This is a genomic window from Flavobacterium sp. UGB4466 (genome assembly GCF_903469665.1).
Classification (GTDB): Bacteria; Bacteroidota; Bacteroidia; order Flavobacteriales; family Flavobacteriaceae; genus Flavobacterium; species Flavobacterium lipolyticum.
The window spans coordinates 1-43,644 of the sequence record NZ_CAGKLC010000034.1; the positions used below are offsets into that span (position 1 = coordinate 1).

The 43,644-nt window shown below is 37.0% G+C and carries 41 protein-coding genes; 13 read left to right on the forward strand and 28 right to left on the reverse strand.

The genetic code is table 11. From position 1 onward, the window contains the following. Positions 1-222 precede the first annotated feature (222 nt). From JO950_RS10565 to JO950_RS10595, 7 genes are all read left to right on the forward strand, one after another. Positions 223-1,557: a regulatory iron-sulfur-containing complex subunit RicT gene (locus JO950_RS10565; protein ID WP_202702608.1), complete on the forward strand. Its 1,335-nt coding sequence runs from the start codon at positions 223-225 to the stop codon at positions 1,555-1,557. After that, on the forward strand, positions 1,541-2,020 hold the full coding sequence (locus JO950_RS10570; protein WP_202702609.1) for a gliding motility lipoprotein GldH: 480 nt from the start codon (positions 1,541-1,543) through the stop codon (positions 2,018-2,020). The genes JO950_RS10565 and JO950_RS10570 overlap by 17 nt, the downstream gene beginning before the upstream one ends. Before the next feature lie 10 nt (positions 2,021-2,030). Next, complete coding sequence (locus tag JO950_RS10575; protein WP_202702610.1) at positions 2,031-4,337, forward strand: penicillin-binding protein 1A; 2,307 nt, start codon at positions 2,031-2,033, stop codon at positions 4,335-4,337. A gap of 220 nt (positions 4,338-4,557) precedes the next feature. Beyond that, positions 4,558-5,259 carry a CoA transferase subunit A gene (locus tag JO950_RS10580; RefSeq protein WP_202702611.1) on the forward strand — a complete coding sequence of 234 codons (702 nt, stop codon included), beginning with the start codon at positions 4,558-4,560 and terminating at the stop codon, positions 5,257-5,259. A gap of 99 nt (positions 5,260-5,358) precedes the next feature. Further along, positions 5,359-6,015, forward strand: a complete 657-nt coding sequence (locus JO950_RS10585) for a CoA transferase subunit B (protein ID WP_202702612.1) — start codon at positions 5,359-5,361, stop codon at positions 6,013-6,015. 366 nt (positions 6,016-6,381) lie between these two features. Continuing rightward, entirely contained in the window at positions 6,382-9,150 is a 2,769-nt protein-coding gene (locus JO950_RS10590) for a M4 family metallopeptidase (protein ID WP_202702613.1), read from the forward strand. A 133-nt stretch (positions 9,151-9,283) separates the two neighbouring features. Further along, positions 9,284-10,174, forward strand: coding sequence for an S-adenosyl-l-methionine hydroxide adenosyltransferase family protein (locus JO950_RS10595; protein ID WP_237732336.1), 891 nt, complete (start codon positions 9,284-9,286; stop codon positions 10,172-10,174). A 111-nt stretch (positions 10,175-10,285) separates the two neighbouring features. On the opposite strand, the gene JO950_RS10600 is transcribed toward JO950_RS10595, so the two are convergent. Then, complete coding sequence (locus JO950_RS10600; protein ID WP_202702614.1) at positions 10,286-10,816, reverse strand: DUF6646 family protein; 531 nt, start codon at positions 10,814-10,816, stop codon at positions 10,286-10,288. Between the two features lie 51 nt (positions 10,817-10,867). Beyond that, a complete protein-coding gene (locus tag JO950_RS10605; protein WP_202702615.1) occupies positions 10,868-11,602 on the reverse strand; it encodes a metallophosphoesterase family protein in 735 nt (244 codons plus the stop codon). A 239-nt stretch (positions 11,603-11,841) separates the two neighbouring features. Between JO950_RS10605 and dinB the strand changes: the two genes are divergently transcribed. After that, positions 11,842-12,924 carry a DNA polymerase IV gene (gene dinB / locus JO950_RS10610; protein WP_202702616.1) on the forward strand — a complete coding sequence of 361 codons (1,083 nt, stop codon included), beginning with the start codon at positions 11,842-11,844 and terminating at the stop codon, positions 12,922-12,924. 99 nt (positions 12,925-13,023) lie between these two features. Beyond that, on the forward strand, positions 13,024-13,521 hold the full coding sequence (locus JO950_RS10615) for a PAS domain-containing protein (RefSeq protein ID WP_202702617.1): 498 nt from the start codon (positions 13,024-13,026) through the stop codon (positions 13,519-13,521). A gap of 136 nt (positions 13,522-13,657) precedes the next feature. Here JO950_RS10615 and JO950_RS10620 read toward each other — a convergent pair whose 3' ends face one another. From JO950_RS10620 to JO950_RS10670, 11 genes are all read right to left on the reverse strand, one after another. Then, positions 13,658-15,262: a fumarate hydratase gene (locus tag JO950_RS10620; protein WP_202702618.1), complete on the reverse strand. Its 1,605-nt coding sequence runs from the start codon at positions 15,260-15,262 to the stop codon at positions 13,658-13,660. Positions 15,263-15,333: 71 nt separating this feature from the next. Beyond that, positions 15,334-16,065 carry a hypothetical protein gene (locus JO950_RS10625; protein WP_202702619.1) on the reverse strand — a complete coding sequence of 244 codons (732 nt, stop codon included), beginning with the start codon at positions 16,063-16,065 and terminating at the stop codon, positions 15,334-15,336. An 856-nt stretch (positions 16,066-16,921) separates the two neighbouring features. Further along, a complete protein-coding gene (gene tnpA / locus JO950_RS10630) occupies positions 16,922-17,383 on the reverse strand; it encodes an IS200/IS605 family transposase (RefSeq protein WP_202702620.1) in 462 nt (153 codons plus the stop codon). A 92-nt stretch (positions 17,384-17,475) separates the two neighbouring features. Beyond that, entirely contained in the window at positions 17,476-18,915 is a 1,440-nt protein-coding gene (locus JO950_RS10635; protein WP_202702621.1) for a nucleoside recognition domain-containing protein, read from the reverse strand. Between the two features lie 110 nt (positions 18,916-19,025). Then, positions 19,026-20,096, reverse strand: a complete 1,071-nt coding sequence (locus JO950_RS10640; protein WP_202702622.1) for a winged helix DNA-binding domain-containing protein — start codon at positions 20,094-20,096, stop codon at positions 19,026-19,028. A 14-nt stretch (positions 20,097-20,110) separates the two neighbouring features. Further along, positions 20,111-20,824: a 3'-5' exonuclease gene (locus tag JO950_RS10645; RefSeq protein ID WP_202702623.1), complete on the reverse strand. Its 714-nt coding sequence runs from the start codon at positions 20,822-20,824 to the stop codon at positions 20,111-20,113. Between the two features lie 140 nt (positions 20,825-20,964). Next, positions 20,965-21,441, reverse strand: a complete 477-nt coding sequence (locus tag JO950_RS10650; RefSeq protein ID WP_202702624.1) for a methylated-DNA--[protein]-cysteine S-methyltransferase — start codon at positions 21,439-21,441, stop codon at positions 20,965-20,967. Positions 21,442-21,549: 108 nt separating this feature from the next. Then, the gene (locus JO950_RS10655; protein ID WP_202702625.1) at positions 21,550-23,433 is read right to left on the reverse strand and encodes a DUF2207 domain-containing protein; all 1,884 of its coding nucleotides are present in this window, start codon (positions 23,431-23,433) and stop codon (positions 21,550-21,552) included. A 55-nt stretch (positions 23,434-23,488) separates the two neighbouring features. Continuing rightward, a complete protein-coding gene (locus tag JO950_RS10660; protein ID WP_202702626.1) occupies positions 23,489-24,322 on the reverse strand; it encodes an NAD(P)H-binding protein in 834 nt (277 codons plus the stop codon). A 97-nt stretch (positions 24,323-24,419) separates the two neighbouring features. Beyond that, on the reverse strand, positions 24,420-24,869 hold the full coding sequence (locus JO950_RS10665) for a GNAT family N-acetyltransferase (RefSeq protein ID WP_202702627.1): 450 nt from the start codon (positions 24,867-24,869) through the stop codon (positions 24,420-24,422). Next, the gene (locus JO950_RS10670; protein ID WP_202702628.1) at positions 24,854-25,756 is read right to left on the reverse strand and encodes a LysR family transcriptional regulator; all 903 of its coding nucleotides are present in this window, start codon (positions 25,754-25,756) and stop codon (positions 24,854-24,856) included. Before JO950_RS10670 ends, JO950_RS10665 begins: the two co-directional genes overlap by 16 nt. A gap of 148 nt (positions 25,757-25,904) precedes the next feature. Between JO950_RS10670 and JO950_RS10675 the strand changes: the two genes are divergently transcribed. Further along, a complete protein-coding gene (locus tag JO950_RS10675) occupies positions 25,905-26,300 on the forward strand; it encodes a rhodanese-like domain-containing protein (protein ID WP_202702629.1) in 396 nt (131 codons plus the stop codon). A 56-nt stretch (positions 26,301-26,356) separates the two neighbouring features. On the opposite strand, the gene JO950_RS10680 is transcribed toward JO950_RS10675, so the two are convergent. From JO950_RS10680 to JO950_RS10695, 4 genes are read right to left on the reverse strand one after another with little or no spacing between them, the layout of a single operon-like run. Continuing rightward, positions 26,357-26,776: an SRPBCC family protein gene (locus JO950_RS10680; protein ID WP_202702630.1), complete on the reverse strand. Its 420-nt coding sequence runs from the start codon at positions 26,774-26,776 to the stop codon at positions 26,357-26,359. Positions 26,777-26,788: 12 nt separating this feature from the next. Continuing rightward, entirely contained in the window at positions 26,789-29,194 is a 2,406-nt protein-coding gene (locus JO950_RS10685; protein ID WP_202702631.1) for a M28 family peptidase, read from the reverse strand. Between the two features lie 12 nt (positions 29,195-29,206). Further along, entirely contained in the window at positions 29,207-29,554 is a 348-nt protein-coding gene (locus JO950_RS10690) for a hypothetical protein (protein ID WP_202702632.1), read from the reverse strand. After that, positions 29,551-31,080, reverse strand: a complete 1,530-nt coding sequence (locus JO950_RS10695; RefSeq protein ID WP_070906324.1) for a bifunctional GNAT family N-acetyltransferase/carbon-nitrogen hydrolase family protein — start codon at positions 31,078-31,080, stop codon at positions 29,551-29,553. The genes JO950_RS10690 and JO950_RS10695 overlap by 4 nt, the downstream gene beginning before the upstream one ends. Before the next feature lie 175 nt (positions 31,081-31,255). Between JO950_RS10695 and JO950_RS10700 the strand changes: the two genes are divergently transcribed. After that, the gene (locus JO950_RS10700) at positions 31,256-31,585 is read left to right on the forward strand and encodes a single-stranded DNA-binding protein (RefSeq protein ID WP_202702633.1); all 330 of its coding nucleotides are present in this window, start codon (positions 31,256-31,258) and stop codon (positions 31,583-31,585) included. A 76-nt stretch (positions 31,586-31,661) separates the two neighbouring features. On the opposite strand, the gene JO950_RS10705 is transcribed toward JO950_RS10700, so the two are convergent. The 11 genes from JO950_RS10705 to metG form a co-directional block, all read right to left on the reverse strand. After that, complete coding sequence (locus JO950_RS10705; RefSeq protein WP_202702634.1) at positions 31,662-32,354, reverse strand: DUF2461 domain-containing protein; 693 nt, start codon at positions 32,352-32,354, stop codon at positions 31,662-31,664. A gap of 521 nt (positions 32,355-32,875) precedes the next feature. Then, positions 32,876-33,064 (reverse strand): hypothetical protein, encoded by a 189-nt coding sequence (locus JO950_RS10710; protein ID WP_202702635.1) that lies wholly within the window; start codon positions 33,062-33,064, stop codon positions 32,876-32,878. Positions 33,065-33,146: 82 nt separating this feature from the next. Beyond that, a complete protein-coding gene (locus JO950_RS10715) occupies positions 33,147-33,665 on the reverse strand; it encodes a ferritin (protein ID WP_202702636.1) in 519 nt (172 codons plus the stop codon). Between the two features lie 95 nt (positions 33,666-33,760). After that, positions 33,761-35,206, reverse strand: a complete 1,446-nt coding sequence (locus JO950_RS10720; RefSeq protein WP_202702637.1) for a hypothetical protein — start codon at positions 35,204-35,206, stop codon at positions 33,761-33,763. 50 nt (positions 35,207-35,256) lie between these two features. After that, positions 35,257-35,886, reverse strand: coding sequence for a chloramphenicol acetyltransferase (locus JO950_RS10725; protein ID WP_202702638.1), 630 nt, complete (start codon positions 35,884-35,886; stop codon positions 35,257-35,259). Continuing rightward, the gene (locus JO950_RS10730; RefSeq protein ID WP_202702639.1) at positions 35,886-36,593 is read right to left on the reverse strand and encodes an HAD family hydrolase; all 708 of its coding nucleotides are present in this window, start codon (positions 36,591-36,593) and stop codon (positions 35,886-35,888) included. Before JO950_RS10730 ends, JO950_RS10725 begins: the two co-directional genes overlap by 1 nt. A gap of 680 nt (positions 36,594-37,273) precedes the next feature. After that, a complete protein-coding gene (locus JO950_RS10735; protein WP_202702640.1) occupies positions 37,274-38,152 on the reverse strand; it encodes a DMT family transporter in 879 nt (292 codons plus the stop codon). Between the two features lie 144 nt (positions 38,153-38,296). Further along, the gene (locus JO950_RS10740; protein ID WP_202702641.1) at positions 38,297-38,572 is read right to left on the reverse strand and encodes a hypothetical protein; all 276 of its coding nucleotides are present in this window, start codon (positions 38,570-38,572) and stop codon (positions 38,297-38,299) included. 215 nt (positions 38,573-38,787) lie between these two features. Beyond that, on the reverse strand, positions 38,788-39,087 hold the full coding sequence (locus JO950_RS10745; RefSeq protein ID WP_202702642.1) for a type II toxin-antitoxin system RelE/ParE family toxin: 300 nt from the start codon (positions 39,085-39,087) through the stop codon (positions 38,788-38,790). Then, a complete protein-coding gene (locus tag JO950_RS10750) occupies positions 39,069-39,305 on the reverse strand; it encodes a hypothetical protein (RefSeq protein WP_202702643.1) in 237 nt (78 codons plus the stop codon). Before JO950_RS10750 ends, JO950_RS10745 begins: the two co-directional genes overlap by 19 nt. 178 nt (positions 39,306-39,483) lie before the next feature. Further along, positions 39,484-41,541 (reverse strand): methionine--tRNA ligase, encoded by a 2,058-nt coding sequence (gene metG / locus JO950_RS10755; protein WP_202702644.1) that lies wholly within the window; start codon positions 41,539-41,541, stop codon positions 39,484-39,486. A gap of 328 nt (positions 41,542-41,869) precedes the next feature. On the opposite strand from metG, the gene JO950_RS10760 reads away from it, so the two are divergent. After that, entirely contained in the window at positions 41,870-42,097 is a 228-nt protein-coding gene (locus tag JO950_RS10760; RefSeq protein ID WP_070906333.1) for a CDGSH iron-sulfur domain-containing protein, read from the forward strand. A gap of 151 nt (positions 42,098-42,248) precedes the next feature. Continuing rightward, positions 42,249-43,379 (forward strand): DinB family protein, encoded by a 1,131-nt coding sequence (locus JO950_RS10765; protein WP_202702645.1) that lies wholly within the window; start codon positions 42,249-42,251, stop codon positions 43,377-43,379. Positions 43,380-43,644: the final 265 nt, after the last annotated feature.

Below are 43,644 nucleotides of genomic sequence, written 5' to 3' on the forward strand. Positions count from 1 at the left end.
GAATAAAATTGTAGGTAAAAGCCTCTAAAAGTGGCGTGAAATGAGTTAGAAAAGATGGATTTAAGAGACTAAAAAATGTGTTTTTGATTAAAAATGAGACATTTGTTCATTTAACATCCCTTTAGTTTTAATGCATAAAAAGCAAACTAAAAAAAATACTATCTTTACCGATCAAACGTTTATGAACTTAAGTCGCATTTTTGCGACACTACATATATAATTATGGCATGTACAAGTTGTTCAACCTCAGATGGTGGTGCACCAAAGGGTTGTAAAAATAATGGGACTTGCGGCACCGATAGCTGCAATAAATTGACGGTTTTTGACTGGCTCGCAAACATGAGTCCGTCCAATGGAGAGGCGATTTTTGATTGTGTTGAGGTTCGTTTTAAAAACGGACGCAAAGAATTCTTTAGAAATTCAGAAAAATTAACGTTAAGTATTGGTGATATTGTAGCAACTGTTGCTTCACCGGGACATGATATTGGAATTGTAACTTTGACAGGAGAATTGGTAAAAATTCAAATGAAGAAAAAAGGAGTAAATCCTGAAAGCAATGAAGTTCCTAAAATTTACAGAAAAGCTTCACAGAAAGATATCGATATCTGGTCTGTAGCACGTGATCGTGAAGAACCAATGAAAGTTCGTGCACGTGAATTGGCGATTCAGCATAAACTGGAAATGAAAATTTCTGACATTGAATTCCAGGGAGACGGGTCGAAAGCTACGTTTTATTACACGGCAAATGACAGAGTCGATTTCAGACTTTTGATTAAAGATTTTGCTAAAGAATTCAGTACCAGAGTCGAAATGAAACAGGTTGGTTTCCGTCAGGAGGCAGCCCGTTTGGGAGGAATTGGTTCTTGCGGACGTGAACTCTGCTGTTCAACCTGGTTAACCGATTTTAGAAGTGTGAATACTTCGGCAGCACGTTACCAACAGCTTTCACTGAATCCTCAAAAGTTGGCCGGACAATGCGGAAAACTAAAATGCTGTTTGAACTATGAGTTAGATACTTACATGGATGCGCTAAAAGACTTTCCGGATTACGATACCAAATTGGTAACCGAAAAAGGAGATGCTATTTGCCAGAAACAAGATATTTTTAAAGGCCTGATGTGGTTTGCGTATACCAATAATTTTGCGAACTGGCATGTTTTAAAAATCGATCAGGTAAAAGAAATTATTGCCGAAAACAAACAAAAAAACAAAGTTTCTTCACTGGAAGATTTTGCTATTGAGGTAACTTCTGAACCTGAGAAAGACTTTAACAATGCAATGGGGCAGGAGAGTTTAACCCGTTTTGATCAGCCAAAAAGAAAGAAAAAGCCAAGTCGTAAACGCAAACCAAATGCGGAGAATGCAGTTGTGGCTGCTCCGAACAAACCGCAGCAAGCCAATAATAATACAAACAAGCCGGCTGGTGGCAATCCGAATAAATCGAATAAACCACAAAACAAACAAAATCAATCGAACAAACCCAAAAATTCGAACGATAGAAAGCCAGCCGAGCCAAGAAAACCTATAATTATTACTAAAAATGAGAATAAAAAGTAGTGGAATTCTTCTTTTGTCAGCAATACTCCTTTTTTCCTGCGATAAAAAAAGAGTATTCGACGAATACAAATCTGTTGGAAGTGCCTGGAACAAAGACAGTATTGTAACCTTTGATTTACCGGTTTTAGATTCGACCAAAAGATACAACCTGTTTGTAAATTTGAGAGACAACAACAATTATCCGTTCAATAATTTGTTTTTGATCGTAGCTATCGAAACACCAAGCGGTTTTACCAAAGTGGATACTTTAGAATATCAAATGGCAAATCCCGACGGTAGCCTGATGGGGAATGGCTTTACAGACATTAAAGAAAGTAAGCTTTTTTACAAAGAAAACGTAAAGTTTAGAGGGAAATACAAAGTACATGTCAAACAAGCAGTCAGAGAATCAGGGAAAATTCCGGGAGTTCAGACTTTAGAAGGTATTACAGATGTTGGTTTTAGAATAGAACAAAAAGATTAGAAAAATAGTTATGGCTGCTAAGAAAAACAATCAATCCAATAGCGTTAAAGATATTAATTACTACAAAAAGAAGTTCTGGAGAATTTTTGCCTATAGTTTATTAGGAGTTCTCGCCTTCTTTTTATTTGCCTCATGGGGCTTATTCGGTTCAATGCCTTCTTTTGAAGATTTGGAGAATCCGGATTCTAATTTGGCCACCGAAATCATTTCGTCCGACGGAGTGGTAATAGGTAAGTACTTTAAAACCAACAGGTCACAGCTTAAATATTCTGATTTGCCAAAAAATCTGGTAGATGCTTTAGTGGCAACAGAAGATGCCCGTTTTTATGAGCATTCCGGAATTGACGGTCGAGGGACTTTACGTGCTGCTTTTTCTTTGGGGACAAATGGAGGAGCCAGTACCATAACACAGCAATTGGCAAAACAGTTATTTCATCGTGGTGGATCTAGCTTTTTACCCTTTAGGATAGTGCAAAAAATAAAAGAATGGATTATTGCCATTCGTCTGGAAAGACAATATACCAAAAATGAGATTTTAGCGATGTACTGCAACGTTTATGATTTCGGAAATTATGCTGTTGGGGTAAGTTCGGCAGCTCAGACCTATTTTTCCAAAGACCCTAAAGACTTAACTATTGACGAATCGGCAATTTTAGTTGGTATGTTTAACAATTCATCTCTTTATAATCCTTTGCGTAACCCTGTTGGGGTAAAAAACCGTCGTGATGTTGTACTGGGACAAATGGTAAAAGCCAAGATGATAACGAAGTCTCAAAAAGAGAAATATCAGGCATTGCCAATCGCTTTAAAATTCAAATTAGAAAGTCACCGTGAAGGAACCGCTACTTACTTTAGAGAGTACCTTCGTGATTACATGAAAAAATGGGTGGCTGAGAATAAAAAACCCGACGGTACCGATTACGATATTTACAAAGATGGTTTGAAAATTTACACCACTATCGATTCCAGAATGCAGCTTCATGCAGAAGAAGCGGTTTCGGAACACATGAAAAACTTGCAACAGCAATTTTTTATTGAAATGAAAACCAATAAAAATGCGCCGTTTGTAAACATTACACAAGCAGAAACAGACCGTATCATCATGCAGGCGATGAAGAATTCGACGCGTTGGGCTCTTATGAAAGAGATGGATAAAAGTGATGAAGACATCATTGCTTCGTTTAAAGTGAAGACTAAAATGCGTGTATTCACCTGGAAAGGAGAACGTGATACCGTGATGACACCACTTGATTCTATTCGTTATTTCAAACACTTCCTGCAATCTGGTTTAATGGCGATGGAACCTCAAACCGGAAACATTAAAGCATGGGTAGGTGGGATTAATTATAAATATTTCCAATACGATCACGTAGGGCAGGGAGCACGACAGGTAGGATCTACGTTCAAACCGTTTGTTTATGCAACCGCTATTGAGCAATTAAACATGTCTCCTTGCGATTCTATTCTAGACGGACCTTTTATGATTCACAAAGGGCGTCACAATGTTACTGCTGACTGGGAACCAAGAAACTCAGATAACAGATACCGTGGAATGGTAACTCTAAAACAAGGTCTTGCCAATTCGATCAATACAGTATCGGCTAAGTTAATTGACAGAACAGGTCCTGAAGCTGTAGTAGAGTTAACACACAAATTGGGTGTAAAAACCGAAATCCCTGCTCAGCCCTCTATTGCACTTGGTGCCGTAGATATTACAGTGGAAGATATGGTGGCTGCCTACAGTACATTCGCCAATCAGGGAGTATATGTAAAACCGCAATTTTTAAGCCGTATAGAGAACAAAAGCGGAGAGGTGATCTATGAGCCAATTCCGGAATCTCATGACGTTTTAAACAAAGATATTGCCTTTGCCGTAATTAAATTATTAGAAGGAGTTACAGAAACTGGTTCAGGTGCACGTTTGCGTACAGAAGGCGGAGGAAGCGGTGACAATCGTTGGACCGGATACCCGTACATGTTCAGAAACCCTATTGCCGGTAAAACCGGAACCACTCAAAATCAGTCAGACGGTTGGTTTATGGGAATGGTGCCAAATCTTGTCACCGGAGTTTGGGTAGGTTGTGAAGACCGTTCAGCACGTTTTAAAAGTTTGACTTACGGACAAGGAGCTACAGCCGCATTACCAATTTGGGGGTATTTCATGAAATTGTGTTATGCCGACCCGGGATTACAGGTATCAAAATCCGAGTTTGAGCGTCCGGCAAACCTTTCTATAAAGGTAGATTGCTACAGCAGACCGGCAGTGGTAAAAGATACGACACAAACGGACCAAAATACAGACGAATTCGAACTGTAGGTTTAGTTCTTTTAGAATAGTAAATCCTTTTGTAATCTTCTGAAACAGAAGATTACAAAAGGATTTCTTTTTTTAATGATGTAGTCTGCCGCTCAGCAGGCATGCGAGCAGTTCGTTTTCAAAGAATAAAATCAGTCATTTTATTTTTTACGAAATCGTTATAATTTAATCTAAAAATCTTATTTTTATCAAAAATATACAGTAATAAAGACAGTTTGTTATGATTACAAAAAAAGTAAATAACGTTCAGGAGGCTATCGAAGGAATTGAAAGCGGAATGACTATAATGTTCGGAGGTTTCGGTTTATGCGGAATTCCTGAAAATACAATTGCAGCATTGGTAAATACTTCCATTTCAGATTTAACCTGTATTTCGAATAATGCAGGAGTTGATGATTTTGGTTTGGGATTGCTTTTGCAAAAGAAGCAAATTAAAAAAATGATTTCCTCTTATGTGGGGGAGAATGCCGAGTTTGAGCGTCAGATGCTCTCAGGAGAACTGGAAGTCGAATTGACTCCGCAAGGTACTTTAGCCGAACGTTGTCGTGCGGCTCAGGCCGGAATTCCTGCGTTCTTTACACCTGCAGGTTACGGAACTGAAGTTGCCGAAGGCAAAGAAGTACGTGAGTTCAATGGAAAAATGCACATCATGGAACAGGCTTTCAATGCGGAGTTTGCTATTGTTAAAGCCTGGAAAGGTGACGAAGCAGGAAACCTGATTTTTAAAGGAACAGCCAGAAACTTCAACGCCTGTATGGCAGGTGCAGGTAAAATTACCATCGCCGAAGTGGAAGAATTAGTTCCGGTAGGAACATTAGATCCAAATCAAATACACATTCCGGGAATTATGGTGCAACGGATCTTTCAGGGAGAAAAGTTTGAGAAAAGAATCGAGCAGAGAACGGTAAGACAAAGAGCATAATTAGAGAATTAGAAAATGTGATAATTGGATAATTATTTGGATTGCGTACCTATTTTGCATTATCTAATTATCTAATTTCCAAATTGACACATTAAAACTATGTTAACAAAAGAAGATATTGCAAGACGTATTGCAAAAGAAGTAAAAGACCGCTATTTTGTGAACCTTGGAATTGGTATTCCAACTCTGGTAGCAAATTATGTGAGAGAAGATATTGCTGTGGAGTTTCAAAGTGAGAACGGTGTTCTTGGCATGGGACCTTTCCCTTTTGCCGGAGAAGAAGATGCAGATATTATCAATGCCGGAAAGCAAACTATTACAACACTTCCGGGAGCCAGTTTCTTTGATTCGGCCTTTAGTTTCGGGATGATCCGAAGCCAAAAGGTAGATTTGACCATTTTAGGTGCTATGGAGGTTTCTGAAAATGGAGATATTGCCAATTGGAAAATTCCGGGTAAGATGGTAAAAGGAATGGGAGGTGCAATGGATTTGGTAGCTTCTGCCGAAAACATTATTGTTGCCATGATGCACGTTAATAAAGCAGGTGAATCTAAAATACTAAAAAAATGCTCTTTACCCTTAACTGGTGTGGGCTGTGTTAAAAAAGTAGTCACCGAGCTTGCGGTTCTGGAAGTAACTGATAAAGGTTTTAAGCTACTAGAAAGAGCACCGGGTGTTTCTGTTGAGCACATCATCGCATCAACCGAAGCTGATTTGATCATTGAAGGTGAAATTCATGAAATGGATATCAGATAATTCTGTAATTAAGATAAATTCGCATGAAGGCTAGCTTTTAAAAGGGCTGGCCTTTTTTGTAGGAAAAAATTAAAGAAGAGGCACCGGGTTTGCTTTTTTCTAAAAGCCTTGTATTTGCTGACTTTTGTGTGTTAATGTGTTAGTTATCAGTAGAATAATTATTTTTTAGGCCTGTTTTTTGTGAAATCATCACAGTTTGTTAAATAAAAGTAAATTTAAAGTAAAAAACGTTGTATTTAATCGATTAACGGCAAATTTCATCGATTATTTAACTAAAATGAAATACTTTTATTTTAAAATAGAGTATTTACTTACGTTTAATATTTTATTTGTAATCCATTTAACCAAACTAAATACCACATTATTATGAACAGAAAATTACCAAAAAGCATGGCGTCAGCCGTTGTTATTCTTACATTTTCAGTGTCAGGATTTGCCCAAAACACAGACAAACGGGTAAGCCAGAAGAATGTATCCGAAAATGGACAACCAAGCTTAATCACTTTTAGTGATAAATCTACTTACAGAGGAACCGATTACAACACTGTCTTTAAAGAACAATTGGGTTTAAAAGACAATCAATCCTTTTCTAAAATTAAGATCGAATCTGATAGAGAAGGTTTTACACATGAAAAATTTCAATTGTACGAGCAGGGTATTAAAGTAGAATTTGCCAATTACACTTTACATTCCAAAGACGGAAAACTAGTTTCCATGAATGGAGAGTTTTATGCTCTTCAAAATGTAAAAACAACCCCAAAATTATCCAATAAAGCAGCTTTCGATAGAGCGGTTGCTTATACAGGAGCAAAACAATATCTGTGGGAAAACCTGCAAGATGCTGCAGCAATGAACTATGAGAAGCCAAAAGGCGAATTGGTTTTATTGCCGGCAATGGAAGAACAGGGGGAAACCAGAAAGTCAGATAAGGTGAGGCTGGCTTATAAATTTGATATTTATGCCACTAATCCGGTAAGTCGCGGAGATCTTTATATCGATGCAGAAACCGGAAAAGTCCTGTTTTATAACGCTACCATAAAACACCTTGGTGAATACAGCCACGGAAATAAAGTAAAAACCGCCAAAGCAATACATCAAAAAGAGGATGCGACTGCAAAAAAAGCTTTTGTTGCAGCCAATGCCGCGACACGTTACAGCGGAACGCAGGTAATACAAACTACCTTAAGCGGAGCGTCCTATATACTTGCTGATGCGACAAGAGGTTTGGGAATCAACACCTACAATATGAAAAAGGGAACCAGTTATACAGCAGCCGTAAATTTTACGGATGCCGATAATAACTGGACCGCTGCTGAGTATAACAATGCGAACAAAGATAATGGAGCTTTGGATGCACATTGGGGAGCTGAAAAAACATACGATTACTGGTCAACAGTGCATGGCAGAAACAGCTTTGATAACGCAGGAGCAATTATAAAAAGCTACGTACATTACAGCAATGCCTACGATAACGCTTACTGGAACGGTAGTGTAATGACTTACGGTGATGGAAGCGGAACTTATTTCGATATCCTGACTGCTATTGATGTTGCAGGACACGAAATAGGACATGCTGTTTGTACTTATACAGCCAACCTGGCGTATCAAAAAGAATCCGGAGCGATGAACGAGGCGTTCTCTGATATTTGGGGAGCCTGTATTGAATATGCAGCAGCACCAACAAAATCGATCTGGTTAATTGGTGAAGATATCGAAAGAAGATCAGGGCACCTTTCTTTGCGCTCAATGAGTGATCCAAATTCTGAAGGTCAGCCGGACACTTATGGCGGAACCTATTGGATCAATCCAAATTGTACACCAACAAGCAGTAACGATTATTGCGGTGTGCATACCAACTCCGGTGTATTGAACCATTGGTTTTACATTCTGTCTGTGGGTAAATCAGGTACAAATGATATTGGAAATGCCTATAACGTAACGGGGATTACAATTGATAAAGCGGCTAAAATTGCGTACCGTTTGGAAAGTGTCTATTTAACAGCAAATTCTACTTTTGCCAATGCAAGAACTTCAGGAATACAATCGGCTATTGATTTGTATGGTGCCGGTTCACCGGAAGTTATTGCTACCACCAATGCATTTTATGCTGTAGGTGTTGGAGCTGCGTATGTGGACTCAAATGATACAACTGCGCCAACAGCGCCAACAAATCTTGCTGCTTCCGGAACAACGGGGTCAACAACTAATTTAACATGGACTGCTTCAACAGATAATGTAGGGGTTACTGGGTATGATATTTACCAGGGAACAACTCTAAAAGGTTCGTCTACTACAACCAATTATACCGTAACAGGTTTAACAGCATTGACGGCATATAGCTTTAGCGTAAAAGCCAAAGACGGAGCAGGAAATGTTTCAACAGCAAGTAATGTGGTAAATGTTACGACTACAGCGGCTTCTTTAAATTACTGTAACTCTCAGGGGAACAGTACTGTAGATGAGAGAATTGGAAAAGTGGTATTCGGTACCATCAACAATACTTCAACAGGAACAACCGGTTATGAAAACTATACTGCTATCTCTACAAATGCTGCCAAAGGAACAGCCTATACGATAACAATCACTCCAGTTTGGACATCTACTATTTACAGCGAAGGTTATGCTATTTTTATCGATTACAACCAAGATGGGGATTTTACAGATGCAGGTGAAACAGTTTGGACGAAAGCGACCTCTACAGCGGCTACAGCTACAGGAACCATCACAATTCCGGCTACTGCAACACTTGGTACAACAAGACTTAGAGTTTCTATGAAATACAACGGAATACCAACTTCTTGTGAATCATTTTCTTATGGACAAGTAGAAGATTATTCGATCAATATCACAGCTTCAGGAGCTATTGTAAATCAGGAAATTGTAGCAGGATTAGTGGAAACTAATGAAACGGCAAGATTTGCATTGTATCCAAATCCGGTTGTTGATGAATTGAACATTTCGTTAGCAGATAATACAGGATATACTTTCAGAATTACAAATACATTGGGGCAACAAGTGAGTTCAGGAGCCCTTTCAGGAAATCCTATTGATGTGAGAACTTTAAAAACAGGACTTTATGTTATCGAGTTGAATAATGGTGCTAAAAGAATCGTTAAGAAATTCGCCAAAAAATAAAAATGTTAATTTAAAGAACGAAAGACCCCGCAATTTGCGGGTTTTTTTTATGAAGTTCTCAAATGTAATTTTTGTATATCACAGTTAGACCGCTTTTTGTAAGTTTGTTTGTTCAGTAATCCTAAAAAAAATCATGATGAAATTGTACTTATTGTTTTTTTTGTATGCCATTAGTTTTAGTAGTTTTTCTCAGAACAACGTGCTGGTTTTTCAGTCCGATTTTGGGTTGAAAGATGGAGCAGTATCAGCAATGAAAGGTGTGGCAATAGGAGTTTCAACAGATTTAAAAATATTTGATCTGACCCACGAAATTCCGGCATACAATATTTGGGAGGCCGCGTATCGCTTGTCACAAGCCGCACAGTACTATCCTGCAGGAACTGTATTTGTATCTGTTTGTGATCCGGGAGTGGGAACCGCAAGACATTCTGTAGTTTTACTCACCAAATCAGGACATTATTTTGTGACTCCCGATAACGGAACCTTGACTTTAATTGCAGAACAACTTGGGATTCAGGAAATTCGCGAAATTGATGAAGTACAAAACCGTCGCCAAAATTCAAATGAATCGTATACCTTTCATGGACGCGATGTATATGCTTTTACCGGAGCACGTTTAGCTTCAAAAACGATTACATTTGAAGAAGTAGGACCTAAGCTGCCTAATGAAGTGGTGAAAATTGATTATCAGAAACCGGTTTTAGAAAATGGAGTTATTAAGGGCGGTATTCCGGTTTTGGATATTCAATATGGAAATGTATGGACAAATATCGATAAAAAGACCGCTGAAAAATTAGGCTTGAAAGCGGGAGATGTCGTGAGAGTTCAGGTTTTTAATGGTGCTGAAAAAGTATACGAAGGAAAACTAAAGTTAGTAAATACATTTGGTGAAGCAGTAATTGGTACAGCTGTTTGTTACTTCAACAGTCTTTTAAACTTCTCGATTGCAGTCAATCAGGGGAATTTTTCAGAAAAGTATAAAGTGTTTAGCGGAGCTCATTGGAGTATTTTGCTAAGCAGATAAAATAAAAAACCGCCCATCTAGGCGGTTTTTTGACTTTATGGATTTTGCTCTCGGACAATTTCAGAGGAAATACGGCTTTAAATAAAACTTGTATTTTCTTATCCGTTGCGCTTACTGTAAATTGAATGAAGCTCCTAAACTAAAAGTTGCCTGATTGTTTAAATGATCAAATACATCCTTGTTGTTTCCGTATTTTGCAATTGGAAATCCAATCTCTGTGAAAACACCAAATCCGTCCGTAAAGAAATAACGTCCGCCAACATGACCTCCAAAGTTGCGCAATCCTAAACTTAAACCAGGGTAAATATCCAATTGTTTAACCCCGATGACACTGCTTAGGTTAGCATTAATTCTGGCTTTAGCATCAAAACGGTCACTAAAGTCAGGTTTTAAATCAGTGTATGGAGTTGGATTGTTATGATAGAAACCATTAAAGTTGTCTACTCCTAATAAATAATTGGCTACAAAGCCAAAAGAGAAATTTTCTCCAAGACCAAAATCTACCGAACCCTGAATTCCAGAACCGCCATTTTGTATGTTAGCACCAACACTCACTTTAATATCTCCTTTTCCTTTAAAAGCCTCTTGTGCTTGTGTGAATCCAAATGATACTAAAAACAAAAGTGTAATTACCTTTTTCATAAATATAAATTTTAATTATTTTTTAAAGTGCAAAAATAGTATTTTTAGGAGTTAATTCCTACCTTTTTCAGAGAAATACAGTTCATTTAACGGTTCGCTCTGCCAGAAATCTTTAGTGTCGACGTTTAAAATAGTCAACGGGCCTTTAAAAGCGGCACCAGTATCAACGTTCCATATATTTGCTTTTTGTACAGGTGTTGTTTCGCCAATTCGGGTCACAGGAGTATGTCCGATATAGATTTCTTTATACAACGTAAAACGCTTAGGATAAAGTACATCACCGATTTTTAAAGTAGGATCTAACGAAAGAGCCGTTTCCCAAAGTGTTCTGTCCCAATAGAATAATTTTGGAAAATATTCATATTTGACGCCATTCAGATTGGTAAAACCTGCGTGAACAAATAATCGGTTTTGATCGTCAAGGTAATAGTCTTCCAATGATTCGAGGAAAGCGATATGTGTCTGTTTTTCTTCCGTACTCAGTTTTTCGTAAGCCAGAACAGTCGCTTCACCACCATGTTTGAACCATAAAGTTTCGTCAACGTCTTCTGTTTTGCTTTTAAACCAGGACAAAAGCAGTTCATCGTGATTTCCTCTGATGCAAATGCAATTTTGCTTACTTTTTAAGTCCATTAAATATTCAATTACTTGCGGAGATTGGCTCCATCCGTCAACATAATCGCCTAAAAAAATAAGAGTATCTTGTGTGGTAACTTTGGCTTTTTTCATCACTTGTTCAAGCGCGAGTAATCCGCCGTGTATGTCGCCTATAACAAATGTTCGCATTTTAATTCTTTAATGTAGAAATACAAAAATAACGAAAAGGATTCGTTTGAGACTATTAACTTGAGAATCTTTACAAAGGGTGTGATTTGAATTGTTATATGTGAAATGTGAGATGTGGAATGTAAAATGTGAAATTTGGAATTTGGAATTTGGAATTTGAGATTTGGAATGAATTTTAAGGGGTTATTTTTATGATTATTTTCGACGCATTTTGTGCCTTTCCTCTTTAAATTTGTAGTATGTCTGAAACGCCTACATATCGAAAAATCATTCATATTGATATGGATGCTTTTTATGCTTCAGTAGAGCAGATGGATAATCCCGCTTTGCGCGGAAAACCTGTTGCTGTTGGCGGATCGGAGAATAGAGGCGTAGTCTCGGCTGCGAGTTACGAAGCGCGAAAGTTTGGTGTACGAAGTGCCATAAGTGGTGTTCTGGCCAAAAAATATTGTCCGGAAATTATTTTCGTTCGTCCGCGATTTGAGCGTTACAAAGAGATCTCGAATAAAATTCATAAAATATTTCATGACTACACCGATCTGGTTGAACCTCTTTCGCTGGACGAAGCTTATCTTGATGTGACACAAAACAAGAAAGGCAACCCAAGCGCAAGTTTGCTTGCACAGGAAATTAGACTCCGAATTTTGAATGAAGTAGGGCTCACGGCCTCTGCGGGAATTTCGATTAATAAGTTTGTAGCGAAAATTGCATCGGATGTTAACAAACCAAATGGACAGAAAACCGTTAATCCGGACGAGGTTTTAAGCTTTTTGGAAGAACTGCCCATTCGGAAGTTTTATGGTGTTGGAAAAGTGACCACCGAAAAAATGTACCAATTGGGAATCTTTACAGGAGCAGATCTTAAGAGCAAAGAAGTAGCGTTTTTGGAGAAACATTTCGGAAAATCGGGGGCTTTTTATTACAATGTGGTTCGCGGAATTCATAATAGTGAAGTAAAAGCGTCTCGTGTAACTAAGTCAGTTGCGGCAGAGCACACCTTCGATGTCAACTTATCCTCTGAAATTTTTATGCTCGAACAGCTTGAAAAGATTGCAGCATCTTTAGAAAAACGATTAAAAAAGTATAACATCTCGGGTAAGACCGTGACGCTTAAAATCAAATACAGCGATTTTACGCAACAAACACGCAGTAAAACGCTGCCATACTTTATTTCCGATAAAAGTTTGATTTTAGAGACTGTAGAGGAGCTTCTGTATCAGGAACGAATGAAAGATTCGGTTCGATTGCTTGGCATTTCTCTGAACAATCTAAATACAGAAGAAAAAAAGGCAGTAGTAGTACAACTTAAATTTTCCTTCTAATTGCATTAAGGAATAATTAAATCATGTAATTTGTTCTTTTATGATGAATTTTCTTTCTACCTTTGAGAGTAACAGTACATTAACATTGAATCATTCACAATGAAAACGAATAAATTTGAAGAAGTTTCTCATCGTAATTCAGTCCCTATTATGGCTTGGGATTTTCATTGTGAACATTTAAAAGAATTAAAAGCGATTCTTACGGATGTAAAGAAAGTGAATAAAATTTCGACTCAGTTTATCTGGGACGCTAAAAATCTGGAAATTGAAGAACGGATAAAAAATGAAGTAGTTCTGGTTACCGATTTGGATTTGAAGATCGTTTTTGCTTCAAATGGAATCAGAAAAATGACAGGTTATAAGGAAGAAGAAGTTTTGGGTAAAACTCCGAAGATGTTTCAGGGACCGGCAACTTCAAAAGTAGTACTTAAAGAAATAAAAGAAGCCATTCAGCAACGAATTCCTTTTGAAAAAACAATTGAAAACTACAGAAAAGATGGCAGAACTTATAAATGTAAAATCAATGCACTTCCTGTTTTTAATTTAAAAGGACAGTTGTCGCATTTCATTGCTTTCGAAAGTGAAGAATTGGGCTAAGGTTCTAAGATTCTGAGGTACTAAGACGCAAAGGTTCAAAGGATAATACTTAGTAAAAACAAAACCGCCCTAAGGCGGTTTTTTATTGTTTAAGAAGACTTAGAATCTTAGTATCTCAGTACCTTAGAACCTTAGTCTACAGATTTTCAAAAAAATCATTTCCTTTATCATCCGTAATAATAAAAGCCGGGAAATCTTTAACGGTAATTTTACGAACCGCTTCCATTCCTAATTCTTCAAAATCTACGACTTCAACTTTTAGGATGTTGTCTTGTGCTAAAATAGCGGCAGGACCTCCAATAGAACCTAGATAGAATCCGCCATATTTTTTACAGGCATCTGTTACCTGTTTGGTACGGTTTCCTTTGGCCAGCATGATCATACTGCCTCCATGTTTTTGAAACTCGTCTACATAAACGTCCATACGTCCCGCAGTGGTCGGTCCAAAACTTCCTGAAGCCATTCCTTCGGGTGTTTTTGCAGGTCCGGCGTAATAAACAGGATGATTTTTAAAGTACTCCGGCATCGGTTTACCAGCTTCCAATAATTCCATGATTTTGGCATGTGCAATATCACGGGCTACAATTACAGTTCCGTTAAGTTTTAAACGGGTTTTAATTGGATATTGAGATAATTTGGCCAGAATATCGGCCATCGGCTGATCTAAATCAATTTCAACAGGCGCTTCTAAGTGCGGGGCTGTTTCCGGTAAAAATTGCTTTGGATTTACTTCCAATTGTTCCACGAAGATTCCGTCTTTGGTAATCTTCCCTTTAATATTTCTGTCGGCTGAACAAGAAACTCCCAATCCAACCGGACAAGAAGCTGCGTGACGAGGCAAACGAATTACACGAACGTCATGCGTGAAATATTTTCCACCAAACTGAGCACCAATAGCACTTTCCTGACAGATTTTCTGAACACGCTCTTCCCATTCTAAATCACGAAACGCCTGACCGGCCATATTTCCTGAAGTTGGCAGGTTGTCATAATAACCGGCAGAGGCTTTTTTTACAGCACTTAGATTTGCTTCCGCAGAAGTTCCTCCAATTACTAAAGCCAGGTGATACGGAGGACAAGCCGATGTTCCTAAATCTTTGATTTTCGTACGGATGAAAGCATCCATAGATTTATCATTTAATAAAGATTTTGTTTGTTGGTACAAGTAGGTTTTATTCGCAGAGCCGCCACCTTTTGCCATGAATAAAAACTCGTAAGAAGCTCCTTTTTTGGCGTAGATATCAATTTGCGCCGGAAGATTTGAGCCTGAATTTTTTTCTTCAAACATCGAAATCGGAACAATTTGAGAATAACGAAGGTTGCGCTTTTGATACGTATTGAAAATTCCTCTGCTTAACCATTCAGCATCATCAACACCTGTAAAAATGCTTTCCCCTTTTTTTGCCATTACAATAGCCGTTCCGGTATCCTGACAGCTTGGTAACTGACCTTCGGCAGCAACAGATGCATTTTGCAATAAATTATAAGCTACAAAACGATCGTTATCTGTAGCTTCTGGATCGTCAAGAATATTTCTTAATTTTTGTAAATGCGTTGTTCTAAGCATGAACGAAACATCCGTAAGGGCTTCTTCAGCCAATAATTCTAATCCTTTTGGGTCAACAGTTAAAACTTCACGTTGTCCAAATTGCTCTACTTTTACAAAATCGGAAGTGATTTTGCGGTATTGCGTATCATCCTTCAAAATAGGATAAGGGTCCTGGTATATAAAATCAATCATTGTTTTGTTTTTTACAAAGTTAGAAATTATTTACCTAAGAAAGAATTTGAATAAGGTCCGTTTTTGATCCTTTATTTTTGACTGTGGAATTCATCAAAACTCATTTTTTTCTCAAAATAGGTTTGGTTTTCCTTGGTAAGCAGCTGCTTTTGCCACTGATTTCCAATCAAGCGAAAAATCGTTGAATCGGAGTATTTAACAGTTCCCATATTCTCGTCATTGTCATCGGGTTCAAAGAAAACTGTTTTGCAGTAAAAGGAATCCGGATCCGTTTTTGCAGAAGGATTTCCGAATTCAACCCAGCCGCCCCAGCCACTATCGGACATGCTTGACCATTCGTGAACCAATTGTATGTTTTTATTTTTCAGATAATATAAATAGTTGTTCTGACTATAACCGCAAGCAGGATATCCAAAACTAAGATGAACAAACGGAGAGTTTTTAGTTGCGGCTGAAGTCAGTCCAAGAGAAGCTCCCCATTCTGAACCTTTTTCGATCCCTTTAATCGAGATTTTTGAAGAAACAGTTTTGGTTTTATTTTGATAAAAATCAAGTTGGTAATTTCCGGTTATGATACTGTCTTTATCTGCCTTTTGGCTGATAAGATGCGCAAGAATATAGCTGTTTGCTGAGATTTCTTCCTCATCGCTGATTGTTATGGTATCCGTTTTTAAGAATTTTTCTTTAGCGGGAATTGCATTTTCAACTTTGTTTTCAGAATGGACACCTACTATCTGCGATTCGGATTTTGGTTTTTGACAGGCTATTAAAAGCGATAAAAGAAAAAGGTATTGTGGCTTCATGGTTTGTTATTTTTTAGGCTTTGATTAAATGGCTCTTATTTTAATATGGTTTTTTTATTGATCAACGGATTAAAATCCGTTGCTACAAAATAGGTCATTCCTACGGAATTTTTAATCTTTAAGAAAGTGCCTTCGGCTCGACCAATATTGTAGGGCCGGATTTTAATCCGGTTTAAAAATATTCGACAATGGGGTTTAAAGATCCATCGGATCGGTTTATATTTTTAGGTTTTGCGAAAGATCGCATTTAATATGTTTCGTTCCTATGGAACTTTTTGAATTATGGTTTTTTCATTGATCAACGGATTAAAATCCGTTGCTACAAAATAGGTCATTCCTACGGAATTTGTAATTTTTAAGAAAGTGCCTTCGGCTCGACCAATATTGTAGGGCCGGATTTTAATCCGGTTTAAAAATATTCGATAAGGGGATTTAAAGATCCATCAGATCGGTTTATATTTTTAGGTTTTGTAAAGTATAGCATTTTAATATGTTTCGTTCCTATGGAACTTTTTGAATTATGGTTGTTTCATTGATCAACGGATTAAAATCCGTTGCTACAAAATAGGTCATTCCTACGGAATTTGTAATCTTTAAGAAAGAGCCTTGGGCTCGACCAATATTGTAGGGCCGGATTTTAATCCGGTTTAAAAAATATTCGACAACGAGGTTTAAAGATCCATCGGATCGGTTCATATTTTTAGGTTTTGCAAAAGATCGCATTTAATATGTTTCGTTCCTATGGAACTTTTTGAATTATGGTCGTTTTATCGATCAACGGATTGAAATCCGTTGCTACAAAATACCCCATTCCTACGGAATTTTACAATCTTTGATCACGAGACTTCGGATCGGTTCATATAAGATCATTAAATAGATATTTTTCATCATAAGAAACCTGAAATCTCTCTAAAAATGTAAAATACTCTTCTTTGAAAGATTGCTTTTTGTGGTGTTCTTCCTGATTTTGAATATATTTATATACCGCATCAACATGTGATTGGCTGTAGGAGAAAACACCGTAACCTTCCTGCCATTCGAATCTGGATTTTGTCAGTTTATGGTCATTGATATATTTTGATGATTTCGCTTTTATGGTTTTCATTAGTTCAGAAATTGAAACATTTGGTTTTAAACCCAGAAAGCAATGAACGTGATTTTCGGTACCATTTACAATTATGGTTTTGCATCCTGTTTCGTTTATCAGATGACCAAGAATACTTAATAATTTCGATTTCCATTCGCTATTAATAAGTGCTTCTCTGTATTTGACAGCAAAAACGGCCTGTATATAAACTTGATGATAGGTGTTTGCCATTTTGCGTATTTTGTATTATAGAAGCAATAATACAAAATATTTCTATGCGTAATTAATAAAAAAATAAGAAAAATACTATTTTTTATTAAGCTTTAAAAAAACCAGCTGGCTACAAAAATGGCGGCGATTACACATATAAAATCAACCAATAACATGGTGGTAAGTGCATATCGGGTGTTTTTAATGTTTACCGATCCAAAGTAAACCGCAATCACATAAAAAGTAGTTTCGGCACTACATTGGAAAATACTGCTTAAACGCCCGGTAAGCGAATCTGCTCCGAAAGTACTCATAGAATCCAGTAAGAATCCTCTGGAACCTCCTGAGCTAAAAGGTCTAAGTAATGCAACCGGTAACGCATTTATGATTTCGGAACTTACGCCGATACTGCTAAAGATAAATCCGATTCCGTTACTGATAATCTCAAACAGTCCGCTATTTCTAAAAAGGGAAATGGCAACCAGCATTCCCAAAACGTAAGGAAAGATTTTAACTCCGGTTTTTAAACCATTGTTTGCACCATCAACAAAAGTATCGAACATTGTAGTGTCTTGTGCTACAAATTTCTTCTCATGAATGAAGGAAAAAATGAGAGTAATTCCAATGATCCCAACCAACATCAATCCTGAAAGATTAGAAGTAAAATAGTTTTTTCCAATTAAATCCAAGTGATTAACGTAGAACAATAATCCTATGATCGCAGCAATAATGGCCATTAAAGCAAGTACTAATGAAGCACTTTTGAAATTTATTTTTTGTCTGACTCCCACAATCAGGAATGCTGCGACAGTTCCAATTAATGAAGTAATGATACATGGAAGCATAACATCCGCCGGATTGGCTGCATTTGCTGCGGCGCGATATCCAATAATTGAAGTTGGAATCAGGGTCAGACCCGATGCATGCAGACACATAAACATGATTTGGGCATCACTTGCTTTGTCTTTTTCGACATTTAATTCCTGTAAACTCTCCATCGCTTTTAGTCCAAATGGTGTGGCAGCAGAATCTAAACCAAGGAAGTTTGCTGCAAAATTTAAGGTCATATACGATATCGAAGGATGATTTTTGGGTACCGTAGGGAACACTTTGGTAAACATCGGACTTAAGAATCTGGCCAGTTTTTCGGAAGCTCCGGAAACGATTAAAAGTTCCATTAATCCGCAGAAAAAGGCTAAGTAGGCAATTAATGGAATAATAATGTCGATCAAAGTACTTTTACAGGTAGGCAGTAAACCGTCTGATTTTTGTACACCGCTATAAATTTTTACCGTTTTGTTTTTGTAAACATAAGTAGTATCAGGATTTGTTAAGTCCCTGTTTACAATCATGGTTTTATCTTCTTTTAAATCGATGCTGTCTCTCACAAAAGCAGGAATCTGCTCCAGATATTTTTCAGAAACCAGAATTGGGTCATCTTTTTGTCCGTTCAAAATAAAATCGAGTGTATAACTGTTGCCGGTAAACAAACTCACTACCACAAATAAAATTGAAGACACAAAAATAGCTAACCAAAATCTGCTCAATACCATAATTATATTTTTTTGTAAATGTAATTATTTAACCCTAAAACGCGCAAGGATTTTAAACAGGAAACAGGAAGTATTTCATTGAAAGTAATTCGGTTTTGTGAAAATTCAAATTATTCGATTTGAATTTTGGTTTCTAAATAGTTTTCAAAAGGCTTAATGCCTTCAAAAAGAATTGCCTTTTTATGATTTTCAGTCTCGTTAAAAAATTGGGTTTCTATTTTGGCGTGATCTTTTTTGATGGTCCGTTTCCAGGTTCCGATGACTTTGCTGTTCTCCAGGATTATGGGTTTGAAAATGCCATTGTTGGTAAAAGCCTTTGGTTGATGCTCGGGTAAGATGGAGGCTTCACGGGATTTATAGGAAATTAAGATTTCATCAAAAGCCGGAAGAAAATGGATGCTTTCGCGGAAATTATCCTCAGTTGAAATATCATTTTTGAACCAATACTTCTGATCCTCAATGGTAATAGTATTTAATTGCAATTCGATTGCATTAATGATGTTTTTGCAGCTGGTAGGAGAGAAGCCTGACCACCATGAAAAGTCAAGAAGGGTAGCAGGGCCATGGCTTTCAAAGTATCGAAGGGCTAGTTTTGTCAAACCTTCCTCTTGGGTTAGTCTGCCTTGTGGTTTCGGAACCCTTTCTTCAAGTAAAGCATACGTCATTTGTTTTCCGTTCATTTTTCCGTTACAAACCAAACCATCAAGTTCAGCATACATCATAATGGCACCGCTTAAATGATCAGGGCCAGGAGTTTTAGTAATGCTAAGTTCCTGCATGATTTCTTCACGGGTGAGATGATTGTTTCCTGCAAGTATTTTTTGGATAGCGGCATTCGTTTGATGTAGTTTCTTAGTATCATAACCATATTTTTTTACGTAAGAGGTTACAATGCGTTTGACTTGCGGCCCTGAAAGATCCAACATCCAGTAAATATCATCGGCAGAAACAAAATGCCAGGTAGGCCGTAAAATATGAGTTCGGATAATTTGTGCCGAATTGATAGCTTCTTCAATCGCTTTTTCTGAAGCATCGCAACGGGAGCCAACTGCCCATTTTGCCATTGCATAGTCCTGAGCCTGCATTGCCCCTAAATGCTGCACAATTTCTTGTGGTGCATTGTCAGTCGTTTTATGAAGTTTTTGAGAGATGAGCCTGAGCTGAGCTATTTTTGAATCCATCGTTTAAAGCGGTATTACACATGAATAATTTCATCGTCAATTAATAAATCTTCACGACGCAGGCGAAGAAAAATCTGAGCTACAGCTATGGTGTCTTTCTCACAATAGGTTACAATTCGGTCAATGTCTTTTTCGACATAAAAGACATGTGCAACCTGACTGCCGTCGATATCACCTTTTGGAGAGGGAACTCCCAGGATCTTGGTTAATAGTTTTAAGGAGGTAAAGTGCTTGTAATCGCCAAACTTCCATAATTCTAAAGTATCTAAATGTGGTATTTCCCAAGGTTTTTTTCCAAATAAATTAAGCTTGTCCGGAATTGCAATCTGGTTGATGATCATACGTCGTGCAATAAACGGAATATCAAATTCTTTGGCATTGTGTCCGCACAGCAGGTGCTGCGGTTTATTGAAATGATTGTTGATCAGATTATTGAAGTCGCGCAGGATTTTCTTTTCATCTCCAAAAAAAGAGGTTACTCTAAAATTTCTGATATCACCTTTAATGGTAAAATAGCCAACCGAAATACAGACAATCTTACCGAATTCTGCCCAGATTCCGGCACGTTCATAAAATTCTTCGGGAGTAAAATCGTCTTTACGCTGGTATTGTGTCTTCTGATCCCAAAGAGACCTCATTTCTTCGTCAAGCGAATTGAAATTCTCCTCTTCCGGTACCGTTTCAATATCAAGGAAAAGAATGTTGTTAAGGTTAATTTTTTCAATCATTATGGTGACGTCTTATATTTTTTGGCATTTAGATTTATAAATGTACGCAAATGATTCTAAAAATAAGAAATAGCTTATATTTTTAAGATTTTGATACTTTTTTGTCTTCCGCTTTCGTAAAGGTATGACTTGTTCAAAAGCTAAAACAAACTCTGCTGCGTACTAGGATTCTCATGTTCCAACAGCCATTTCTTACGGGAAAGACCACCGGCGTAACCCGTTAAAGAACCATTGGTACCAATAACACGGTGACAGGGAACCACAATCCACAGTGGGTTTTTACCATTTGCCGACGCAACAGCCCGAATAGCTTTTAGATCTCCCAGTTTCTTGGTCTGATCCATGTAGCTGATGGTTTTTCCGTACGGAATTTCCAACAAGGATTTCCAAACTTTTTGCTGGAAGTCCGTTCCTTTTGGGTTTAGTTTTAAATCGAAGTCGGTTCTTTTACCATCAAAATACTCTTGAAGCTGTGAAACGGCCTTTTCCAAAACTTTAGGAATGGTTTGTGAAACGTCATTATCGCCAACATCAGAAACAGAGACAATAGCAATGCCGTTTTCATCTCCAACGATTTTGGTAATTCCTAATGGTGAATTGACATAAACTGTTTCCATAGTTTTAAACGTAAAGTTTTAGCGCAAAGGCGCAAAGGTTTATCGCAAAGTTCGCAAAGTTTTTTTTAAATGATATAAGTTATGGCGGTAATTTAAGTTTGGGGTGTTTTACCAGCCTCCTCCGCCACCGCCACCGCCGCCGCCTCCGGAACTTCCGCCGCCAGAACTTCCACTGCTTGATGACGAGGAGGTATAAGTTTTGTTAAAATGAACCAATGTTCGGTAAGAAAAACCCGGAGATCCGTCGCTGGCTGTTATCCATTTACTGGTATAATTTAAATTTTTTAATGCAGCTGCAAATTTTAGGTTCCACTCTTTATCAATGTCTAAAGCAAAAGCATAAGGCAGGTTTTCTTCATAAATACGAACAGTATCGGTATTTTGTTCTACAGGATATTTTAGTAAATGTTGCTTGAACTTCTTGGTTTGAAATTTAGTTTTAATTCCCAATTTGGTATAAGCGTTAATTAAATTAAAATAAATGGTAAATCCGGAAATGATAATCAATAATACCAGTGCATTTAATGCCGAATAACTTTTATCCGCAGTATTTGCAATAAGAAGTGTATAAGTTACAAGCAAAGGAAAAATCAATACAAACAAACACGGCAACGCAATTGCAAATTCACCTCTTATAAATGATTTGACAATAACTTTGATTAATAATACGGTAAGTACTAAAAAGACAAAACCAAATATTGCTTCCCAAAAGATTGTTCCTTTTGCAATGTAACAATAGCCCAATAGAGCTACAATTGTTAAAGCAAAACCAAGTAGAATTTGTTTTACATTGTTGCGAAAATAATCATCGGTATTGTGTTGATTTTCAATAGATTTTTGAAGTTCTGATTCAGCGTCCTTAAAGATTTTGTAGGTTTTAGAATCGATTGCAAAATTATCATTTTCTTTAAATAAGGATTTTAAGACAGCATTTTCTTCTGGGGCTAGATGGTCTGGTTTTGATCCTTTTTTCAGAAAGTATTTAAATTCGTCTGCCCAATTTTGTTTTCCGTTATCAGTAATTTCGATTGCTCCTTTAACGGAGAGACTAATAATCGAAACCAAAAGTGTTTTGTTATTAATATATCGTTCTTTTAAATATCTTAAAGAAGAGGGGGAATATCGTTCCCTTATATCTTCAAGTTGATTGCTTTCATTTGTGGGTAAAGGATCTTTGCCGTATTTTTTCCAGGAATAAAAGTAGAATACAAAACAAATACAAAGCGCGAATAATGCTATAGCCAGTTTTTCAACAGATAAAAACTCTTCCATTTTAAAGTGTGCTAAGAAAAATGGTTGATCTACAATTCCTTTCGGAAATCCCACTGCAACAGTAAAACCTTCCTCGGATTTTAAATTTTTAGAAGTAAAATAAACCGAATTGCCGATGATTTTGGCATTGCAATCGTTTGCTTTAGAGCCTAAAATTCCAGTATAGCAATGTGTTTGAAGTGCCGTTGCTCCTTTTGGCAGAATTACTCTTGCGCTAACATTATCGATGTCGAAAACCCAGTAGTTACCAGTGACATTCCAATAAACTTCATCAAAATCAGAATAGGAATGAATTTGAGCTTCAACTTCATAAATCAATTTATAAGTGTAAACCCCCTTTGGAAGAAAAGAATCTTTATCACCAATGTAAATTGTAAAATTTTGCAGATCAGATTTAGTGTGATACGGTTCGATTCTTCCATTTTTGATCACCTTTAAAATCGTATAAAAATTGTTGAAAGGAACTTTTGATGAACTATTTGTCAACGGCAATTCTCTAAAAATACCATGATCTATTTGTAAACCTGCGCTATAAACCCTAATTGTTTCAGTTATAATGATATTCCCGTTTTCTTTAATTAGGATATCGGCATGAAATTGTTGTATTTTTTCGGTTTGTTCTTCCTGATAGACAGCTGTAGAATCCGTTTGACTAAAACATGGAGATAATGAAAATAATAAAATACTGAAAGTGAATACAAACCTAAAATATGTTACCATGAAAGAAGTTCTTTTGCGGAGTGAAAATAAGAATTGTGTTTTTAAATAAGGTAATTTATGTGAGGCAATAAACGTCCATTTCAAATTGATAATTCAAAACAGATTCCATTTTTTTACTTGAAATAATCTTTTGAATGTTTGAGTTTTCAGTTCTAAATTTCGGAGGATTCAGATTGTGTTCTTTTGCTTTTTGAGTGTAGTATTCTTCTCTTGTTGGATGAAAAGGTGCTACGGCATTAAAGACCTCGTTCCATTTAGCCTGATTTAGGATTGCTTCGATAATGGCGATACAATCGTTTTGATGGATCAGATTTATCGGTGCATCAGGGTTTTCAAGGTTTTCTTTTCCGGCCAGAAATTTTACCGGATGACGATCTTCTCCGATTAGACCGCCAAAACGCAATATGGTGGCTGCAAAGTTTTGATTCTTTTGAAGCAAAGCTTCCGCTAAAAGCAATTGTTTACCACTTTCGGTTTCCGGATTTGGGAGTGTATCTTCTGTGATCGTCGTGTTCTCATTCCCATAAACTGCGGTTGAACTTACAAAAAGAACTTTTTTTACCGTTGATTTTTCTATAAACGGAATCAGATTCTTCATTTTTCGAACAAATATCCTCTCAGACGGAGTCGGAAGACTGGCGCTTTTTTCTCGTAATTTAGGCGGTATATCAATAATCAGAATCTCACTTTCCGCCAGGAAGTTAGTGATGCTGTTTGAAACATATTCGCTTTCAAGCGCAACCAGAAAGGGATTTATGCCTGATGCTTTTAAAATAGTAAGTTTACTTTCAGAAGTTGTCGATCCGTTTACCGAATGTCCTTCTTTAATTAGCTTTTTCGCCAGAGGCCATCCCAGCCAGCCACATCCTAAAATACTGATTTGTGTCATTTTTCGTTTAAAGTTGCAAAGATAAAGCCTTTCGTAGCGGGAAAGAATTAAAACCAGTATTTACCTGATTTTTTTACCTCTTTGCGGGATTAAAATATTAGAGATCCAAAGTAAATCGCACTTTGTCTTTTCCTTTTGCGCCCATTCGGTGATAGAATTTGACGGCTCTTTCGTTAAATTGCGGGGTTTGCCATTGCATATTGACGCAATTGTTTTCTTTTCCAATTTGTTTTAGCTTTTCAATCAGTATTTCGCCAATACCAAAACTTCTGGCCTCTTCTTCGAGAAACAAACAGTCCATATAAAGAAAATTTGCGGCATTCCAGGTGGAGAAGTCAAAAGTAAAGGAAGCATAACCTACAATCGTATCTTTTGTTGCAACCACCAGGCAATGTACTTTTGGACGATCGCCAAACAAGGCTTCTTTTAACTTATTTTCTTTTCCTTCCGAAGAAAACTGAACTTTTTCATACTCCGCATGTTTTTGGCATAAAACCACTAGTTTTGGTAAGTCTGAAGGTTCACAGTTTCTTATTGAATATTCCATTGAAGATTGATTTCGTTTTGTAAAAAAGTGATGAAGCGATAAAAGTAGTCCGGATATTCCTGATTTTCCCGAATCGCAATAAAGTGTTTTCTTTTTAAACCGTTTTTTCCAATTTGTATAGCTTTTATCGGATTGTTTTTCAAATGAGGTAACAAGGCCCATTTTGCCATTGATATTACACCCATATCGGCCTTGACCATTTCGAGCGATGCTTCTGTAAGCGGCAGGGCAGTTATTTTTCTGGGGGTTACCTTGGCGGGGGCCAGTACAAACTGATGTATGGTAACCGTTTCCATCGGAAAGGAGTGAATGAGTAAATGTTCGTCGATAAAATCTTTGGCTACCACATATTTTTTAGTTGCCCAGGCGTGGTTTTCAGAGACTGCCATAACCATTTCATCCTGAAAAAGCTCAATATATCTAATGTTGTTGTCTTTGATCTGATCGCTTATTACGGCAATATCGATGGTGTTTTCCAGTAATTTTTGTATCGGAATATGGGTTGCTTCGGTTACAATTTTAAGTTCGACGTTTGGATATAAAAAATGAAATTGTTTTAAAACCGATGGCAGCCAATGATAACTTGAAAAACATTCGGTGCTAATTCTGATTTCACCGTATTCTCCATAAACCATTTGTTTGATTTGCAATTCGGTTTGCAAAAGTTTGTCCAAAATTTCATTGGCAAGTTCGTAGATCTTTTCGCCGGCTTTGGTTAGAACCAGTTTTTTATTGGTGCGCAGAAAAATGGCGGTTCCCAATTGATACTCGGCTTCTTTAAGCTGATGGCTCAAAGCCGATTGTGTCAGATGCAACTTGTCAATTGCCTTAGTGATGCTTCCTTCTTCAACAATTGCTTTTATTAATCGTAAATGACGTATTTCCATTTTTTTGGGAATTAGAAGTACAAAGGAACAAAATTTTAGGATGGCTTTTCTATGAAAAAAAGTAATCAACTGAATGAATTCTTTTCGTTTTTATGGGAGGAGCCATTACATTACATTTGAAAAACTAAAATAGTAAAACTGTAAAAAAATGGAAGCACAAATTAAACATTACGAGAATAAGCTGGCGTTCGAAATAGATCCGTCTGATTTATTTGATGCCCTGAACAATGGAGAGAAAGTAATCGCTATTGATGCGCGCAAAGCTTTTGGCTTTGAAGCAGAACACATTCCCACAGCAATCAATATTCCGCATCGTGAAATGACGCTGGAGCGTACCCAACATTTAGACAAAGAAGTTTTGTATGTAACTTATTGTGATGGAATTGGCTGCAATGCTTCGACAAAGGGCGCCTTGAATATGACAAAACTCGGCTTTAAGGTGAAAGAGTTAATAGGAGGGATCGAGTGGTGGAAGTTGGACGGTTATGCCACTGAGGGAACAAAAGGGGGACAGACAGGTTTGAGAATGGAATGCGCCTGTTGAAATAATAAAGGGCAAACTTTATATAAAGTTTGCCCTTTATTATTTTAAAATTCATTTTACGATTCGATTAAAGCTTTTAAAGCTTGTAAAATTGGGTTTTCTTCATCCTGAGGTTTTTCCTGAACTGCTCCGGGGCGATTGTCTTCCTGAACAATTTCGAGTTTTGTTTTCTGATTTTCTTCTGTTAAGACATAACTCACTACGAAGTAATTCTCGGGTTTGTCCTCTAATTCCGGTCTGGGGAAGAATAAGGAATATTTGATTTTCTGATTGGGGATAATCTCCAAAACAGTCCCCCATTGCTCAAAAACCTGACCTTCCCATTCGTTCCTAAATCTGATTTCATTACCAATTTTCCAGTCTGTGATTAAGTCACTGCCGTATTGCCATTGTTTGACCCACTCCGGTTGAGTGAGTGCATTCCAGACTTTTTCTGAGGGAGCATTTAAAAGAACTGTAGAGATATTGGTTGCCATAATAAGTGTTTTTTATTGTGGTTTTACAATTGGCTTTGCAATAGGTTTTAAGCTGTCTTTTTTTAGGATAGTACTGTCTTTCGCTATTGCTGCAGGTGCAGGAACAGTTGCGGGTGCTGTGTAGCGTTTTATTTTTTGCTGAAGGAGTACTGCGTCATTCAATACAAAAGGTGTTGGCATCATCCAATCGCTTCTTGGTTTTACTTTAAGCAGCGGATTGGTCATCAAATCAAAAGAACTTTCAATTAAATCCATATCCAGAACGGTCAATTTGTTGGTGTAGAATTCCATGATAAGAGGTTCATTGCCTACCACATAGTAACATAAGATTTTCATGCCATCGCGTTCCAGACGATTTCCTTTTTGTCCTGAAGCTGCAACTCCATTAGCTTTGAAATTGAAAAAAGTCATTTTTGGATTGGCATAAATATCATAACGATTTACCTTTCTGTTTGGGGTGATTTTTATTTTTAAATACCTGTTATTGCCAACCACACTGTCTTTTAAAAATGCAATAGTTGGTTTCGGTATGTCGACTACAGGAGCAATCGCACTATACGTAAAGCCCGAATTGTATTTGCTGGCTATTGGTAATGTATTTAAACCAATAGCGCTCTGGTTTTTTTGACCTAAATAAGTTTTGGTCCAATCGTCAAGGTTAACATCGTAAGTTGCCCAAAGAGCAGAGTTGGTATTGGCATTGTAAACGTACAGTAAACTGTTTGATTTTGCTTTTCCTGGTTCGTAATCGGAGTGGTATCCTGCATAGATAAAAAAGCCAATTGAAACAGCAAAGAAAAAGATCGTCCAGATCCCTTTTTTAGCAAACGTACCAAATATCGGTAATACCAATGTAAAAAGTAATACGGTTAGAATAGCACTTACAAAGAGGATTTTTAATCCTAAACCAACCGGAAACATTACAATAAATGGAGCGATGATAACGAATGCCGGAATGCTAAAAAGGAGGTTGAGTCCGAGGCTATAATGTTGAGTAAGAACAAAAATTCCGAACAGGAGTATGCCGAAGTATACCGGTATGATCAGAAAACCTGCACCAGTCAGACTATTAGCTACAAATGCATTCATGATGATCCAGAGTAGCAACGGTGCTACAAAATGATTCATGGTAATTTTAGCTTCTGAAAAATGATGGTAGAAGGCAAATGAAATGGCGATACTGAGTGTTACAAATGCACCGATATAAGCATGACCGTTGTATGTGAATCCATTCAATAAGTCAGAATATTGCGGATAAATCTGTAATACAATTTTCCATCCTAAAAAGGTTACCAGACCCGCTATGATTAGAGATCCTAATAAAGGAACAAATCCTTTGAATATTTCTCTGAAAGTGATAACACGTTTAACCTTTCCTATAAAGATGAAAACAATCAACAATCCTAAAGCAATAATTGTCATTGGCCATACCCATGAAAAAGGATAGTTAATGAAGGAGAACGGAGCAGTAAAGTACACATCATCCTCTGTTGAAGTTGTAGTATTTAAATCTACATTGGAAAAATATTTTAATAAGGGCATTAAGTAAGTTCCCTGATGAGCCAAAGTTGTTTTGTTCAGGTGCTGAACATCATCTTGTTGTGTGTGATAATTGTAGTGACCGTCTATAAAAGCAAAGTTGAATCCCTGAATGTTTCCTTGCTCTCTGAAAACCGTTAAGTCGGTATCATTTGGAAGCATTTTGTAGATGCTGTACATAAGTGAATTGGAAACAGGATAAGTAGTTTTTGCATTAGAAAATTCTTTTACCAATGCTTTGTTTCCTTTATTGGTTTCCATTAACATATAACTTGGACCTGAGGATCCTCTTGCCTCAAAATTAAGAACCAAACCTACATCTTTTGCCCACGGATGGCTGTTTACAAAAAGAGCCGCACCATTTAACCCCAGTTCTTCAGCATCTGAAAAAAGAATGATAATGTCATTTTTATGCGGTTGTTTTGCATACAAAAAAGCACGAATTCCTTCGAGAATAGTTGCAACACCTGAAGCGTCATCACTTGCCCCTTTTGAAAAAGAATGCGGAGCACTGTCGTAATGGGAAAGAAGTAAAAGTGCCTTTGTATTGTTGGTACCCTTTATGCGGGCAAGAATGTTTTTTGATTTTACAAGAAGTCCTCTATCATTTAAAGTAAAGCCTTCCTGAACACTGGTTTCCAAACCAATTTGGTTCAGTTCAAGTTTAAGATAATTGGCTACGAGTTCATGATTGAGAGAACCTACATAGTGCGGTTTCTGCGCAATAATTCTGACTTGATTTAAAGCTCTGTCCGTAGAAAACTCAGCAAGAGCCTCATCTCCTTTAGAGATTACCTGCGGCATCATTGTGGCGTATATAATACCAAGAATGGCAAGAATGCAAACTATGGCTAGAATTGAGGTTTGGTTTTTTTTCATGGTAGATAGGTACTATAATTCTTTTTTAACAAGCATAAAATAATCATTATCCAAAGAGCGATATCCCTGGTCGTACAGAAAATAGTAGGTGTTTCCTGTTTTGGTCTGCAAGATATTGGTAAAGAAATCGAAATCAAAACCTTTGTTTGTCATTTTATCCCTTGTTGCTTTAGATTTCCCGTTAGGGTTTAGTTCGCTCAAAATTCGGTAATTTTTTCGTAATTTATTGTTTACATTACGCATGAAATTCGTACTGTCTTTGTTTATTTTATTATTGTAAGCATTTCGACAGCTGTCTGAGCAGAATTTCTTGTCTTCCCTGCCTACAATTTTTTCGGAGCATTCGAGGCATGTTTTCATGAATCTATCTTTTTAATTTCGTACAAATCGGTTCTTCGATCTTTTAACGTGCGTACACTTCCATGTTCGTGAAGTTGTTTCAGCAGGTTGAGATCAACATCAACTATTAGAGTCATTTCTGTATTTGGTGTTGCTTCGGCTTTTATTCCATTACTCGGAAAAGCAAAATCAGAAGGGGTAAAAACAGAGGCCTGAGCATATTGAATGTCCATATTGTTTACTTTCGGGAGGTTGCCCACACAGCCGGCAATAGCGACATAACATTCATTTTCGATGGCACGTGCCTGCGAGCAGTGTTTCACTCTGGTGTAGGCGTTTTGAGTATCGGTTAAAAAAGGCACGAACAAAATGTTCATTCCCTCGTTGGCCATAATTCTTGAAAGCTCCGGAAATTCAACATCATAGCAGATCAGAATGCCGATTTTTCCGCAATCAGTATCAAAAGTTTTAAACTGAGAGCCGCCTTTCATTCCCCAATGCTGTACTTCATTGGGAGTTACATGGATTTTAGTATAGATCTCCGAAGTTCCGTCTCTTTTGCAAAGAAAACCAACATTGTAAAGGTTTCCATTGTCCAGATAAGGCATGCTTCCGGTAATGATATTGATATTGTATGAAATAGCAAATTCCTGAAAACGCTTTCGGATAGGGTCTGAATATCGGGCCAGTTCCCGAATGGCTTCGGCTTCAGATAAATGATTGTAATCGGCCATTAAAGGAGCTATAAAAAGCTCGGGAAACAAAGCAAAATCACTTCCGTAACCCGAAACGACATCAATAAAAAATTCGGCCTGCTCGAAAAATTCTTCAATATTGTTCAGCGGACGCATTTGCCATTGAATCAGTCCCAAACGGATGACACTTTTTTCGAGGTTAATTAGTTTTGGACTTTCATCGTAATACACATTGTTCCATTCTAAAAGTACCGCAAACTCTTTCGACTCTTCGTCACCTTCAAGGTAGTTTTTAATAATTCGCAATACATGGAAGTCATTACTTAACTGAAACGAAAGTACCGGATCGTGCAGTTCTTTATGTTTTACCTTGTCGATATAGTTTTTTGGAGTAAGCTTTTTAGAATGCTGGGCATAGTTTGGAATTCTGCCGGCAAAAACGATGGCTTTCAGATTTAACTGTTCGCAAAGCTCTTTTCGGGCATCGTATAAACGCCGGCCGAGACGTAAACCGCGATAGTTAGGGTGAATAAAAACATCGATTCCATAGAGGATCTCTGCATTTTTATTATGGGTAGAAAAAGTATGGTTTCCTGTTGCTTGTTTGTAATTGTGTCTTTTGTCGATTAGCTTTTCATCGACAATTAAGGATAAGGCCGATCCAACGACTTTTCCATCTGCCAGTATGACGAGCTGCCCTTCAGGAAAAATAGAAAGTAGTCTTTTAATATCGTCCTCTTTCCAGTACGAATCTGCCATCTCGGGATAGGATTCTACCATAGAATCTTTTAGCTGCTTGTAGTCGTCAAATTCCAAATTACGCAATTCAACTTTATTGATTTTTGTCTGCATATCGTAAGATTTATCTCAAATATACGAAATAAATTCCATTTACAAACGGTTACAAATAGTTACAACCGAAAGTAAATAGTTGTCTACCGGATAATTGCTGGCGTTCGTCGGATCTTTGTCCTGTTGAATTTGATGAACGAATTCATTTTATACTAACATTTAAATATTATACGCCATGAATGCAATGAAAAACAGAGTACAGTTAATTGGGAACGTAGGAAACGATCCGGAAATTAAAACATTAGAAAACGGTAGAAAATTAGCGTATTTGAATATCGCTACCAATGAAAAGTATACTAATGACAAAGGAGAAAAAATCGAACAAACCGAATGGCATCGTGTTACAGCCTGGGGCAAAACAGCCGAAATAATCGAAAAGTTTGTAGTGAAAGGTAAAGAAATTGCTGTTGAAGGCAAACTGACTCACCGAAGCTACGATGACAAAAATGGTGAAAAAAGATATGTAACGGAAGTAGTCGTAAATGAAATTTTATTATTGAAGTAAATATAGTACTATTTGATACTCAACCCTACAGGTTTTCAAAACCTGTAGGGTTGAGTATTTTTAGTAAGTAAGGGTTTTAGAGGATAGAAACTCCGTTAATATCTGTCGTTAATATTTCACTCATATAATCAAAAAAGGGTCTCATATTTTTAAAAGTAGTGAGAGCCTGTTCCAGAAAAAGAGGACTCAGAACTTCCTCATCCGTAAAACGTTTGATAAGCAGAAACGATTTGAATCGGAGCAAATCTATCGCTTCATGGTTTATGTCGTAGCCCTTGGGAGCCGTTTTAAGTTGTTCTCCCTGCAAAGTCCCAAAAGTGCTAATAAAAGATTCTGACTGGAGTATTTTCTGCATGGCTTGAGAGTCGTGACCAAATTCGGCTCGGATGCGTTTGAGATCTGCTGCATTTGGTCCCCAAAAACCGCCGGCCAGAAAACTATTTCCTTTTTCGAGATGAAAATAGTAACCGCCGCGTCTTTCTTTTGTTGCTCTGGTATAACTGCCTCCCCAAAAGGTTTTAAAAGGAGTTTTGTCTTTAGAAAAGCGAATGTCACGATAGATTCTGTAAACGCTTTTTTTGCCGGAAGCTGTTTCCAGTACATCTGTTTTAGAGAGTTCCTGAAGCAAAGCACCTGCAAAGGTTTCAATATGATTTAGCTCGATTAGATATTCGGGCTTATGTATCTCAAACCAGGGCTTGTTATTGTTTTCTTTAAGCAGAGATAAAAAATCAAGACTGGATTTGGGTATAGTAATGTCGTTTTTCATAGATGAACTGAATGAATCGTAAAAAATTTGGGATTAATTTTAACCGTAAGGAATGCAATGGAGAAAAGCAAAGTTACGCAAAGATTTAAGTATTGTGCGAGTCAATTGTAAAAGTTAAGATTTTCTTCTGCATTGTAATACAGATGATGCGAATTCGTTTCATGCGTGTTCTATTGTTTTGGGATCAATCTCAAGAGTTGGGAAAAAAAGGGCTGAAAGCCCTAAAAAGCAACAGCATCTTGCGCAGCACTATGAATTAGGTTAAGGTGCAGAATTGCCCTGAAAGGGCAAAAGCAAACTATACATTATAAGTTTCAATAAAGAATCAACCGCTCTTTTATAAAGTATAATTCAAAATGATATAAATCCAACTTTTGTGCATAAGCTTCTGCCCTTTCAGGGCGTAACCGATATTCGTTATCGTTGCTCATAGTGCTGCGCACCATTTTATTGCTAAAGCTCTTTCAGAGCAATATTTCCAAAATTAAAAAACCCACCAAATGGTGGGTTTGTATATTTCGTTAAGCAGTTTTTTTGAATAAATCAAACATAGGACAACGCGAGCAACGTTTCTTTTCGCTTTTTTTGTATTTCTCACAACAAGAGGATTTGCAGTTTTCCAACCTCTTAATGTTCTCAAGGATAGCAGCTTTATTCTTCTTTTTCTTCTTATCCTTTTTTTTGTCCTTGTCTTTTTCTTTCTTGCTCAATTTTCCTCTGTATTATAAAAACAGAGGCAAATATAAAAGAAAAAAGTTATTTTTAAATATTCTAAATAAACTTTAACTTTTTTTATTTTGGGTTGATAGCGATCGAACTTGTAACCGTTAATTGTTGAATATCACGGTCGAACAAGTATAGTCCGCCTTTGTCATCTCCAATTAAGTTGATTTTATCTAAGATTGACTTAGCAGTCGCTTCTTCTTCGATTTGTTCAGAAACATACCATTGTAAGAAATTATGTGTTGCATAATCTTTTTCTTCAAAAGTAATGTGTACCAATTCGTTGATTGATTTTGAAACAAAAAGTTCATGGTTGTAAAGTTCCTCAAACATTTCTTTGAAAGTAGAATACGATGTTTTAGGTGCTTTCAAATCGGTAATATGAGAGTGACCTCCGCGTTCGTTTACATACTTTATTAACTTTAGCATGTGTGCGCGCTCTTCGTCTGACTGTGTGTACATAAATTGCGCAATTCCTTCCAGTCCGTGTACTTCAGCCCAACAAGCCATAGAAAGGTAGGTTTGCGAAGATTCTGCCTCTATGCGGATTTGCTTGTTTAAAGCTATTTCGATATTTTTTGATAACATAATATTTCTCTTTTGTGTAAAGTTAGAGAAAATAATCCATTCCCTTTTTTTTCAAACCTGAAAACATCAGACATTTGGATTAATTCTCAATAAAATTAAGGTCTTTCAAATGAAAATGGTTTCGAAAATACAGCCTTATCGATGATCGGGTTTTGTGTTTCATTTTCCGGAAATCCATCGGTAAATTTTCGCATCTGATATTGTTTTAAAGCAGTATCGTAATATCCTAAAATATAATAATCGTCAAATCTAAAAATGTTGTCCAGAATCGCTTTTCTATTATTGTTTAAAAAGTAATACAAGTTGTCAAGCGCCATTGGTGCAGGATCTTTGGCAACAAATTCTGATTTTTGGTTTAAAGCCGTTTCAAAAAATACGGTTTCATCATTCACAACCGGCAAATAATCCCAGGTAAAAGTATCGTTCATGACCGTATAGTAAGCGCCGCCAACACGTGGAGTTCCACCGAGTGTCATAGAAGTACTAATTCCATTGTTATAAAGTGATAAACCTATTTCTAAAGCAGCGAGATGTTGTAGAAAACGTTTCGTATTCTTTAATTCCCGTGGTTTTCTTTCACCGCCTTGCTGAACGAGGAAAGGTGAGGTTTTAAATCGAATCGTATCTTCCTTTGTAACTCTGATATTTTTTATAAGTTCGCCCGAATCATAATTTTTAATGTCAAGAACCAGTTCATCTTCATTGGCATTGATTTGATAAAGCTTCTTTTCATGATAGAAGGAGTTGCTTATTTTGCGAGGGGTTTTAATCTCAGATTGGACAATTTTCTTTTCAATAACGTCCTGATTCTCCAGATTGAGATCAAAAAGCCGTGTTTCTTTCGCATTATGATCCAGCGTCAGAATAAGATGATTGTCTTCGAGATAAATTTTACTTTTTTTGGAGGCTTTGTCTAAAGGCGTATAATCTTCCGGATCAATTTTTATAATTGGATTCTCTTTGATGAGCTGTGAAAAACTTACCGACTGGCCTCTTTTGTTTTGAAAGGTAAAAGGAGCAAAATCAAATATCCGCTCTTCTACAATTCCGTTTTTAAAAACATAGGCCGTTAAAGTATGACTTGTGAGTTCTTTAGACAACAGGTAGAGTAGATTGTTGCTTTGAAACTTAGCTACGATATATTCGCTCGCGGAAGGGAACAGAAATTTTAAAATCTTATACGTCTTGGTTTCCAAATAATATTTGATCACAAAAATTTCCGAAGATTCTTCGGAAGCCCAATAAAGTGTTGGATTTCCGTCTTCACTAAAACTATAACCCAATATCGATTTGTTTTCAAGATTGGCACGTGATATTGTAAATTCGTCCTTTAAAAATAAAGCACTATTGTATCTTAAAATAGTAAGATTCTGAGTATTTGTGGCAAAAACAAATACATCGTGTGTTGCCTTATTTTCGACATTAACGATTGTATTGTTCTGATCGTACCTCTTTAAATCTAAAGGATAAGAAGCCAAAACTGTCTGACTCAACAGGGTCGACTGATAGGTTACTAATAAGAGAAGGAGTAGTTTTTTCATATGCTTTTATCGACAAAAATTATTCCAAATTTAAACCTCTTGTGTGCGAATTATTGATTCATTAATTCCTGAAAATAATCCACAAATTGTCCCATGTGTAATCCATCCATTAAGGCGTGATGCACATGAACAGACATGGCAATGGTTCTTTTTCCGGTTGGTGAAACCATCATTTTTCCGAAAGAAACCTTTGGGCAGCTGTCCGGAAAGGTAAAACTGCGGGCATGTGAAAGTGACGTAAAGTTCAACCACGGAATTGCCGAGAAGTGAATTAAATTATCATTTTCAAAAGACCTTGTAAAAAGTCCCGTGGTATTCTGAATGCGTTCTATTTCCTGTAAAGCCGTTTTTTCGAAGGTTTTAAAATCAGGATGATATTCTATAAATGAAAATCCGAAAGTGCCATCTTCACGTCCGATGGTTGCTGAGGCATCGATTTGGTCATTGATGTAAATCTGATCTCCCGAAATTCGGTATCTAAAATTTTCGATTGCATTTACGGCAACCAGTGTTTTGTGCAAATAATAAATAAAAAAGGAGGATTCGAGACTTTTGGCCTTTTCGTAGGCCTGCGTACAATCAATCTCGACGGTAGCACCAAAAAAGGGTTCTTCCATTTGAATGAAGTGTGCAAAGTGTTCTTTTCTATTCCAGTTTTCTAAGTCTAAAAGTGTTTTCATTACAATAAGTTCTGAAGGATTTCAGTGATTTTTTCAAACGAACTAAAATGTTCGTGTTCTATTTTGTGACTGATTTTTTCATGCTCCCAAGTGGTGTGAAACGGAATATGTACCGCATAACCGCCAATGCCTAAAACCGGTAGTACATCTGATTTTAAGGAGTTCCCGATCATCAGGAATTCCTCTGCCTGAATGTCTAAACGCCCTAATAGCTTCGTGTAATCAATTTCCTGTTTGTCTGACATTACTTCGATATGGTGAAAATAATGACCCAATCCTGAGCGATGCAATTTGCTGTGTTGGTCTTTCAGATCGCCTTTTGTGGCTACAACCAATTTGTACTTTCCGTGTAGTGTTTTTAGGGTTTCTTCGACGCCGTCAAGCAATTCAATAGGTTTCTCGAGTAGTTCTTTTCCGTATTGGATGATTTTTTCGATAACCTCAATTGGAATGGTATTGTTGGAGATTGTCATTGCAGCTTCGATCATCGACAAAATATAGCCTTTGATTCCGTAACCGTACAGAGACAGGTTCTCAATTTCGATTTTGAATAGTTCCTGCGAAATTCCCTGATGCGAAAGGTAATCTTCCATCAAAGCGCAAAATTTATGCTCGGTTTCCTGAAAGTAAGGTTCGTTGACAAATAAGGTATCATCGGCATCAAATGCGATTACTTTTAAGTTGGGGATTTTGTTTTTATGTAACATAATGTTTTTGTTTCAGGTTTGAAGTTTTTCTTGTTTCAGGTTTTTTTTGCCACGAATTCACGAATTTTCTTGCCACAGATTAGAATGATTTCAAAGATTTTAAAAAATAATCTGCCAGATCAGCTAAATCTGCGAGAGTATTTTTTCGCCACGAATTCACGAATTTTCTTGCCACAGATTAGAATGATTTCAAAGATTTTAAAAAAAATCTGCCAGATCAGCTAAATCTGCGAGAGTATTTTTTTAGCCACGAATTCACGAATTATTTTTTACAATCGGTCTGTGCCATCTGCGTGAGAATTCTTCAGCCGCGAATTTCACGAATATGCACGAATTTTTATTTTACTGCCGCAGATTAGAATGATTTCAAAGATTTCAAAAAAATCCGCTCGATCTGTTAAATCTGCGAGAGTATTTTTTCGCCACGAATTCACGAATTTTCTTGCCACAGATTAGAATGATTTCAAAGATTTTAAAAAAAATCTGCCAGATCAGCCAAATCTGCGAGAATATTTTTTTTGCCACGAATTCACGAATTTTATTGCCGCAGTTTAAAAAAATCTGCCAGATCTGCTAAATCTGCGTGAAACCTTTTATTACGAATTCACGAATTTAATGATTTAGATGAATAAATAATCTGCGAAAATCTGTAAAACCAGCGTCATCCGCGGGCCAATGACTTAGAAAAGCTTTTTTAATGAGATCGTCTTATCATAGAACGTAATTCTAATTCCGAACAGCAAAATGATTCCGCCGAAAACCATTTGTAAAGTTATTTGTTCTTCTAAAAACAACCAAGCTAATATCGAAGTAATTACGGCCTGACTTAATAAACTTAATGAAACTCTTGTGGCGCGCATGTGCTGGGTAGCATAACTGATGGAAAGCCAGGCACACAATTGACAAATTACAGCCTGAAGTGCCAGTACAAACCAACCCGTATTCGAGAAACCTGCAAAAGGCTGATCCAGCGCATAACATAGAATTCCTAAATAAATACTCGATGCCAGTAAGCTGATAGTCATAAAAGATAAAACATCGATTTCTGAGAGTGCTTTTTTGCTCACCAAAAGATAAATCGAATAAAGAATACCCGATAAAACGGCAAACAGAAAGGCCTGATCAAAATTCAAATCCATGAAAAATTCAAATCCCACCAGCGTGACCATTCCGAATAAGGAAACGACAGTTCCGATCCAGAAATTGGTTGCAGGTCTGATTTTTAGAAAGAAAAAGGAACCAATTCCAACCCAAAGCGGTGATAAATTAGTTAACAAAGATGCCTGAGTTGCACTTGAATCCTGAATAGCAATATTCCAAACAGCAACATCCGAAGAGAACAGAATTCCGCAAAGTACTGCTAATAGTATGAATTTGGTTTTCGGAAGCTTAAAGCTTTTAGTAACCAGTACATAAGGTAAAAGCAAGAGTACCGCAAAAAACATTCTGTAAAAAGCCGAGATTAATCCCGGAGCCAGTTTTAGTTTGACTAATATTGGAAAAATCGAAATACAAAGTATTCCGCCAATCAGGGCTAATCTTGGTTTGGTGAGTTTCATTTAATCTAAATATTGAATCGGAAAGTGGGTTTTTGCTAAGATCTCACTTTTTTCTTGAATAAGAATCAAATTATTGATTTTTGTAAAGTTTTTAAAAGAGAAACGCGTGAATCGATTACCAATTTCACGCGTTTAAGAGAGTGTTTAAGCTGTAGCAATTTCACTGCAGGCCTGTGCTATTTGTTGATCCGAGAAAGGATCAAGTGCCTGGGCCAGCATTTTAATGGTTTTCATACAGCTTATCATTTTAGTGCGCAGCTCCTGGTTGTCACCAATCTCTGTTTCCAGAATTGCCTCGAAAATCTCGGACAAATATTCCGGTTGTTCTCTAAATTCTCCTTCCATCCAAAGAAAGGAAAGAAATTTTGCCACCGCTGGCAGTACATCTTGTTGTGCTGGTTTTTGATTTTCTTTAGTCATAGGGTTGTTTTTATAACTTATGAATAAGTTGTTAGAATTTCCCCGGGATATTTTTGCAGTAGTAAACTTATGAAAAAAAAGTAATGGAAAACGCTGATTAGTATTGAATTTCGTATAGTTTTGTATTGAAAGAATTTTAACCTACTGTCTTTTTATTACAAAACCCGACAGGTTTTAAAAACCTGTCGGGTTTATAGGAATTTTAGTGCCGACTGTTATTTTACTTTTCTGTTTTTAATATCCTGACGATTGTCCCAAAATGAAACGATTTCAATTTGATTTTCTTTTACTTCATAAAATATCAGGTAGACTTTCATAGAAATAACGCGAGTGGTTTTATTTGAAGTAAGTCTCCCTATCAATTCTGAGTTTGAGAGCGTGTTTAATAGATCTTCAATCTCGTTTAGAAGTTTTAAGCTGTAAGTTGGGCTTTCATTTCTAATGAAATAATACTCAAGAGTATTTTGTAGTTGAAGTTTAGCCAAAGATGACCAAATTATTTCTTTTTTAGCCATTCTCTCATTTCTGAAATTACTTCGTCATTTTTATGAAAATTTCCATTTTTGATTTCCATTCGACTATTATCAATTGCCATTTTTTGATCAGCAGACAATTCATAAAGTTCTTGTTCAGAGGAATCGAAAATAGTTTGAAGCGCATTTAGAAAATTCAAATCTTTAGAATCTTTGATTCGGGATATTAAATTCTTTTTTATTTGTGCAGTCAAGTCCATGATATTTCTTTATATCCTCAAAATTAAAGATTTATTCTCAGATTATATAAACTGATTGTGATTATTTGAACATTGGTATCTAAGTAAAACAAACCCGACAGGTTTTAAAAACCTGTCGGGTTTATAAATTTAGAAAATTATCACATTATCAAATTGCCACATTTTCTAATTAAATCAATTAGTTTACCGTTTCCCCATTCGGAGCATCGGCATCCGGATTGATGAAAACCAGTTTTCCTTCGGCATTGGTTGTCATTAGGATCATTCCCTGACTTTCTACACCACGTAGGGCTCTTGGCGCTAAATTGGCTAAAACCGAAACACGTTTTCCGATAATTTCTTCCGGTGAAAAGCTTTCGGCAATTCCTGAAACGATTGTACGAACGTCAATTCCGGTATCCACTTTAAGGACCAAAAGTTTGTTGGCTTTAGGCATTTTTTCGGCTTCCAGAATAGTTCCTACACGAATGTCCATTTTAGCAAAATCTTCAAACTGAATAAGATCTTTTTGTGGTTCAGGCTGTTTGCTTTCGGCAAGATTTGCGGTTTTTGTCGCTTCCAATTTGTCTATTTGTTTTTGTATTTCTTCGTCTTCTATTTTTGCAAAAAGCAATTCGGCTTCACCAATTTGATGTCCTTCAGGAATTAATTCTGAATTTTCAGTAACGTCATTCCATTGCAATTTGCCTTCATTTTTCAATATTCGGGATAATTTAGCGGCAGTAAAAGGTAAAAACGGCTCCGCCAAAATGCTCAACGCAGCAGCAATTTGCAAAGCGACATACATTTGAGTTTTTACACGCTCCGGATTGTCTTTCATTACTTTCCAAGGCTCTTCGTCGGCTAAATATTTATTTCCTAAACGAGCCACATTCATCAACTCACCCAAAGCTTCACGGAATCTGTAACGCTCTACCGAACTTGAAATTACAGCCGGATATGCTTTTAGTTCAGCCAAAGTATTTTCGTCAACTTCAGATAATTCATTTGGTTTTGGAATAAATCCGTCGTAATATTTATTAGTTAAAACCACCACACGGTTGATGAAGTTTCCGAAAATAGCAACTAATTCGTTGTTGTTTCTTGCCTGGAAATCTTTCCATGTAAAATCGTTGTCTTTGGTTTCCGGTGCATTCGAAGTTAGGGCATAACGTAAAACGTCTTGTTTCTCCGGAAATTCTTCTAAATATTCGTGCAGCCAAACTGCCCAGTTTTTAGAAGTCGAAAGTTTGTTTCCTTCCAAATTCAGAAACTCATTTGCAGGAACGTTGTCCGGTAAAATATAGCTTCCTTCGGCTTTAAGCATCGCCGGGAAAATGATACAGTGAAAAACAATATTGTCTTTCCCGATAAAATGAACCAGTTTAGTGTCTTCATCTTTCCAGTATGGCTCCCAGTCTTTTCCTTCGCGGGCTGCCCATTCTTTGGTAGAAGAGATGTATCCGATAGGAGCATCAAACCAAACGTATAATTTTTTTCCTTCTGCACCTTCAACCGGAACATCAATTCCCCAGTCCAGGTCACGCGTTACGGCACGAGGCTCAAGTCCGCCGTCAACCCATGATTTTACTTGTCCGTAAACATTCGGTTTCCAGTCGTTTTTATGTCCAACCAAAATCCATTCGGTTAAAAACTCAGTATATCGATCCAAAGGTAAAAACCAATGTTTTGTTTCTTTTAAAATTGGCGTTTCTCCGGTAATTGTCGATTTTGGGTTAATCAAATCGGTAGCATTCAATGTCGATCCACATTTTTCACATTGATCTCCATAGGCTTCCGGATTGTCACATTTAGGACAGGTTCCTACCACAAAACGATCGGCCAGAAACTGATTGGCTTTGGCATCGTATAATTGTTCGGTTACTTCTTCAATAAAATCGCCTTTGTCGTACAAGGTTCTAAAGAATTCAGAAGCCGTATCATGATGAACTTTAGCCGAAGTTCTGGAATAATTGTCAAACGAAATTCCGAAATCAGCAAATGATTTTCTAATAATTCCGTCGTATTTATCGATAACTTCTTGTGGTGTAACTCCTTCTTTTTTGGCTTTCATCGAAATTGCAACACCATGTTCATCGCTTCCACAAATAAATGCAACGTCTTTTCCCTGTAAACGTAAATATCTCGAATAAATATCTGCAGGCACGTAAACCCCCGCCAAATGCCCAATATGAATAGGTCCGTTGGTGTAAGGTAAGGCTGCCGTGATAGTATATCTCTTTGGATTCTGTATCATAACTCAATTTTATTGAGTGCAAAAATAAGCAATAGAATTGAGATTTTGTTATTGCGCGGAGTTTCACAGAGAAAAAGCACAGAGATTCACCGAGTTTTTTCTCATTTCGATCGAAGGGAGACCCGAGTGATGAGGTGTTTTATTGTCCGGCTGAGCGAAGTCGAAGCCAGGCAATACAATTGAACTTAGCGAATCTCTGCGAAAACCTTCGAGTAACTTTGTGCAATACCCCATAAAATAGAACCAGTTTAAACTAGCATACCCGCTAAAATCTTCACGATTTATTTCGCAACCTTTGTGCTCAAAAAAAGAACAAAAAAGCAATTTTATGAGCAAGACAAAACTTATCATCAATAAAAACGGATCGATTAAAATAGAAGGTGACTTCGAAATCATGGATTCAGAAGGAGCTGTTTACGGACTACAAGGAAGATCGGCATTGGGTCTTTGCCGTTGCGGATTATCGGCAAACAAGCCTTTTTGCGATGGCGGGCACCGTAATAATTTCGAACACGAGTCTAAAGCATTCGATTTACCACCAATGAAAACAAACTAAGAACTTCGGTTTTGGTTATTTTTTATAAGGAAGCTGCATCTTAACTGATGTGGCTTTTTTTGTTTTCATTTTTAGATGATTTACTAAATATGATCAGTTATTTCCTTAAAAAAGTGTGTTATATTTACCTAAATTTTTAAAAATATAAAGAATGAAAAAATTGGTGACCCCATTGTTGCTTTTATGTTTTGTTTTGGCTCAGGCTCAAACACAAAAGACGGTTTCGAGTGATTGGACATCCTTCAATCAAACGATAGAAATTCAGTCTCCTGTTAAAAAGAAGTTTAAAGTAATCGCGTCGGTAAAAGTTGAAAGTACCGAACCTCAGGCCTGGGCAGGAGTTTGGGCAAGAGTTGATACTAAGAATGAAGAGGAAGGTTTTTTTGATAACATGAGAGACAGACCAATTAAATCAAACGAATGGAAATCTTATACCGTAGAAGGAACTATCGATAAAAATAGTAAATCACTTAGTTTTGGAGGTTTGTGTTTGTATAACGGTAAATTCTATTTTGATAAATTCGAATTGCTGATCGAGAATGACAAAGGTGTTTTTGAACCGTTGGCGGTTTTAAACGCAAGTTTTGAAACCCCTTTGAAAAATGGTGAAATTCCGAAATGGGGTTTAGGCATTTCAAAAGAGGCAAGTGTAAAAGTGAAAGAGTACAAAATTACTCAGGACAAATCCAGTGCTGATGGAAAGAACAGTTTGTTACTGGAAGGAAGCGGGATTAAACCTCGAGCAGAAGCGAAGATTGGAAATGTGGAAGGAGCGTCGCCAAAAATTGGAGATATGATATCAATGCTTGAAGATCTTAAGTCTCGTGTAGAAAGAACAGTGAAGAACATGAATCAGTACGAAATTGATTATTTACATGACGCAGAAGCCAACCGAATTGGTGCACTGGTGATGCATTTGGCCGCTGCCGAAAAGTACTATCAGGTTTTTACCTTCGAAAACAGAGATTTTAATGAAGAAGAAAAGAAACAGTGGAATGCCGCTTTAAATCTGGATCAGGGTGGACGAGATGAATTTAAAGGGCATGATATTCAATATTATTTAGACATCTACAATGAAGTAAGAGCCAAAACAATTTCGGAGTTAAAAAAGAGAGACGATGCCTGGTTTGCCGAAGTTCAAACAAAGTATGACATGAGTAATCAATATTGCTGGTTTCATGTTATGGAACATCAGTCGAGTCATCTAGGGCAGATTTTGTTTTTGAAGAAACGTATTCCGCCTCAGCAAAAACCAACCTTACCAAAGGAAATTAAAAAGTAATAGTTTCGATTTTATAAAAGAGGTTGTCCAAAAAGACTTAGTCAATCTCTGAGAATTGCATAAATGAAATTTGTCTCCGACAGGAGTCCGAACATTTTTAGTATAAAAAGGGGGCTGTCCATACTTTGGACAGCCCCCTTTTGTGTTTTGATTTTCGGGAAGATCAGATTAAACAATATGACTTTTATGGCTTTGTAATCCATTTTGAAAAACAAGTGAAAAATTTATGATTATATTTTAGGTTTTTAATAAAAACAAGTTTATT

What these genes read in the sequence shown, in the direction of transcription:
- JO950_RS10565 (WP_202702608.1), top strand. Translation starts at nt 223, where the DNA reads ATGGCATGTACAAGTTGTTCAACCTCAGATGGTGGTGCACCAAAGGGT.
- JO950_RS10570 (WP_202702609.1), top strand. Translation starts at nt 1,541, where the DNA reads ATGAGAATAAAAAGTAGTGGAATTCTTCTTTTGTCAGCAATACTCCTT.
- JO950_RS10575 (WP_202702610.1), top strand. Translation starts at nt 2,031, where the DNA reads ATGGCTGCTAAGAAAAACAATCAATCCAATAGCGTTAAAGATATTAAT.
- JO950_RS10580 (WP_202702611.1), top strand. Translation starts at nt 4,558, where the DNA reads ATGATTACAAAAAAAGTAAATAACGTTCAGGAGGCTATCGAAGGAATT.
- JO950_RS10585 (WP_202702612.1), top strand. Translation starts at nt 5,359, where the DNA reads ATGTTAACAAAAGAAGATATTGCAAGACGTATTGCAAAAGAAGTAAAA.
- JO950_RS10590 (WP_202702613.1), top strand. Translation starts at nt 6,382, where the DNA reads ATGAACAGAAAATTACCAAAAAGCATGGCGTCAGCCGTTGTTATTCTT.
- JO950_RS10595 (WP_237732336.1), top strand. Translation starts at nt 9,284, where the DNA reads ATGATGAAATTGTACTTATTGTTTTTTTTGTATGCCATTAGTTTTAGT.
- JO950_RS10600 (WP_202702614.1), bottom strand. Translation starts at nt 10,816, where the DNA reads ATGAAAAAGGTAATTACACTTTTGTTTTTAGTATCATTTGGATTCACA.
- JO950_RS10605 (WP_202702615.1), bottom strand. Translation starts at nt 11,602, where the DNA reads ATGCGAACATTTGTTATAGGCGACATACACGGCGGATTACTCGCGCTT.
- dinB (WP_202702616.1), top strand. Translation starts at nt 11,842, where the DNA reads ATGTCTGAAACGCCTACATATCGAAAAATCATTCATATTGATATGGAT.
- JO950_RS10615 (WP_202702617.1), top strand. Translation starts at nt 13,024, where the DNA reads ATGAAAACGAATAAATTTGAAGAAGTTTCTCATCGTAATTCAGTCCCT.
- JO950_RS10620 (WP_202702618.1), bottom strand. Translation starts at nt 15,262, where the DNA reads ATGATTGATTTTATATACCAGGACCCTTATCCTATTTTGAAGGATGAT.
- JO950_RS10625 (WP_202702619.1), bottom strand. Translation starts at nt 16,065, where the DNA reads ATGAAGCCACAATACCTTTTTCTTTTATCGCTTTTAATAGCCTGTCAA.
- tnpA (WP_202702620.1), bottom strand. Translation starts at nt 17,383, where the DNA reads ATGGCAAACACCTATCATCAAGTTTATATACAGGCCGTTTTTGCTGTC.
- JO950_RS10635 (WP_202702621.1), bottom strand. Translation starts at nt 18,915, where the DNA reads ATGGTATTGAGCAGATTTTGGTTAGCTATTTTTGTGTCTTCAATTTTA.
- JO950_RS10640 (WP_202702622.1), bottom strand. Translation starts at nt 20,096, where the DNA reads ATGGATTCAAAAATAGCTCAGCTCAGGCTCATCTCTCAAAAACTTCAT.
- JO950_RS10645 (WP_202702623.1), bottom strand. Translation starts at nt 20,824, where the DNA reads ATGATTGAAAAAATTAACCTTAACAACATTCTTTTCCTTGATATTGAA.
- JO950_RS10650 (WP_202702624.1), bottom strand. Translation starts at nt 21,441, where the DNA reads ATGGAAACAGTTTATGTCAATTCACCATTAGGAATTACCAAAATCGTT.
- JO950_RS10655 (WP_202702625.1), bottom strand. Translation starts at nt 23,433, where the DNA reads ATGGTAACATATTTTAGGTTTGTATTCACTTTCAGTATTTTATTATTT.
- JO950_RS10660 (WP_202702626.1), bottom strand. Translation starts at nt 24,322, where the DNA reads ATGACACAAATCAGTATTTTAGGATGTGGCTGGCTGGGATGGCCTCTG.
- JO950_RS10665 (WP_202702627.1), bottom strand. Translation starts at nt 24,869, where the DNA reads ATGGAATATTCAATAAGAAACTGTGAACCTTCAGACTTACCAAAACTA.
- JO950_RS10670 (WP_202702628.1), bottom strand. Translation starts at nt 25,756, where the DNA reads ATGGAAATACGTCATTTACGATTAATAAAAGCAATTGTTGAAGAAGGA.
- JO950_RS10675 (WP_202702629.1), top strand. Translation starts at nt 25,905, where the DNA reads ATGGAAGCACAAATTAAACATTACGAGAATAAGCTGGCGTTCGAAATA.
- JO950_RS10680 (WP_202702630.1), bottom strand. Translation starts at nt 26,776, where the DNA reads ATGGCAACCAATATCTCTACAGTTCTTTTAAATGCTCCCTCAGAAAAA.
- JO950_RS10685 (WP_202702631.1), bottom strand. Translation starts at nt 29,194, where the DNA reads ATGAAAAAAAACCAAACCTCAATTCTAGCCATAGTTTGCATTCTTGCC.
- JO950_RS10690 (WP_202702632.1), bottom strand. Translation starts at nt 29,554, where the DNA reads ATGAAAACATGCCTCGAATGCTCCGAAAAAATTGTAGGCAGGGAAGAC.
- JO950_RS10695 (WP_070906324.1), bottom strand. Translation starts at nt 31,080, where the DNA reads ATGCAGACAAAAATCAATAAAGTTGAATTGCGTAATTTGGAATTTGAC.
- JO950_RS10700 (WP_202702633.1), top strand. Translation starts at nt 31,256, where the DNA reads ATGAATGCAATGAAAAACAGAGTACAGTTAATTGGGAACGTAGGAAAC.
- JO950_RS10705 (WP_202702634.1), bottom strand. Translation starts at nt 32,354, where the DNA reads ATGAAAAACGACATTACTATACCCAAATCCAGTCTTGATTTTTTATCT.
- JO950_RS10715 (WP_202702636.1), bottom strand. Translation starts at nt 33,665, where the DNA reads ATGTTATCAAAAAATATCGAAATAGCTTTAAACAAGCAAATCCGCATA.
- JO950_RS10720 (WP_202702637.1), bottom strand. Translation starts at nt 35,206, where the DNA reads ATGAAAAAACTACTCCTTCTCTTATTAGTAACCTATCAGTCGACCCTG.
- JO950_RS10725 (WP_202702638.1), bottom strand. Translation starts at nt 35,886, where the DNA reads ATGAAAACACTTTTAGACTTAGAAAACTGGAATAGAAAAGAACACTTT.
- JO950_RS10730 (WP_202702639.1), bottom strand. Translation starts at nt 36,593, where the DNA reads ATGTTACATAAAAACAAAATCCCCAACTTAAAAGTAATCGCATTTGAT.
- JO950_RS10735 (WP_202702640.1), bottom strand. Translation starts at nt 38,152, where the DNA reads ATGAAACTCACCAAACCAAGATTAGCCCTGATTGGCGGAATACTTTGT.
- JO950_RS10740 (WP_202702641.1), bottom strand. Translation starts at nt 38,572, where the DNA reads ATGACTAAAGAAAATCAAAAACCAGCACAACAAGATGTACTGCCAGCG.
- JO950_RS10745 (WP_202702642.1), bottom strand. Translation starts at nt 39,087, where the DNA reads ATGGCTAAAAAAGAAATAATTTGGTCATCTTTGGCTAAACTTCAACTA.
- JO950_RS10750 (WP_202702643.1), bottom strand. Translation starts at nt 39,305, where the DNA reads ATGGACTTGACTGCACAAATAAAAAAGAATTTAATATCCCGAATCAAA.
- metG (WP_202702644.1), bottom strand. Translation starts at nt 41,541, where the DNA reads ATGATACAGAATCCAAAGAGATATACTATCACGGCAGCCTTACCTTAC.
- JO950_RS10760 (WP_070906333.1), top strand. Translation starts at nt 41,870, where the DNA reads ATGAGCAAGACAAAACTTATCATCAATAAAAACGGATCGATTAAAATA.
- JO950_RS10765 (WP_202702645.1), top strand. Translation starts at nt 42,249, where the DNA reads ATGAAAAAATTGGTGACCCCATTGTTGCTTTTATGTTTTGTTTTGGCT.